The organism is Tateyamaria sp. Alg231-49, assembly GCF_900143535.1.
Taxonomy (GTDB): domain Bacteria; phylum Pseudomonadota; class Alphaproteobacteria; order Rhodobacterales; family Rhodobacteraceae; genus Tateyamaria.
In genome coordinates, this window is sequence record NZ_FRFA01000008.1 from 1 (window position 1) to 55,135 (window position 55,135).

At 56.6% G+C, this 55,135-nt stretch carries 58 protein-coding genes, 2 tRNA genes, 1 other RNA gene and 1 pseudogene (1 of these 62 cut by a window edge); 33 read left to right on the forward strand and 29 right to left on the reverse strand.

All coding sequences use genetic code 11. The features are described from left to right. A pseudogene (locus tag DHN60_RS13360) lies at nt 1-142 on the reverse strand (IS3 family transposase); the annotation flags it as partial. Between the two features lie 597 nt (nt 143-739). Here DHN60_RS13360 and DHN60_RS13365 point away from each other — a divergent pair. Continuing rightward, entirely contained in the window at nt 740-1,066 is a 327-nt protein-coding gene (locus DHN60_RS13365; RefSeq protein ID WP_159089211.1) for a hypothetical protein, read from the forward strand. A gap of 496 nt (nt 1,067-1,562) precedes the next feature. On the opposite strand, the gene DHN60_RS13375 is transcribed toward DHN60_RS13365, so the two are convergent. After that, nucleotides 1,563-1,637: transfer RNA gene (locus DHN60_RS13375), tRNA-Asn, on the reverse strand. A gap of 71 nt (nt 1,638-1,708) precedes the next feature. Further along, nucleotides 1,709-2,620 (reverse strand): MBL fold metallo-hydrolase, encoded by a 912-nt coding sequence (locus DHN60_RS13380; protein WP_108837834.1) that lies wholly within the window; start codon nt 2,618-2,620, stop codon nt 1,709-1,711. 61 nt (nt 2,621-2,681) lie between these two features. On the opposite strand from DHN60_RS13380, the gene DHN60_RS13385 reads away from it, so the two are divergent. The 3 genes from DHN60_RS13385 to DHN60_RS13395 all read left to right on the forward strand — a co-directional run bounded on the left by DHN60_RS13385 (nt 2,682) and on the right by DHN60_RS13395 (nt 5,610). After that, a complete protein-coding gene (locus DHN60_RS13385) occupies nt 2,682-4,001 on the forward strand; it encodes an ATP-binding protein (RefSeq protein WP_108837835.1) in 1,320 nt (439 codons plus the stop codon). 85 nt (nt 4,002-4,086) lie between these two features. Next, nucleotides 4,087-4,536 (forward strand): DUF4442 domain-containing protein, encoded by a 450-nt coding sequence (locus tag DHN60_RS13390; RefSeq protein WP_108837836.1) that lies wholly within the window; start codon nt 4,087-4,089, stop codon nt 4,534-4,536. Nucleotides 4,537-4,905: 369 nt separating this feature from the next. Beyond that, nucleotides 4,906-5,610: a tetratricopeptide repeat protein gene (locus DHN60_RS13395; RefSeq protein ID WP_108837837.1), complete on the forward strand. Its 705-nt coding sequence runs from the start codon at nt 4,906-4,908 to the stop codon at nt 5,608-5,610. Nucleotides 5,611-5,815: 205 nt separating this feature from the next. Here DHN60_RS13395 and DHN60_RS13400 read toward each other — a convergent pair. Beyond that, nucleotides 5,816-5,892: transfer RNA gene (locus DHN60_RS13400), tRNA-Ile, on the reverse strand. A gap of 133 nt (nt 5,893-6,025) precedes the next feature. Between DHN60_RS13400 and purM the strand changes: the two genes are divergently transcribed. The 3 genes from purM to rnd all read left to right on the forward strand — a co-directional run bounded on the left by purM (nt 6,026) and on the right by rnd (nt 8,897). Continuing rightward, the gene (gene purM, locus DHN60_RS13405; RefSeq protein ID WP_108837838.1) at nt 6,026-7,075 is read left to right on the forward strand and encodes a phosphoribosylformylglycinamidine cyclo-ligase; all 1,050 of its coding nucleotides are present in this window, start codon (nt 6,026-6,028) and stop codon (nt 7,073-7,075) included. Next, the gene (gene purN, locus DHN60_RS13410) at nt 7,072-7,662 is read left to right on the forward strand and encodes a phosphoribosylglycinamide formyltransferase (protein ID WP_108837839.1); all 591 of its coding nucleotides are present in this window, start codon (nt 7,072-7,074) and stop codon (nt 7,660-7,662) included. Before purM ends, purN begins: the two co-directional genes overlap by 4 nt. A gap of 74 nt (nt 7,663-7,736) precedes the next feature. Then, the gene (rnd, locus tag DHN60_RS13415; protein WP_108837840.1) at nt 7,737-8,897 is read left to right on the forward strand and encodes a ribonuclease D; all 1,161 of its coding nucleotides are present in this window, start codon (nt 7,737-7,739) and stop codon (nt 8,895-8,897) included. A 7-nt stretch (nt 8,898-8,904) separates the two neighbouring features. Here the strand turns inward: rnd and DHN60_RS13420 are convergent, their stop codons facing one another. Continuing rightward, the gene (locus tag DHN60_RS13420; RefSeq protein WP_108837841.1) at nt 8,905-9,429 is read right to left on the reverse strand and encodes a hypothetical protein; all 525 of its coding nucleotides are present in this window, start codon (nt 9,427-9,429) and stop codon (nt 8,905-8,907) included. A 131-nt stretch (nt 9,430-9,560) separates the two neighbouring features. Between DHN60_RS13420 and DHN60_RS13425 the strand changes: the two genes are divergently transcribed. Then, nucleotides 9,561-9,965, forward strand: a complete 405-nt coding sequence (locus tag DHN60_RS13425) for a SufE family protein (RefSeq protein ID WP_108837842.1) — start codon at nt 9,561-9,563, stop codon at nt 9,963-9,965. A gap of 93 nt (nt 9,966-10,058) precedes the next feature. Here the strand turns inward: DHN60_RS13425 and DHN60_RS13430 are convergent, their stop codons facing one another. The 3 genes from DHN60_RS13430 to DHN60_RS13440 are packed head-to-tail and all read right to left on the reverse strand — an operon-like array spanning nt 10,059 to nt 11,962. Next, nucleotides 10,059-10,691, reverse strand: coding sequence for a DUF1638 domain-containing protein (locus DHN60_RS13430; RefSeq protein WP_108837843.1), 633 nt, complete (start codon nt 10,689-10,691; stop codon nt 10,059-10,061). Further along, a complete protein-coding gene (locus tag DHN60_RS13435) occupies nt 10,682-11,227 on the reverse strand; it encodes a thioredoxin family protein (RefSeq protein WP_108837844.1) in 546 nt (181 codons plus the stop codon). Before DHN60_RS13435 ends, DHN60_RS13430 begins: the two co-directional genes overlap by 10 nt. Before the next feature lie 33 nt (nt 11,228-11,260). Further along, nucleotides 11,261-11,962, reverse strand: a complete 702-nt coding sequence (locus DHN60_RS13440; protein ID WP_108837845.1) for a B12-binding domain-containing protein — start codon at nt 11,960-11,962, stop codon at nt 11,261-11,263. Between the two features lie 206 nt (nt 11,963-12,168). Here DHN60_RS13440 and DHN60_RS13445 point away from each other — a divergent pair, with 206 nt between their 5' ends. Continuing rightward, a complete protein-coding gene (locus tag DHN60_RS13445) occupies nt 12,169-13,245 on the forward strand; it encodes a PA0069 family radical SAM protein (protein ID WP_108837846.1) in 1,077 nt (358 codons plus the stop codon). Nucleotide 13,246: 1 nt separating this feature from the next. Here DHN60_RS13445 and bmt read toward each other — a convergent pair whose 3' ends face one another. Together bmt and DHN60_RS13455 are read right to left on the reverse strand one after the other, a co-directional pair. Continuing rightward, nucleotides 13,247-14,263, reverse strand: a complete 1,017-nt coding sequence (gene bmt / locus DHN60_RS13450) for a betaine--homocysteine S-methyltransferase (RefSeq protein ID WP_108838046.1) — start codon at nt 14,261-14,263, stop codon at nt 13,247-13,249. Between the two features lie 207 nt (nt 14,264-14,470). Then, nucleotides 14,471-14,791 carry a DUF1476 domain-containing protein gene (locus tag DHN60_RS13455; RefSeq protein WP_108837847.1) on the reverse strand — a complete coding sequence of 107 codons (321 nt, stop codon included), beginning with the start codon at nt 14,789-14,791 and terminating at the stop codon, nt 14,471-14,473. A 150-nt stretch (nt 14,792-14,941) separates the two neighbouring features. Here DHN60_RS13455 and purC point away from each other — a divergent pair, with 150 nt between their 5' ends. The 8 genes from purC (at nt 14,942) to DHN60_RS13495 (ending at nt 24,181) form a co-directional block, all read left to right on the forward strand. Next, nucleotides 14,942-15,703: a phosphoribosylaminoimidazolesuccinocarboxamide synthase gene (purC, locus tag DHN60_RS13460; protein WP_108837848.1), complete on the forward strand. Its 762-nt coding sequence runs from the start codon at nt 14,942-14,944 to the stop codon at nt 15,701-15,703. A gap of 20 nt (nt 15,704-15,723) precedes the next feature. Next, nucleotides 15,724-15,954, forward strand: coding sequence for a phosphoribosylformylglycinamidine synthase subunit PurS (gene purS / locus DHN60_RS13465; RefSeq protein WP_108837849.1), 231 nt, complete (start codon nt 15,724-15,726; stop codon nt 15,952-15,954). Then, on the forward strand, nt 15,951-16,619 hold the full coding sequence (gene purQ, locus DHN60_RS13470; protein ID WP_108837850.1) for a phosphoribosylformylglycinamidine synthase subunit PurQ: 669 nt from the start codon (nt 15,951-15,953) through the stop codon (nt 16,617-16,619). Before purS ends, purQ begins: the two co-directional genes overlap by 4 nt. Nucleotides 16,620-16,656: 37 nt before the next feature. After that, entirely contained in the window at nt 16,657-18,441 is a 1,785-nt protein-coding gene (locus DHN60_RS13475) for an ATP-binding protein (protein ID WP_108837851.1), read from the forward strand. 7 nt (nt 18,442-18,448) lie between these two features. Continuing rightward, nucleotides 18,449-19,783, forward strand: coding sequence for a sigma-54 dependent transcriptional regulator (locus DHN60_RS13480; protein ID WP_108837852.1), 1,335 nt, complete (start codon nt 18,449-18,451; stop codon nt 19,781-19,783). Nucleotides 19,784-19,957: 174 nt separating this feature from the next. Continuing rightward, nucleotides 19,958-20,293, forward strand: a complete 336-nt coding sequence (locus tag DHN60_RS13485; protein WP_108837853.1) for a hypothetical protein — start codon at nt 19,958-19,960, stop codon at nt 20,291-20,293. A 98-nt stretch (nt 20,294-20,391) separates the two neighbouring features. Continuing rightward, nucleotides 20,392-21,081, forward strand: coding sequence for an HAD family phosphatase (locus DHN60_RS13490; RefSeq protein WP_108837854.1), 690 nt, complete (start codon nt 20,392-20,394; stop codon nt 21,079-21,081). Between the two features lie 397 nt (nt 21,082-21,478). After that, the gene (locus DHN60_RS13495; protein ID WP_108837855.1) at nt 21,479-24,181 is read left to right on the forward strand and encodes a ribonuclease E/G; all 2,703 of its coding nucleotides are present in this window, start codon (nt 21,479-21,481) and stop codon (nt 24,179-24,181) included. Nucleotides 24,182-24,230: 49 nt separating this feature from the next. Here the strand turns inward: DHN60_RS13495 and DHN60_RS13500 are convergent, their stop codons facing one another. Beyond that, nucleotides 24,231-24,461 (reverse strand): sulfurtransferase TusA family protein, encoded by a 231-nt coding sequence (locus tag DHN60_RS13500; RefSeq protein ID WP_108837856.1) that lies wholly within the window; start codon nt 24,459-24,461, stop codon nt 24,231-24,233. A gap of 93 nt (nt 24,462-24,554) precedes the next feature. Here DHN60_RS13500 and DHN60_RS13505 point away from each other — a divergent pair, with 93 nt between their 5' ends. Further along, nucleotides 24,555-25,307, forward strand: coding sequence for a cytochrome c biogenesis CcdA family protein (locus tag DHN60_RS13505; RefSeq protein ID WP_108837857.1), 753 nt, complete (start codon nt 24,555-24,557; stop codon nt 25,305-25,307). 152 nt (nt 25,308-25,459) lie between these two features. Here the strand turns inward: DHN60_RS13505 and DHN60_RS13510 are convergent, their stop codons facing one another. The 3 genes from DHN60_RS13510 to fumC all read right to left on the reverse strand — a co-directional run bounded on the left by DHN60_RS13510 (nt 25,460) and on the right by fumC (nt 27,372). Next, nucleotides 25,460-25,678 (reverse strand): ribbon-helix-helix domain-containing protein, encoded by a 219-nt coding sequence (locus DHN60_RS13510; RefSeq protein WP_108837858.1) that lies wholly within the window; start codon nt 25,676-25,678, stop codon nt 25,460-25,462. A gap of 90 nt (nt 25,679-25,768) precedes the next feature. Beyond that, a complete protein-coding gene (locus DHN60_RS13515; RefSeq protein ID WP_108837859.1) occupies nt 25,769-25,984 on the reverse strand; it encodes a DUF4169 family protein in 216 nt (71 codons plus the stop codon). Then, nucleotides 25,981-27,372 (reverse strand): class II fumarate hydratase, encoded by a 1,392-nt coding sequence (fumC, locus tag DHN60_RS13520; RefSeq protein ID WP_108837860.1) that lies wholly within the window; start codon nt 27,370-27,372, stop codon nt 25,981-25,983. Before fumC ends, DHN60_RS13515 begins: the two co-directional genes overlap by 4 nt. Nucleotides 27,373-27,544: 172 nt before the next feature. Here fumC and DHN60_RS13525 point away from each other — a divergent pair, with 172 nt between their 5' ends. Then, nucleotides 27,545-28,114: a hypothetical protein gene (locus tag DHN60_RS13525; RefSeq protein WP_234423638.1), complete on the forward strand. Its 570-nt coding sequence runs from the start codon at nt 27,545-27,547 to the stop codon at nt 28,112-28,114. A 7-nt stretch (nt 28,115-28,121) separates the two neighbouring features. Here the strand turns inward: DHN60_RS13525 and DHN60_RS13530 are convergent, their stop codons facing one another. From DHN60_RS13530 to DHN60_RS13560, 7 genes are all read right to left on the reverse strand, one after another. Further along, nucleotides 28,122-28,625, reverse strand: coding sequence for an SspB family protein (locus DHN60_RS13530; protein ID WP_108837861.1), 504 nt, complete (start codon nt 28,623-28,625; stop codon nt 28,122-28,124). Nucleotides 28,626-28,702: 77 nt separating this feature from the next. Then, on the reverse strand, nt 28,703-29,956 hold the full coding sequence (gene chrA / locus DHN60_RS13535) for a chromate efflux transporter (protein ID WP_108837862.1): 1,254 nt from the start codon (nt 29,954-29,956) through the stop codon (nt 28,703-28,705). Further along, nucleotides 29,953-30,768: a sulfurtransferase/chromate resistance protein gene (locus DHN60_RS13540; RefSeq protein WP_108838048.1), complete on the reverse strand. Its 816-nt coding sequence runs from the start codon at nt 30,766-30,768 to the stop codon at nt 29,953-29,955. The genes chrA and DHN60_RS13540 overlap by 4 nt, the downstream gene beginning before the upstream one ends. A gap of 272 nt (nt 30,769-31,040) precedes the next feature. Then, entirely contained in the window at nt 31,041-31,469 is a 429-nt protein-coding gene (locus DHN60_RS13545; RefSeq protein WP_108837863.1) for an ester cyclase, read from the reverse strand. 64 nt (nt 31,470-31,533) lie between these two features. After that, nucleotides 31,534-31,962 (reverse strand): nuclear transport factor 2 family protein, encoded by a 429-nt coding sequence (locus DHN60_RS13550; protein WP_108837864.1) that lies wholly within the window; start codon nt 31,960-31,962, stop codon nt 31,534-31,536. Nucleotides 31,963-32,078: 116 nt separating this feature from the next. Beyond that, nucleotides 32,079-32,427: a transfer-messenger RNA gene (gene ssrA / locus DHN60_RS13555) on the reverse strand. A 155-nt stretch (nt 32,428-32,582) separates the two neighbouring features. After that, nucleotides 32,583-32,933, reverse strand: coding sequence for a DUF4345 family protein (locus tag DHN60_RS13560; protein ID WP_108837865.1), 351 nt, complete (start codon nt 32,931-32,933; stop codon nt 32,583-32,585). A 102-nt stretch (nt 32,934-33,035) separates the two neighbouring features. Here DHN60_RS13560 and yghX point away from each other — a divergent pair, with 102 nt between their 5' ends. After that, nucleotides 33,036-33,923 carry a YghX family hydrolase gene (gene yghX / locus DHN60_RS13565; protein ID WP_108837866.1) on the forward strand — a complete coding sequence of 296 codons (888 nt, stop codon included), beginning with the start codon at nt 33,036-33,038 and terminating at the stop codon, nt 33,921-33,923. Between the two features lie 107 nt (nt 33,924-34,030). Here the strand turns inward: yghX and DHN60_RS13570 are convergent, their stop codons facing one another. Next, entirely contained in the window at nt 34,031-34,477 is a 447-nt protein-coding gene (locus DHN60_RS13570; RefSeq protein WP_108837867.1) for a universal stress protein, read from the reverse strand. A gap of 134 nt (nt 34,478-34,611) precedes the next feature. Here DHN60_RS13570 and DHN60_RS13575 point away from each other — a divergent pair, with 134 nt between their 5' ends. Continuing rightward, entirely contained in the window at nt 34,612-35,418 is an 807-nt protein-coding gene (locus tag DHN60_RS13575) for a nucleotidyltransferase domain-containing protein (protein WP_108838049.1), read from the forward strand. Here the strand turns inward: DHN60_RS13575 and DHN60_RS13580 are convergent. The 6 genes from DHN60_RS13580 to DHN60_RS13605 form a co-directional block, all read right to left on the reverse strand. Further along, on the reverse strand, nt 35,415-36,068 hold the full coding sequence (locus DHN60_RS13580; protein ID WP_108837868.1) for a hypothetical protein: 654 nt from the start codon (nt 36,066-36,068) through the stop codon (nt 35,415-35,417). The two genes, DHN60_RS13575 and DHN60_RS13580, sit on opposite strands and share 4 nt — an antisense overlap. Then, on the reverse strand, nt 36,069-37,469 hold the full coding sequence (locus DHN60_RS13585) for a selenium-binding protein SBP56-related protein (RefSeq protein WP_108837869.1): 1,401 nt from the start codon (nt 37,467-37,469) through the stop codon (nt 36,069-36,071). A gap of 75 nt (nt 37,470-37,544) precedes the next feature. Then, nucleotides 37,545-38,300 (reverse strand): FadR/GntR family transcriptional regulator, encoded by a 756-nt coding sequence (locus DHN60_RS13590; RefSeq protein WP_108837870.1) that lies wholly within the window; start codon nt 38,298-38,300, stop codon nt 37,545-37,547. 398 nt (nt 38,301-38,698) lie between these two features. Next, nucleotides 38,699-39,127 carry a hypothetical protein gene (locus DHN60_RS22515; protein ID WP_199913676.1) on the reverse strand — a complete coding sequence of 143 codons (429 nt, stop codon included), beginning with the start codon at nt 39,125-39,127 and terminating at the stop codon, nt 38,699-38,701. After that, on the reverse strand, nt 39,124-39,765 hold the full coding sequence (locus tag DHN60_RS13600; RefSeq protein WP_108837871.1) for a hypothetical protein: 642 nt from the start codon (nt 39,763-39,765) through the stop codon (nt 39,124-39,126). Before DHN60_RS13600 ends, DHN60_RS22515 begins: the two co-directional genes overlap by 4 nt. A gap of 572 nt (nt 39,766-40,337) precedes the next feature. Continuing rightward, nucleotides 40,338-40,967: a transglutaminase-like cysteine peptidase gene (locus DHN60_RS13605; RefSeq protein ID WP_108837872.1), complete on the reverse strand. Its 630-nt coding sequence runs from the start codon at nt 40,965-40,967 to the stop codon at nt 40,338-40,340. A 370-nt stretch (nt 40,968-41,337) separates the two neighbouring features. Here DHN60_RS13605 and DHN60_RS13610 point away from each other — a divergent pair, with 370 nt between their 5' ends. The 5 genes from DHN60_RS13610 (at nt 41,338) to acuI (ending at nt 45,521) form a co-directional block, all read left to right on the forward strand. After that, nucleotides 41,338-42,126, forward strand: coding sequence for a DUF2182 domain-containing protein (locus tag DHN60_RS13610; protein WP_108837873.1), 789 nt, complete (start codon nt 41,338-41,340; stop codon nt 42,124-42,126). Nucleotide 42,127: 1 nt separating this feature from the next. Beyond that, complete coding sequence (locus DHN60_RS13615) at nt 42,128-42,835, forward strand: DUF1326 domain-containing protein (RefSeq protein ID WP_108837874.1); 708 nt, start codon at nt 42,128-42,130, stop codon at nt 42,833-42,835. Then, complete coding sequence (locus tag DHN60_RS13620) at nt 42,814-43,341, forward strand: DinB family protein (protein ID WP_234423639.1); 528 nt, start codon at nt 42,814-42,816, stop codon at nt 43,339-43,341. The genes DHN60_RS13615 and DHN60_RS13620 overlap by 22 nt, the downstream gene beginning before the upstream one ends. After that, on the forward strand, nt 43,341-44,444 hold the full coding sequence (locus DHN60_RS13625) for a dimethylsulfoniopropionate demethylase (RefSeq protein WP_108837876.1): 1,104 nt from the start codon (nt 43,341-43,343) through the stop codon (nt 44,442-44,444). Before DHN60_RS13620 ends, DHN60_RS13625 begins: the two co-directional genes overlap by 1 nt. Nucleotides 44,445-44,534: 90 nt before the next feature. Then, on the forward strand, nt 44,535-45,521 hold the full coding sequence (acuI, locus tag DHN60_RS13630) for an acryloyl-CoA reductase (protein ID WP_108838050.1): 987 nt from the start codon (nt 44,535-44,537) through the stop codon (nt 45,519-45,521). Nucleotides 45,522-45,573: 52 nt separating this feature from the next. On the opposite strand, the gene DHN60_RS13635 is transcribed toward acuI, so the two are convergent. Next, nucleotides 45,574-47,187 carry a hypothetical protein gene (locus DHN60_RS13635; RefSeq protein WP_108837877.1) on the reverse strand — a complete coding sequence of 538 codons (1,614 nt, stop codon included), beginning with the start codon at nt 47,185-47,187 and terminating at the stop codon, nt 45,574-45,576. A 149-nt stretch (nt 47,188-47,336) separates the two neighbouring features. On the opposite strand from DHN60_RS13635, the gene DHN60_RS13640 reads away from it, so the two are divergent. The 7 genes from DHN60_RS13640 to DHN60_RS13675 form a co-directional block, all read left to right on the forward strand. Continuing rightward, nucleotides 47,337-47,753 (forward strand): HIT family protein, encoded by a 417-nt coding sequence (locus DHN60_RS13640; RefSeq protein ID WP_108838051.1) that lies wholly within the window; start codon nt 47,337-47,339, stop codon nt 47,751-47,753. Between the two features lie 555 nt (nt 47,754-48,308). Further along, nucleotides 48,309-50,003 (forward strand): BCCT family transporter, encoded by a 1,695-nt coding sequence (locus DHN60_RS13650; RefSeq protein WP_108837879.1) that lies wholly within the window; start codon nt 48,309-48,311, stop codon nt 50,001-50,003. Between the two features lie 348 nt (nt 50,004-50,351). Beyond that, nucleotides 50,352-50,657 carry a hypothetical protein gene (locus DHN60_RS13655; protein WP_159089212.1) on the forward strand — a complete coding sequence of 102 codons (306 nt, stop codon included), beginning with the start codon at nt 50,352-50,354 and terminating at the stop codon, nt 50,655-50,657. A gap of 226 nt (nt 50,658-50,883) precedes the next feature. Beyond that, nucleotides 50,884-52,110: an aminotransferase class V-fold PLP-dependent enzyme gene (locus DHN60_RS13660; RefSeq protein ID WP_108837881.1), complete on the forward strand. Its 1,227-nt coding sequence runs from the start codon at nt 50,884-50,886 to the stop codon at nt 52,108-52,110. A gap of 97 nt (nt 52,111-52,207) precedes the next feature. After that, complete coding sequence (locus DHN60_RS13665) at nt 52,208-53,605, forward strand: deoxyribodipyrimidine photo-lyase (RefSeq protein ID WP_199913678.1); 1,398 nt, start codon at nt 52,208-52,210, stop codon at nt 53,603-53,605. A 177-nt stretch (nt 53,606-53,782) separates the two neighbouring features. After that, on the forward strand, nt 53,783-54,991 hold the full coding sequence (locus tag DHN60_RS13670; protein ID WP_108837883.1) for a cyclopropane-fatty-acyl-phospholipid synthase family protein: 1,209 nt from the start codon (nt 53,783-53,785) through the stop codon (nt 54,989-54,991). A gap of 20 nt (nt 54,992-55,011) precedes the next feature. Further along, a protein-coding gene (locus DHN60_RS13675) for a TrgA family protein (protein ID WP_108837884.1) crosses the window boundary here: on the forward strand, nt 55,012-55,135 show its 5' portion. Its footprint extends 323 nt past the window's final position; only the first 124 of its 447 coding nucleotides appear in the window; the start codon lies at nt 55,012-55,014; its stop codon lies beyond the right edge, outside the window.

Sequence of the window (55,135 nt, forward strand, 5' to 3'; positions counted from 1 at the left end):
CAGCTATGCTGTCCTCGCCCCTCAGACCGTCCAGGACGATCCTGATCTTCTCTTCGGACGAGTAATGCTTGCGGGTCGCTCGTTTGATGTCTTTGACGATCTTCTCGCCTGAGCTTTTGCGTGTTCCATTGGTCTGTCTCATCTTCCACTCCTCGGTGGTTACGATGAGCCAAGAACACTCTCTTAGCAATTTGCCCTATTTGGACCCATAAGCGCTGACGTCAGACAATGTTCTGAAGATCAAACTGCGTATCAGGCTTGGTCCTATCGAACAGCGGACTAACACAAGGACACGGGAACGGCATATTCGAGTTACCGGGCCTTAAAACTCAGGTCTGTACAGGTTTCAGTGAGTGTCGTCGAAGTTCGTACCATCCGAAAGTTAGCAATCGCAGAAACACACCGCACTGAGCGATTAAGGCACGCAACAACCAATGCGTGTATACGCTATCTCTCCGGCAGGCAAATAGGTACACATTTTGGCGCTTGGCGCAGGCGTTTTGGCCTCGATTGAAGAGACAAGCGGTCTGACAGCGCGGGATATCAAAAGTTGAAATAAGGGACCGCATAACTTACGCTCCGAACTTAAATGTCGGAAAACCCCAAACCAAGAACAAGTACCCGGTCGCCAGTATTGGCTGAGAGCTTACTTCTCGCTGCTGCCAGCGCGCTGCTATTTTTGGCTCTGGTCTTTGAAGACTTTGACCAGCTCAGACAAACAGATTGGTCAGAACAGCCAATGGGATTGATTGTCCGCTATTTTGTGGCGATGGGCGTTGGGGGCGCTGTCGCCGGTTACGCCTTGTCGAACTTATTTGGCCGAAGTGGCCTACTTGGATGGGTTCTTGCGGCGATGGGTGGCATTCTGGTGGCAACGTTTGCAGGCCTACTCGGCAGCGCCATCGGGCTTTTGCCAGACCTTGTGTCTGACGGATTTCAGACGCCTGACATCCTCGCAGTTAGCGCCGGGGCGTTGGTACTTCCTCTCGCGCTGATCGGTTGGCCGACTCTTTTACCGATTTGGATCGGCCTGATTTTTTTGGTGCATATTTTGGCCAAACGTTAGCGACGAAGGTCCACTACATCCGCACAGTGGTCGTTCAGGCAAACCGCAGCCAATGTCCGCGTCGTCCGCAAACCAGTCATAGCTGCAATTTTGGCCAGCGTCTGCTTTGGGTCAAAGCTGCCGTTGAGACCGCGCTCCGTTAATAGGTCCAGAGCCTAGTTTTGATGTTCGGTTTCAGAGTTCAAATGGCCATTTTTTTTGATTCTTACTTTTGGTGTTTCGATTGACATGGCCAAAGCGGGCGCCAAGGGGCCGTCAGCGAGAAACTTGTTTTGCGAGGAATACGCTAGCAGAGAGAAAGTTTCTTGTTGAAGGGGAGGGTGCACCGCGTCTGACGCGGCTGCGGGCATAAGTCCTACGGATATATGCGCTTTTGGAGAAAAGCGGCGCAAGTGGCGCGAAGCTCATGAGTGCTGCACAAAGGTGCCTGAGACCAAAATGCCCGAAGGCACCCCCCTCAGTCACGAGGTAAGCCGGTGATTTTAAGGGGAATTTTTGGCTCCGGCGGTAGGGATCGAACCTACGACCAATTGATTAACAGTCAACTGCTCTACCGCTGAGCTACGCCGGAACGGTTCGCGCCGTATAGCAAGGCGGATTTAGCCCGTCCAGAGGCTTTTCCCGCCCGTGCAGCAAAAAATTTTAAGATCGCGGGATACGCTCGAACCGGGCATTGCTGGTCAATGGGTCCACCGCACGCACCTTAGATTTTCCTGTGAGGTCAATGAGATGTGCCAATACGTTGCGCGTGGCCGCCGGCAGCAATGCGGCGGGCGTATCTGTGTAAACGATCCGAGCGATCTCATCAGAGCGGGCAGGGCCTTCATCCAAAGCAGCCAAGATTGCCGCTTCGCGACCCGTTCGGTGCGCAATCAACCAGTCAAGCCGCGCGTTCGGTTCCGTGATCACCTCTCCGTGCCCGGGGTAAAATACCCGCCAGGACCGACGCGCAAGCCGCGCACAGGAGGCCATGAAGTCCGTCAGATCCCCGTCAGGTGGTGAGACGAGAGAACTGGCCCAACCCATAACATGATCCCCCGTCAGACAAGAATCGTTCCATGCCAGCGAGATATGGTTGCCCAAATGACCGGGTGTATGGATCACCTTCAGCGTCCAGCCGTCACCACGTATCACTGCCTCGTCCGCAAGGACTGCGTCAGGAGAAAAGGCATGATCAATACCTTCACCACCCCCAGCCATCCCCGATTTCACGAGGGTGTCCATAGCCGAGCTGCGCCCGGCTTCGGCGCCGCCAAAGGCAAACACCGGCGCGCCTGTGACCTGCGCCAGTGGACGGGCGAGGGGAGAGTGATCAAGGTGGCTGTGGGTAACGATGATGTGGGTGATCCGCTCGTCCGGCCCGACAGCGTCTAGGATTGCCTCCAAATGGGCCGGGTTGTCGGGGCCGGGGTCAATAACCGCCAAGCCTTCGGTGCCGAGAAGGTAGGTGTTCGTGCCACGAAAGGTCATAGGCGAAGGATTGGGGGCTACGATCCGTCGCAAACCCGGTTCAAGAGGCACCGCCACGCCAATCGGGGGATCGAAATCGTTCATCTTTACAGTACGCCTTGCCTTGTTCCTTTAAGTCACGAACCGCACCCGATAGGGTATCTCCATGTCGTTCCAATGGCTCACAAATTATTTGCCTCGGGGCATTTATGCCCGCGCAGCCTTGATCATGGTCCTGCCAGTTGTCGTTGTGCAAGCCGTCGTGTCCTTCGTTTTTGTAAAGGAACACTACGAGGATGTCACAAGGCAGATGACCATCACTGCGTCGCGCGAAGTGCGTTTGGTTCTTTCGGTGATCGCGAACGCAGACGAGGCCACCGATCTTGAAACCCTCGCTGCGCCTGTGATCGGCCCTTTGGCAATGACTGTCAGACGGGCTGGGCCGGGCGCATCCGAAGAAACAGACCAGAAGTTCTGGTACGACTTTACGGGCATCACCATAAAGGAACGGATGCACATTCAGGTGCCCGAAGTCACCGCAGTCGACCTGTCAAATGACCGCGTGGTCCGGTTGATCCTTAACACTGAGGCAGGCTGGGTCGAATTGCTGTTCGACCGGCGTCGCGTGTCAGCATCCGCTCCCCACCAATTGCTGGTCAACATGGTATTCTTTGGGGTGTTGATCACGATCGTCGCCTTTTTCTACATGCGCAACCAACTGCGCCCGATCAAGCGGTTGGCCAATGCCGCCGACGCCTTTGGGCGTGGCAATGTAATTCCCTACACGCCCTCGGGCGCGACGGAAGTAAGGGCTGCGGGCACCGCCTTTGTCGACATGCGCACACGGATCGAACGCCAGATCGAAACCCGCACTCTCATGTTGTCCGGGGTGAGCCACGATTTGCGCACGCCTCTCACACGAATGCGCCTTGCGCTATCGATGCTTGAGGATGAGGACCGCATCCCGTTGGAGCGCGATGTCGATGACATGCAGGGGATGATTGATGCCTTCCTCAGTTTTGCCAAAGGTGAAAGCGAAGCCGAACCCGAAGAGACCGATCCGATTGCACTGGCAACTGATCTGGTGGCCAATGCACAGCGCGGCGGTCAAGCCGTAACCATGGCCGAGGTTGATGGGACAGGAACCGTCACCCTGCGCGTTGCCGCCATGAAACGTGCGCTCGACAATCTTATCACCAACGCTGTGCGGTACGGGCAGCGCGCCGAGGTGTCGGTGCGGCTGAGCGACAAATCCTTGCGGTTTCGGGTTGAGGATGCCGGCCCAGGCATTCCCGAGGACATGTATGGAGACGCCCAACGCCCCTTTGTGCGTTTGGACCAGTCACGCAATCAGGATCGTGGTTCCGGTGTTGGCCTCGGGTTGGCCATCGCGACAGATATTGCTCGCGCCCATGGCGGCGTGTTGCGTCTGGGGCGCAGCGAGACGTTAGGGGGGCTGCGCGCTGACATCGTGATCGCACGCTGACGCGTTTCGCGCCGTCACGGCACACTTGATTTGTTGGCAATGAGCTCCTTATCCAAAGGCATCCTTGGTATTGAGAAAGCACAAAATGACCCCCTACGACATGATCAAGGCTCACATGACCCAAGCCATCCCTTTTGCCGCACATGTCGGTGTCGAATTGATAGAGATTGGGGACGGAACCGCGACGGCAGCACTTGATCAACGCCGAGAGACGTCTAACCACATCCAGACCCAGCACGCTGGTGCTATGTTCACACTGGGCGAGGCGGCCTCTGGGGCTGCTTTGGGCGGCGCGCTGGCACCCGTATTGCTCGAGGTGCGCCCGGTCGCATCCGGCGCGCAGATTTCTTACGTAAAGATCGCCAAAGGTCGACTGACGGCCACCGCACAAACCAGTGCGCCGGGGTCAGAATTGCTGGACACGTTAAAAGAAGTTGGAAAAGTCACCTTTTCTGTCGTTGTCGACATCCGTGATGAGGCGGGCGAAACCGTTGCCAGTATGCAGGTTGATTGGCATGTGAAAGGCGCAAAGTAGGGCGCCATTGATGACGCGTAATACGGCACGGTGTCTTTGTGCACTGGCCTGACTGTTATGACCGACGGAGCGCCGTTTTTGCGCTGCTGTTGTCTTTGATGCCAACGCTGTCGAGATTCAGGGGGACCTTCGCTGTCATGAAGGGCGTACATTCTGTCCGCCTGCGGCAGTTCCGTTTTTGCCCTAAGCGAGGATGAGGTCGAGCCGGATTTGGATGCGAAGGAGGTCTCCGACGCTTGTGCATCAACAGATGAGTCGTGGTGCGTCCTATGTGCACCGTGAGCTGCGTCCCCTTTGGTGGCACAAGGTGCAACTGGCGTTTCCAAACTGATGTACATAACCTGTGCTTGAGTAGCGGAGGCGGACGTTTTGAAACAGGTTTTTGGTGCTAGTGCGCTGGCGGTGCTTTTGATTTTCGGCGGGCAAACCGTGTCTGCACAGGATTTCGGCAAAGGGCTTGAAGCTGCACAAGTTGGCGATTTTGAAACAGCTCTACGCGAGTGGCAACCACTGGCGGATCAGGGAAGTGCAAGCGCGCAGGTCATGCTGGGCTGGATGTATCGCACTGGCCGAGGCGTCTCGCAGGACAATGTGGAGGCGGCCAAGTGGTATCGGTTAGCAGCAGATCAGGGAAATTCTAACGCACAGACCAGCTTGGGCATGATGTACGGCATTGGTCGAGGCGTCCCGCAGGACTATTCTGAGGCGGCCAAATGGTATCGTTTGGCGGCCGAACAAGGGAACGCTGACGCTCAGGCCAATCTGGGCTGGATGTACGACAACGGCAGGGGTGTCCCACAGGACTACGCCGATGCGGCCAAATGGTATCGATTGGCGGCAGAGCAAGGGGACGCAGACGCGCAGTTCTATCTGGGTACTCTGTACGACAATGGCCAAGGCGTCGGGAAAGACAACCTCTACGCTCTCATGTGGTTCAACATTGCCGACCAATCGGGAAATGAATTCGCGGCTAACGCTAGAAATGTCGTTGCCGGTAGAATGACCGCCGAAGACATTTCCAAAGCCCAAAGACTTGCGCGGGAATGCGTGGCTAAAGACTACAAAGACTGCTGAGACAGACATTCATGAAAAAGGCCGAGGAGGGGGCACTCTCGGCCTTTTATGATTCTCGGCTTCAGCGGCGGGTGAATTGAGGTCAGGGCGCGATCGGCCTCAAACTTGGACCAATCATAGCAGAACGCCCGCATGACGAAAACGTATAACAAAACGGATAACGGGCGGACGGATTGCGGGTTTTATCAATAAAATCCAAGGTATGTGGTAGGCCCGGCAGGACTTGAACCCGCAACCAAAGCGTTATGAGCGCTCTGCTCTAACCAATTGAGCTACAGGCCCGCCATGGATGCTTGGCTAGCCAGCCGATCAACAAAGGTCAAGCGCTTGAAAAGGCACATCGCGCACCCAAGCCCATTTACCACAGGCAAAGCCCTTGGTAGGGGAACCCAAACGGCCACTACCGGAGCGCGCGATGACCGACCCAAAGAAGAATGGAATGACCTATGCCCAAGCGGGTGTGGACATTGATGCGGGAAACGCGCTGGTGGAACGGATCAAGCCTGCGGCAGCAGCAACCAAGCGACCCGGTGTTGCTTCGGGGCTGGGCGGATTCGGCGGCCTCTTTGATCTGAAGGCGGCAGGGTTCACCGACCCTGTTCTGGTCGCAGCCACGGACGGTGTCGGGACCAAGCTGCGCATTGCCATTGATACAGGCAACGTGGACGGCGTGGGCGTTGATCTGGTCGCGATGTGCGTGAACGATCTGGTCTGCCAAGGTGCGGAACCCCTATTTTTCCTCGACTATTTCGCCACTGGAAAGTTGGAGCTGGATCAGGCCGCGCAGATCATTGAAGGCATTGCCAAAGGCTGTGCCGAATCCGGGTGCGCTCTGATCGGTGGAGAAACGGCTGAAATGCCGGGGATGTACCCGGAAGGTGACTTTGATCTGGCCGGCTTTTCCGTCGGCGCGATGGAGCGTGGAACGGCGCTGCCTGCGGGGGTCACTGAAGGTGACGTTCTGCTGGGCCTTGCCTCGGACGGAGTGCATTCGAACGGTTACTCACTGGTGCGCCGGATTGTCGAGGCCTCGGGGCTGGCATGGGAAGATCCGTGTCCGTGGGGAGAAGGGAGATTGGGTGCAGCCCTTTTGACGCCCACACGGCTTTATGTGCGCGCTGCTTTGGCCGCTATTGAGGCGGGCGGGGTGCACGGTTTTGCCCATATTACGGGCGGAGGCCTGACCGAGAACCTGCCGCGCGTCTTGCCTGACGGTCTGGGCGCCCAAGTGGATCTGGATGCATGGGACTTGCCGCCAGTGTTCAAATGGCTGGCCCAGGGCGGCGGGATGGATCCAGCAGAAATGCTCAAAACTTTTAACGCAGGCATTGGGATGGTTGTTGTGGTTGCACCAGATGCTGTTGCAGACGTGACAAACGCACTGAGCGATGCAGGCCAAACCGTCGTCCCACTTGGGTCTGTCACGGCGGGGCAGGGCGTCACCTACTCGGGTACTCTTTGGTGAACAAACGGGTCGGGATCTTTGTCTCGGGCGGCGGGTCGAACATGCGCGCGCTGGTCGAAGACATGGTGGATGACCACCCGGCGCGCGCTGTTGTGATCGTGTCCAACAACGAGAATGCGGGTGGGATTGCGTGGGCGCGCTCGCAAGGCATTGCAACCGAAGCCATCGACCACCGCCCATTCGGCGAAGACCGCACCGCATTCGAATCTGCGATCAACAACGCGCTTGAGCCGTACGAGCTGGACATAATTTGTCTGGCAGGGTTCATGCGGGTGCTGACGGCGGGGTTTGTGACCCCGTGGCAGGGCCGGATGCTTAACATCCATCCCTCGTTGTTGCCCAAGTATAAGGGCCTGCGCACCCATGCCCGTGCGTTAGAAGCCGGGGACACCGAACACGGGTGTAGCGTTCATCTGGTTACGCCTGCGCTGGATGATGGCCCCATTCTGGGGCAGGCGCGGATCCCGGTCGATCCAGACGACACCCCTGACAGCCTTGCCGCTCGGGTGCTGGCCAAGGAACACGTTCTTTATCCGGCCGTTTTGCGCCGCTTTGCCGCCGGGGACACGTCTCCCATCACGCTCTAGCAACCCCTCTGGCTTTGCTATAGCCTCATTTTAACCAGTCGGTGATGACCACCGCGCAGCATAGAAGCTCTTGTATGAAAACGATCACCACGACCGAAGACCTCGCCGCATTCTGCACAGAGGCAGCGCAACATGATTATGTGACGGTCGATACGGAGTTTCTGCGGGAACGCACCTACTATTCCAAACTCTGCCTTGTGCAACTGGCAATGCCCGGCACCGATGACAGCGGCGCGGTTCTTGTTGATCCATTGGCCAATGGTTTGTCGCTCGAACCACTTTACGACCTGTTCCGCGACACATCCGTGGTAAAGGTGTTTCACGCCGCGCGGCAGGACCTAGAGATATTCTATGTCGACGCGCAGGTCTTTCCCGAGCCACTGTTTGACACGCAAGTTGCAGCCATGGTCTGCGGCTTTGGTGAGCAGGTCGGTTACGAAACGCTCGTACGCAAGATCGCGCGCCAGCCACTCGACAAAACATCACGGTTTACGGACTGGTCGCGCCGCCCATTGACGGACGCGCAAAAGACCTATGCACTGGCCGACGTCACACACTTGCGCCAAATCTACGAGTTTCTTGCCGCCAAATTGGCGGAAAGCGGACGGGCGCGCTGGGTCAGCGAAGAATTGCAAATTCTGCTGAGCCCCGAGACTTACATCATCGACCCACAGAACGCCTGGAAGCGGGTCAAGACGCGGACCTCGTCATCAAAATTCCTCGCTGTCGTGCAGGAACTGGCCGCATTCCGAGAAAGCCATGCGCAAAACCGCAACATCCCGCGCAACCGTGTATTTAAGGACGATGCTCTGGTTGAACTGGCCAGCAACAAACCCAAAAGCCTTGAGGATCTGGGACGCTCGCGGCTGCTTTTGCGGGAGGCCCGCAAGGGCGATATTGCCGATGGCATTTTGTCGGCCGTGTCGCGCGGCGTGGCGATGCCGCCCGAGGTTCAACCCAAACCGGATCGCAGCCGCGAAAAGCTACAGGTGAACCCGGCGCTCGCCGATTTGTTGCGGGTGCTGTTGAAAGCCAAGACCGAAAGCGCGGGCGTGGCCGCAAAACTGATCGCAACCGCTTCAGATCTGGATGCGCTCGCGGCTGGAATACGAGATGTATCCGCGCTGCAAGGATGGCGATCAGAAGTGTTTGGCGAGGATGCGATACGTCTGTGCGAAGGGCGTGTGGCGTTGACAGCTGATGGGGCGGATGTGCGAATTATCGCGCTCGACTAACGCATACCTATCGTCGGGCAGATGTTTGCGCGTTGCGCACCCCTTCGACACGGATCGTTCTTACGCCTGCAAGTTCACGATCGGTCAGCTTTATCGCTACGTTGACGACACGCACTTGGGATGCAGTGGTACGCCCGGCATTGCGTGGCCGCTCGGCCTCGAGCCGGTAGGTCAGAACACCGTCGACAGGCTCTGCATCTTCGTTGATTGGGGTCAGTTGCACGCCAAATGGGCCATCATAGGCGGACAAGCCTGACGCGCGCACAATCGCGCCGCCGGGCACCTTTTCGACCACCAATTCTGTGACCTGATCCACCGGAGTGCCAGTGTAAACGACCTCCCGACGACCGAAGGTACTGAACAGATTTCCACGTTCCTCGGTTGGGATGAGCGGGTTGGTCTCTACAGGTGTAATCTTCGCTGGGGGCTGGGAGCGACCGTTCCCAAACCAATTCACGGGGTTCAGACGGCTTTCTCCGCAGGCGCTCAGACCAAGCGTCGCGATCAGAACTGATGTAGTCAAAAGGCGCATTGGCTGCTCGTGTTTTTGCTTGGCATGTTGGTAACGGATGTCGCACCGCTTGAAAAGCGTCCATTGGTGCACTGGACCTTTGGCGGGACAGCGCCTAGGTCACCGGGCAGACAGACGGACGTGAGGGTGACATGGCAACGGCAGCATTCGAAGAGATCGTGGAAGACTTTGAGTTCCTTGAGGATTGGGAGGACCGCTATCGCTATGTGATCGAGCAGGGCAAGGCGATGGCCCCGTTGGACGATGCGCTCAAAGTTCCCGCGACCAAAGTAGACGGCTGTGCATCGCAGGTGTGGTTGCACGCGGTCGTCGAGGACGGACAGTTGTATTTTGATGGCGACAGCGACGCGATGATTGTTAAGGGTCTGATTGCGGTTTTACGACGTCTTTACAACGGATTGGAGCCCAAAGCTGTATTAGCCGTGGATGCACGCGCAGAGATGGCGCGGCTTGGGCTAAACGACCATCTGTCTGCACAGCGTTCTAATGGATTACGCGCGATGATCGAACGCGTGCGCAGCGTGGCCGCGACGTAACCGATTTTTTGTTAGGGAAAGCTGTGCTTGGAGCAGAGATTTGGACGCGTGGCGTTGCTGCGCTCCTTGAAGACTCTTTGAGTTCAGCGAAAGTCAGAGTTCAGCGAGCGTGGTCTTGAGATCGCCATAGCCGGTGAAACGGCGTTCAAACGCCAGCCCCAAGGTATTGGCCGCGGCTTTTGCTTTTTCTGTCAGGGCCGGGTCGTCGGTTTGCGCTTGGTAGACGAGCTTTTCATAGTTTCCGAAATACATGTCGCGCAGTTCTGGGTGGCGGTCTAACCCCATGGGCTTGAGGATGAATGCCTCAAACTGCCGGACTAGAAAATCCGTGAGGTAAAAGGCAGTAATTTCACTTTCACTGTGGGATGCAAAGCGTTCATTTCCCTCAAAAAAGCTGTAGCAATGTGGACCTGAAATCATTTCGACGCCAAGCTCCTTGCAAGCTACCTCAAGCAACCCGCCTGTCCCGCAGTCGGCGTAGACGACGAAGATGGTAGAATAGGAGCTACGGTGCTTTGTAACCGCTTTTGACACCTCCTCTGTGATCTTTTCGGGGTAGAGGTGCAGTTTCGCGGGCAGGCAGGTCAGGTCCATGTGGTCCCATCCATTCAGCGCCTTGAGATCAAGGATTTCACGCGCCAGCGCGCCACAGGCGATCAGCAGAATCCGACCGCTGCCTTTGATCTCCAGCCCGTGTTCGGTGAGGTGTGAATCGTTCAGCGCCATTTGATTGAACAGCCCATGCTGGCCGTTTGATTCTGCGGACCTGCACCGGTCTGCGCGATCAAGCGCATGGCGTTGACCAGTTCCGGGGTACGTCCCGCCGCATCGCCCATCCGCGCGTCATCCAAGCGTCCGCGATATTGCAAAAGACCATCTGCGTTTAGCCCGAAAAAATCAGGGGTACATTTGGCATCATAGGCCCGTGCAACAACTTGATCCGTGTCCACGAGATAAGGGAAAGGAAAGCTGTATTTGTTGGCGAATTCTATCATCCGCTCCGGCGCATCTGCCGGATAGCTTTGATAGTCGTTGGACATAATGGCCAGAACGCCGATACCGTCGTCCATCAGCGCCCGCGCATCCTGTGCTAGGCGGTCAGCAATGGCGATCACGTAGGGGCAATGATTGCAGATGAATGCGATCAGCAACCCGTTGGGACCGAGCAGCTGATCAAAGTGATGCACTGTCCCGCTTGCATCCGGCAATTCGAACGCAGGTGCGGCCCAACCAAAGTCACATACAGGGGGTCCTGTCAGCATGGCCGTCCTTTCGCACCTTGCGAGGGGCCGAGTTTAGCCGGCCGCCAGTTGGTTGTGTTTGCGCGCAACAAATTCCTTGGCCGTTTCAACGGCGACAGCGGCGTCGCGGCAATAGGCATCGGCCCCAATCGCCTTGCCGAACTCTTCGTTCAGGGGCGCACCGCCGACCAAAACGATATAATCATCGCGGATGCCTTTTTCGACCATCGTGTCGATCACGACCTTCATGTAGGGCATCGTGGTGGTCAGCAGGGCGGACATACCAAGGATATCCGGGCCTTCGTTTTCAATGGCTTCCAGGTAGTTTTCGACAGGGTTGTTGATCCCCAGATCGACAACTTCGAAACCCGCACCTTCCATCATCATGGACACGAGGTTTTTGCCGATGTCGTGGATATCGCCTTTGACCGTCCCGATCACCATCTTGCCCACACGCGGCGCACCGGTTTCGGCAAGCAGGGGTTTGAGGATGGCCATGCCGCCTTTCATGGCGTTGGCTGCCAGCAGCACTTCAGGTACAAACAGGATACCATCGCGGAAATCAGCCCCGACGATGGTCATGCCACCGACAAGTGCCTTGGTCAGCACGTCATAGGGGACCCAGCCCCGCTCGATCAGGATGTTCACGCCTTCTTCGATCTCTTCGCGCAGACCGTCATAGAGGTCGTCAAACATCTGTTGGACAAGCTCTTCGTCGTCGAGTTCCGACAGGATGATTTCGTCTTCTTCAGACATGGCCGTTCCTTGAAGTTCGGGCGCGCAAGCGCCGTGCCAATTTAATCGCCAATTTGTCAGATTGCCGCAGATGGACTGTCCGAATTACGACATGGTTCGGATCAGCCGCGACCTGAGGCACATAGCGCCGTTGCATTTTGCCCTTGCTGTGTCTGATTTGGAACTGTTTTCTGGCGTATGTTCACATTATGTTCTAGTATTTTTGGATGAGTAAAGACCTGCAAACAAGAAGTCCCAGGGGACGCGCGGCGCTTAGCAATGTGGTTGGGCGATTTGAGCCCATCACGCGTCATTCTGTCGATGACGGATGGGCCAAGGATGAGGAGTTGCCGACGCTGCGCACCGAGGTCGGTATTGAGCACCCACGCTCGATCATCACCTATAACCGTTCTCCTGATTTGCCCTTTGATCGCTCAATCAATCCATATCGCGGTTGCGAACACGGGTGCGTCTATTGTTTTGCCCGGCCAAGCCACGCGTATCTGGGTCTCTCTCCCGGGTTGGATTTCGAAACAAGGCTGATCGCGCGCCCGGATGCGCCGGATGTTTTGCGAGCTGAACTGGCCAAACGGACGTATGCTGTCGCACCAATAGCAATTGGCACCAACACCGACCCTTACCAGCCAATTGAAAAAGAGCATGGAATCATGCGGGCCTGCCTTGAGGTGCTGGAGGATTGCGGCCATCCAGTCGCCATTGTCACAAAGGGCGCTTTGATCGAACGAGACCTTGATATTCTCGGACGAATGGCGCGGCGTGGGCTTGTCCGCGTTGGAATATCGGTAACGACCCTCGATCGTGTGTTGTCACGGTTGATGGAACCGCGCGCTCCGGCACCTGAGCGTCGATTGCTCATGATCCGACGCATGAGCGGGGCAGGGGTTCCAGTGCGGATCATGGCCTCACCGATGGTGCCTGCGTTGACCGACCCCGAGTTGGAAGAGATTTTGAAGCGCGGCAAGGAGGCTGGTGCGCGAACGGCGAGTTGGATCATGTTGCGTTTGCCGCGTGAAGTGTCGGCTCTGTGGCAAGACTGGCTGGCGGCCCATTACCCCGACCGAGCGGGGCGGATTATGGCGCGGTTGCGCGAAATGCACGGGGGCAAGGAATACGATGCGCGTTGGGCGCACAGAATGAAAGGCGAGGGTGCCTATGCCGAGATGGTGGCCGCCCGCTTTGCGGTGGCGATCAAGCGGTTGGGATTAAAGGAAACGGCGCCTTCCATGCGCACCGACCTGTTCCAGCGCCCGGCTCCTGAATCCGCACAGCTGAGCCTGTTTTAGCTCAAGCAACGCGACGATTGCCGCGCCGCTTGCGCGTCGGTGCCGTGTTTTCGCCGGTGCCGTCATTGGCCGATGAAAACGCGCCAAGCGCATCAACGATCTGGTCGAGGGTAGGCGCAGTCCCTTTGGGCCGCGTGTCGAGTGCGTTGCGCATCTGGCGCAAGTGCGCAGGTGTGGTGCCACAGCATCCGCCAATGATTGAGGCCCCGCAGTCGCGCGCCAGCACAGCATAGTCGGCCATCAATTCAGGCGTTCCATCATAGTGGATGTGCCCGTCATGGTATTTGGGGATACCGGCATTTCCCTTTGCGATCAGGGGGATGGGGCTGCCAGTTGCGGCAAAACCAAGAATCGTGCGCAGCAGGTCCGAGGCACCAGTACCGCAGTTTGCACCGAAGGCCAGTGGTGGATTGGGAAGCCCCGAAACCAGCAAGGCGAGGTCCGTGCTGGTCACACCCATCATTGTGCGCCCAGCTGTATCAAAGCTCATCGTTCCGACCCAGGGCATGTCAGCCAACGCGAAACCTTCGGCCGCGGCGGTGTATTCTTCGGGCGCCGAAATGGTTTCCAGCCAGCCGATGTCGGCCCCGCCAGCCTTTAGGCCTGCGGCGGTTTCGTTGAACATCTCAACCGCGTCAGCGTGGCTGAGCGTGCCCACGGGTTCCATAATGTCACCGGTTGGCCCGACCGAGCCCGCCACGATCACGGTGCGACCCGCTTGATCTGCGACGTTGCGCGCGATTTCGGCGGCCATTTTGCTCAATTCAAAGGCACGGTGCCCTGCATCATGCAATTTCAGCCGTGAGGCGTTAGCACCAAAAGAATTGGTCAGAAACACATCGCTGCCCGCATCCACAGCCCCTTTGTAAAGGGTCGTGATCTTTTCCGGCGCAGTTTCATTCCACAATTCGGGTGCGTCCCCGGCCATCAACCCCATTTCAAACAGGTTGGTGCCCGTGGCACCATCGGCCAGCAAAGTGCCTTTTTCGGCCAAAAGATCGCTGAATGGGTTGGTCATGGTCTGCTCCTCGCGCGCGCGTACTCCGTTCGTCCTTTCACGCATGCGTGATTGAAACCAGTTCATAATATTCATGTAGTTTATGAGTTGTGTATGATTTTAAGCCGATGCAAACCCCACAGCTTACCCGGCGCAGACACGAAAAAAGGCGCACAGCCTGTCAGCTGTGCGCCTAAAAATACGTGAAGTACGGCCTGTACCAGACTGTTATTTATCGACTTCGGTCATAACCTGTGACTTGGCCTCTGCCATCAGCTGTACCATTTGGGTGCGGATCGTCGCTTCGTCTGCCAGATCGCCCAGATCGCCGGACACTTTGCGGTAGACGTCCTCGTCGCCTGCCTCTTCAAAGTCGGACGCGACCACTTCGCGCGCATAGTCGTCTGCGGCGTCGCCTGCCTTGCCCATCAAACCAGCGGCCCACAGACCCAACAGCTTGTTGCGGCGGGCCTCTGCTTTGAACTGCATTTCTGCATCATGGGCATATTTGTTCTCAAATGCGTGTTCGCGGTCATCAAAAGTGCTCATGGGGCATCTCCGTAGTGTCTATTGTTTCATCAAGATATGCGCAGGCCGCACGCGGCTTGCAACCCCTTTGCTTGCGACACCACAACTGATTGCTTATGAGGGCGCGAGGCGGGGCAGACTCAGTGACCGCGCCCAAGCGAAAGGACGCCCATGGCGCGACGCAAAAAAATATACGAAGGCAAGGCCAAGATCCTGTACGAAGGCCCGGAACCGGGCACAATCGTTCAGTATTTCAAGGACGACGCCACAGCCTTTAACGCACAGAAAAAAGAAGTGATCGACGGCAAGGGCGTTCTAAACAACCGCCTGAGCGAGTTCTTCATGACCGGATTGGCCCAGATCGGCGTGCCGACCCACTTTATCAAGCGCCTGAACATGCGGGAGCAGTTGGTGCGCCAGGTCGAAATCGTCCCGCTGGAAGTCATCGTGCGCAATTATGCCGCAGGTACAATGTCCAAGCGGCTTGGGATCGAAGAGGGCACACAACTGCCACGACCGATTGTGGAATACTGCTACAAGGACGATGACCTCGGCGATCCGCTGGTCACCGAAGAGCACATTGCCGCCTTTGGATGGGCCAGCCAACAGGACATGGACGACATCCTGAGCCTCGCGCTGCGCGTAAATGACTTTCTCAGTGGTGTAATGATGGCCGTTGGCATTCGTTTGGTCGATTTCAAAATTGAAATCGGACGCGTCTATGACGGTGATTTCATGCGTTTGATCGTCGCAGATGAGATCAGCCCAGACAGCTGTCGCCTGTGGGACATTGAAACGGGTCAAAAGCTCGACAAAGACGTGTTTCGCCGCGATCTGGGCAATCTGACAGATGCCTACACAGAAGTGGCGCGACGTTTGGGTGTGATGCCCAAGACGTCTTCGCCGATCACCAAACCGACGTTGATCAACTAAGACGGAATGAGGACCGCAGTATGAAAGCCACAGTACATGTCATGCTCAAGACCGGAGTGCTGGACCCGCAAGGAGAAGCAGTGCGCCATGCTCTTGGGGCCCTCGGGTTTGACGGGGTGCAGGGCGTGCGTCAGGGCAAGGTGATCGAATTGGATCTGGCTGATGGCACCTCAGAGGCAGATGTGACTGCGATGTGTGAAAAACTGCTCGCCAACACAGTCATCGAATCCTACCGGGTGGACATGACATGAAGGCGGCCGTCGTCGTCTTTCCGGGATCAAACTGTGATCGTGATCTGGCTGTCGCGTTTCGCGCGGCAGGGGCCGATGTCGAGATGGTCTGGCATAAGGACACGGACCTGCCAAGCGGCGTCGACATCATCGGCGTTCCGGGTGGCTTTTCCTTTGGCGATTATCTGCGTTGCGGCGCGATTGCGGCGAATTCACCCATTTGCCGGACGGTCAAGGCACATGCAGACCGGGGCGGCTATGTTCTGGGCATCTGCAACGGCTTTCAGGTGCTGACCGAGACCGGCATGCTGCCCGGTGCGTTGTTGCGCAACGCTGACCTGAAATACATCTGCAAAACGATTGGTCTTAAGGTTGAAACTTCGCAGTCCATCTATACCGAAGGCTACAATGCGGGCGATGTTGTAGACATTCCCATCGCGCATCACGACGGCAACTATTTTGCTGATGATGCAACGATTGAACGCCTCAAGGGCGAGGATCGCATTGCCTTCACTTACACAAACAACCCCAATGGTTCGCTTGGCGATATTGCCGGCATCCTGTCCGACAACCGTCGTGTGCTTGGCATGATGCCGCATCCCGAACGGGCAGCGGATTCGGGCCATGGCGGCACAGATGGGCAGGCGTTGTTCCGCGCAGTGGCATCTCAATTGACCACTGCATGACTTGAGCGGCCCCGTGTGGACGCCTAGAGTGTTGGCTATGGAGCCGGCATCGCAAAGTTCAGAGACCGACCAAACCCAACGCAGCGTTGGATGGCGTGTGCGTCTCGCGCTTATTATTCTTGTATGGGCTGCCATCGCGACGGTGTTTTTCACCAATCGGCTGCTGACGAACCAGTTCACTGAAACCACACGAAATCGAGCGGAACTGCGTCTGGCGCTTTATTCGGGCAACCTGCAAAGCGAGCTCAGTCAGAGTGCGATTGTGGCGCAACTACTGGCCCGCGACCCTGCACTGATTGGCGCGTTGAATTCGGCAGACTATCAGCAATCCACGCAACGCCTGATTTCATTTGTCGAAGAGACGGGCGCCGCAAACCTGATGTTGATGGACAACGACGGGCGGGCTGTGGCCGCGACCGACCGCAATCGTCTGGGCACCAATCACCGCACTGATCCTTTCTTTCTCGATGCGTTGCGCACCAATGGCACGTCCTTCACGGTTACCCCGCGCGAGGCGGGCGGTTTTTCATTCACTTATTCGCGCAAAATCACGGCAGGCAGTGACGTTTTGGGCGTGATCGCGGTCGAGGTAGACCTGCAGAAATTCGAACAGGCATGGGCCGGGATTTCGGCGGCCGTGTTCGTCACCGACAGCGAAGGGCAGATCGTCCTTGCAACTGAACCCCGCTGGCGTGGGCGCACAGAAGAAGCCGCCCTGGCCCAGCAAACTCCGCAGAGCGCAATCGAGCGTGCCATTCGTGCCACCGCCGATTGGACGGCCTTGCCTGCGGACGCCTACATTCAGGGCGAGGCGGTCATGCGGTTGGAAAGCCGCATACCCTTTCGCGGCTGGCGCATGACCTCTTTCACGACGTACGAGTCGGTGCGCGAGCGTGTGAATGGGGTATTGGCCCTCGAAATCATGGGATTCGCGCTGCTGCTGGCGCTGGCATTTTATGCGCTCAACCGCCGCTCGGCGCTGCGTCTGGCATTGTCCACGCGCGAGTCGGCAGAGCTTCGCCATCTCAACATCCAGCTACAGCAAGAAGTCGCCGAGCGCCAACGCGTGCAGGAAGACCTCGCCGTGGCCGAGCAAACCCTTGAACAATCATCAAAACTTGCCGCTTTGGGTGAAATGTCTGCGGCTGTCAGTCATGAGTTGAACCAGCCACTCGCGGCGATGAAAACCTATCTGGCCGGTGCACGCCTTTTGCTGCGTCGCAATCGCCCGGATGAGGCGGTCGTCAGCTTTGGGCGCATCGATGACCTGATCGAACGAATGGGCGCCATCACCCGCCAGCTCAAGTCCTATGCCCGCAAGGGCCAAGACGCGCTCAGCCCAGTAAACATGGGCGATGCGCTCGCCTCATCCTTGTCGATGATGGAACCTCAGTTGCGCCAGAGGCGGGTTCAGATCAACCGAGTATTGCCGAGTGAGCCAGTGGAAGTGATGGGGGATCGTTTGCGTATCGAACAGGTGATGGTCAACCTGTTGCGCAACGCCATCGACGCCACAAAAACGGTGCGCGCGCCGCAGATCGACATCATGTTGTCAGCAGGGGAAACCGCCACGTTGACCGTGCGCGACAACGGTCCCGGAATCGAGGATCTCGATGCCCTGTTCGAACCGTTTTATACCACCAAGCAGCCCGGCGACGGCGTTGGCTTGGGGCTTGCCATCTCATCCGGCATTGTCAACGATCTGGGTGGACGGCTCACGGCGCGCAACAGTACGTCTGACGGCGCCGTGTTCGAGATGCAATTGCCCATAATGGGTTCTGAGGCCGATAACGGCGACAGAAAAATTAAAGCGGCGGAGTAAGTTTGACATGACCCAAGCCATGAAGATCGCCATTGTTGATGATGAACAGGATATGCGCCAGTCAATCAGCCAATGGCTGGCCCTTTCGGGCTACGACACTGAGACATTCGCCAGTGCCGAGGACGCGCTGAAAGTGCTTGGGCCTGATTACCCCGGCATTGTCATTTCTGACATCCGGATGCCTGGCATGGACGGGATGCAATTCCTGAAAAAGCTGATGGGCAATGACAGTGCGCTGCCGGTGATCATGATCACCGGCCACGGCGATGTGCCGATGGCGGTCGAGGCGATGCGCGTTGGCGCGTTTGATTTTCTCGAAAAGCCGTTCAATCCTGATCGAATGTCCCAGCTGGCCAAGAAGGCAACCGGGCAGCGCAGGCTGGTCATGGATAACCGGGCCCTTCGCCGCGAATTGAGCGACGGCGGGCAATTGATGAAAAAGCTCATTGGTCAGTCTCCGGTCATGGAGCGGCTGCGTGAGGATATTCTCGACCTCGGTCAGGCCGATGGCCACGTTTTAATCGACGGTGAAACCGGCACAGGAAAGACTTTGGTCGCCCATGCGCTGCACGCCGTTGGATCACGTGCAGGCAAACGTTTTGTTCTGATCAGCTGTTCGGCCTGGGAAGAAGACGCGCTGGCCAAGCGACTGTTTGGCCCCATGAACCCTGAGGACGCACAATTGCCCGCGATCGAAGAGGCGCGAGGCGGCACGCTAGTCCTTGAGGATATCGAAGCCCTCAGCGAGACCTTGCAGGCTCGTCTGCTGAGCGTCATCAACGAACAGGGCACGCCAGCTGAGACGCGCATTGTGGGCATCTCCAATTTGCAAGAGGCCGGGCGCACCTGCGAAGACGCGCTGCGCCCCGATCTTTATTACCGCCTTGCGGCACTCAAGATCACCGTCCCACCTTTGCGGCAAAGGGGCGAAGACATCCTGACCCTGTTCACGCGGCTTAGCGATCAATTTGCGGATGAGTATGGCTGTGATGCGCCCAAAGTATCGGCGCAAGAGGCGGCACAACTGTTGCAGGCCCCTTGGCCGGGCAACGTGCGCCAGTTGATCAACATCGCCGAAAGGGCCGTTTTGCAGGCACGTCGAGGCACCGGGTCCATCGCATCGCTGCTGATGAACGATCACGAAGAAATGCAGCCCGTGATGACGACGGAAGGCAAGCCGCTCAAAGAATACGTTGAGGCGTTCGAGCGGATGCTGATCGACAACACAATGCGCCGCCACAAGGGCTCGATCGCGTCTGTGATGGATGAGTTGTGCCTGCCACGCCGGACACTGAACGAGAAGATGGCCAAGTACGGCCTGCAACGGTCAGACTACCTCTGATTCAAAGCGCGCAAATGTACAAAATTTGCGCGCTGTCTTTTCATTCATGAGGCGATGCCGCGTGCGCCAGATGCCGCCGATCTTGGCATGGATGTACACGTCAGGGTTGACGAGCGGTCTTTGAACGCGTCCACTTATTTCACTTTATAAGACTACATTTTTTATTGGAGATTTATGATGCGACGTTTTTCCATGGCCTTGGCCATATTCTCTTTTGCTGTCAGCCCTGCATTCGTTAGCGCTCAGGACAGCACAGCTTTGGACCGTACATCCATCGGCATTCAACGTTCTCTAGGGCAGGCAAAATTCCGACTGACCGACAAAATGCGCGAAGAAATGCGCGGGGACAGTCAGATGAAGGAACTGACCTTAATCGCCATCGGTGGACTTGAACGTACGTGCTGGCCCAATCCCTTTATGGCTTGCGGTTGTACTTTGGACGGGTTCGCGACCTCATGTTACTTTGTCGCGACGTGCCTTTCGGCAGGACTGTGCGAAATCGACAACTGACCTGAAGTGCCCGGCGGCATACTGCCGTCGGGACATTTCCATTTTCCCAGCCGCATGGCATTAACTTCCAAAAAAATCTACAGTGGGCAGGTCAGGGCATGGAGCGGCCAGAGGCATTTCTTTTTGATATGGACGGTTTGCTGCTGGACAGCGAGCGGGTCTACCGCGACGTGGCTATCGAATTAATGCGACCCATGGGGTTCGACCATGCGCAAGCAGAGGCGCATTTTATGACCCTTGTGGGCAATTCCGGGCCAAAAGGATTGCGCCGGATCGCCGCGTTTGCCGGATCACGGGAACGTGCTGTCGCCTTTAACGATGCTATGCATGCCGGGGTGAAGGCCGCGCTTGAAGCCCATGTTCCATTGCGTCCGATGGTGCGTGAAGCTCTTGCTGCATTGGCCGGGCAGGGTGCGCGTATGGCCGTTGTGACCTCTACGCACGGTGCCAATGCTCGCCGTCATCTGGCCCATTCCGGTTTGCTTGATCACTTCGAATTTGTGGTTGCCGGCGACGAAGTGCGCGCCAACAAACCAGATCCTGCGCCTTATCTTCAGGCGGCGGAATTCTTCGGAATGGACCCGCGTCACTGCGCCGCCTTCGAAGACAGCGACCCGGGCACGACATCTGCAGTGACGGCGGGATGCCACACCACCCAAATCCCCGACCTGCGCCCAATCGGGCAAGCTTTGCCAGATCTTGGGCAACGCGTCGCACCCAACCTTTGGGCCGCTCTTGAGGGTCTTGGGGTGCTCAAAGGCTCAGAAAGTTCGCTGACCCAAAGCTAACCTGTAATTGACCATTGTCTTTCTCCACCTGTTCACCTTATCTAACAGTACGGGATTGCGACGCTGTTTCGCGTCGCCCCGGATACGAGTTTCGCTGTCTACTTTGTTTTGGCGGGCCAGCCCCCGGACATGGCGACAGACCGATTGGGCCTCTCACGAGGCCACGAGATGCTGACGCAGGCACATGTCTTGCGCAGCTAATGAACGGATGCAGCGCCCTGAGGGGTAATTTGCGTCGGAGAAGAACCGCGATGACACGCGCAAGGACATTGAGAGTTCCAGCAGAAGGCCCCCCGGGTCAAGCCTGCCGCGTGCCGCATATCGCCCAGACAAGACACGCATCACGACGGCCCGCCCCCCCAGGGGCGGTGCGGCCTGACGCGCGCAATGGACTTAAATGGCTAAGAAAATGCTTATCGATGCCACCCACGCGGAAGAGACCCGCGTTGTGGTGGTTGACGGAAACAAGGTCGAGGAATTTGACTTTGAATCCGAAAACAAACGCCAGCTTGCTGGCAACATCTATCTTGCAAGAGTAACACGGGTTGAACCGTCGCTTCAGGCGGCGTTTGTGGACTATGGCGGCAATCGCCATGGTTTCCTTGCGTTCTCGGAAATCCACCCGGATTACTACCAGATCCCAGTCGCCGACCGTCAGGCGCTGATGGAGGAAGAACGCGCTTACGTCGAAGCCCAAAAGGCCCGCGACGAAGCAGACGAGAAACCCAAGCCCAAAAGACGCTCTCGCTCACGTGCCGCCGCCGCCAAGGACAAAGATCCCAAGGCGACACAAGAGATTGATGGCATGGAAACCATTGACCTTGACGCAGATGCAGACGTCGAGGCTGAGGTGCCTGCGGATGAGGCGGCTTCGCCCATGGAAACCGTGGCAGAAACGCCTGTGGAAACGCCTGCATCAGATGAGACCGCTGAAGAAGCGACCGCAGACACGGACGCACCTGAGGATGATCAACCGGCCGCCGAAACAGTTGGCGACGACGATCAGGCCGTTGCCGAAGCAGACGGTGATGACGACGAAGATGACACGCCCAAAGGCTCTAACGCAGCCGCCAAGGACGACAGCATCGAATCCGTCGCCGACGAAGATGATCAGGAAGACATCCGCCCTGCGCGCAAACCGCGCCCCAAGCGGTACAAGATTCAAGAAGTCGTCAAGGTTCGTCAGATCCTGTTGGTGCAAGTCGTCAAAGAAGAACGCGGCAATAAGGGCGCAGCTTTGACCACGTATCTGTCCCTTGCCGGGCGTTACTGTGTGCTGATGCCAAACACGGCCCGTGGTGGCGGGATTTCCCGCAAGATCACCAACGCCGCCGACCGCAAGAAGCTGAAAGAAATCGCCAACGAGATCGACGTGCCCCAAGGCGCAGGACTGATCGTGCGCACGGCAGGTAGCCAGCGCACCAAGGCCGAGATCAAGCGGGACTATGAGTACCTCCAACGCCTGTGGGAACAGATCCGCGAGCTGACGCTGAAATCCATCGCGCCCGCCAAGATCTACGAAGAAGGCGACCTGATCAAACGTTCGATCCGCGACCTGTACAACCGCGATATCGACGAAGTGTTTGTCGAAGGCGAGCGCGGCTACCGCACCGCCAAGGACTTCATGAAGATGATCATGCCGTCCCACGCCAAGAACGTGAAACTCTATACTGAAAGTCTGCCGCTCTTCGCGCGCTATCAGGTCGAGACGTACCTTGGTGGTATGTTCAACCCGACTGTGCAGCTGAAATCCGGTGGTTACATCGTGATCGGTATCACCGAAGCGCTTGTGGCCATCGACGTAAACTCAGGTCGCTCCACCAAGGAAGGGTCGATCGAAGACACGGCCCTCAAAACCAACCTTGAGGCGGCCGAGGAAGTCGCACGCCAGTTGCGTCTGCGTGACCTTGCAGGTCTGATCGTCATCGACTTTATCGACATGGACGAGCGCAAGAACAACACAGCTGTCGAAAAGCGGATGAAGGACAAGCTGAAGACAGATCGCGCACGCATTCAGGTGGGTCGCATCTCGGGCTTCGGTCTGATGGAGATGTCCCGCCAGCGCCTGCGCCCCGGTATGATCGAGGCCACGACGCAGCCATGTAGTGCATGCCACGGAACTGGTTTGATCCGCTCGGATGACAATCTGGCCCTGTCGATCCTGCGCCAGATCGAAGAAGAAGGCACACGCCGCCGTTCACGCGAAGTTCTGGTGAAATGCCCCGTTGGCATCGCCAATTTCCTGATGAACCAGAAGCGCGAGCACATCGCCCAAATCGAAGGGCGCTATGGTCTGTCCGTGCGCATCGAAGGCGAACCGCATCTGATCAGCCCGGACTTCTCAATCGAAAAGTTCAAGACCGCAACGCGTGTTGTGAAGGCGGTAGAGACGGCTGTGGTGTCTGTGGACACGTCCCTGATGGATCAGGTGGACGAAGATGACAGCGAGGTGATCGAAGACGAAGCACCTGCCGCCACAGGGCCCGCACCCGCGTCAGAGACAACGCAAGATGACGGCGAACAAAAGTCAAAACGCCGCCGCCGTCGTCGGCGCCGCGGTCGTGGCAAAGGGACTGGGCAAGACAACGCTGCGTCCGACGAAAATGCGTCGTCCGAAGACACCCCTTCGGTCGAAACCACAGAGGATGCAGTAAGCTCGGAAACTGTGCCTGAAGAGGCCACAGAAGAGGATGCACCTGCACCCAAGAAGAAGCCGACGCGTACGCGCCGGTCGAAATCTGGCGAAAAGGCAAAGGACAAGGCCACGTCCGCAGAACCCGTTGCCGAAAGCACGACGCCCGAAGCCGTTGATGCCGCGTCTGAAACCGTTGATGCCGCGTCCGAAGGCGAGACAACCGCGGCGGAGCCCGAAGCCAAACCCGCTCCCAAGCCAAGACGGTCACGGGCCAAAGCACCCAAACCTGCTCCTGAGACCGAAGTGGTGGTGCAAGAAGCGCCGGCACAAGAAGCGGTACCGGAGCCTGCTCCTGCGCCCGTCGCTGTCCCGCCAGCAGAGCCTGAGCCAGTCGCGGCTGAAACCGTGGTCGATGACGCACCACCAAAGCCGAAAAAGCGCGGCTGGTGGTCGCTGGGCAAATAAGATCAGGGGCGCACTTCAGGTGCGCCCTTTTTCTTTGTGCAGTGCCGGGTCAGCTTTTGCGGATCACATAGGTCTGGATGGGGCCGTGCAGTTCGCTTGAGATCAGCGTATGACCCGCTTCGGCACAAAAGTGTGGGACATCAACGATGGCCGCCGGATCATCAGCCTGCACGGTCAATGTCTCGCCAGCCTTAAGCGCCTGCAAGCGTTTGCGAGCCTTCAGGACTGGGAGGGGGCAAAGAAGGCCAGTGGCATCTAAACTGTGATCGGTGTCGCTCATGCCTTTCACTTAGGCGCGATGTTTCAGACTGTCCACAGACATGTGACTGCCCAAGGGCGTGACGTAGGCAACGTGCCGGGATAGGGGTGGAGCATGTTTGGAATTGACATCATCGACGCGAGCCTGCTTCCGGCTATGAGCGTGGCCTTGCTGGCCGGCATTATCAGCTTTCTCAGCCCATGTGTTCTGCCAATCGTGCCGCCTTATCTGGCCTACATGTCGGGCATGAGCGTGTCAGAGATGTCAGACGGGCGATCAGAGCGCAACCGCGCCACCATCACGGCCCTGTTCTTTGTCCTCGGCCTTAGTACTGTGTTTTTGTTCCTTGGCTTTGCAGCATCGGCATTTGGTGCGTTTTTCCTGTCCAACCAGGTGCTTTTCTCGCAGGTATCTGGGGTAGTCATCATGATATTTGGGCTGCATTTCCTGGGCGTGTTCCGCATCCCATTCCTCGATCAAGAAGCACGCATGGATGCAGGCGATCAGGGTGGCTCTTCCTTTGGGGCCTATGTGCTGGGGCTTGCCTTCGCCTTTGGCTGGACACCATGCATCGGGCCGCAACTGGGCGCGATCCTGACACTTGCCGCCTCTGAGGCGTCTGTGACGCGGGGCACGTTTCTTTTGGGTGTCTATGCGGCAGGCCTCGGCATTCCGTTCCTGTTGGCCGCAATGTTCATGAGCCGTGCGATGGGGTTCATGAACCGGATCAAGCCGCATATGGGGCTGATTGAAAAGGTGATGGGTGGGCTGCTCTTGCTTGTGGGTGCGGCGATGCTGTTTGGGCTTTTCACACGCTTTTCGTTCTGGTTGCTTGAGCAGTTCCCGGTTTTGGCTACTTTTGGCTAAGCAATTTGTGGCGCTAGTTTCGGTCAGACAACGGCCGAAAACCGCATCGAAGTCCGATTTCATATCAATACGCGGATGGGTTCAGAAGATCAGGGCAGGGTGCGTCATCGTGCAGGCTGCAAGTCAGACCCGAAAGGTCGCCGCAGGCTTGCTTAACGATCCGTCAAACGCTTCAGCACAAACACGCGGATGGCCGATGCCAGCCCCACTCCGGGCGCACGTTCAGCATCAATTTCACTGGCCAACGCATTGATCGGCTTGCCATCTGTCTCGGCGATGTCGCGAAAGGCGCGCCAGAACTCTGCCTCGAGGGACACGCTGGTGCGATGCCCTTTGAGGGTCAGAGAGTGTTTCTGCGGTCCGGCACTCATGGCCTACACCCGCTTGGCGCTCTGCTAGGGACGAACTGGATAATCATTTACACACACTTCACTTTTTACGGGTGCGTCTATCACATGGCATTATGGCTTTTTGCCGCCCTGACCAGTGACATCATCGGGCGATTTCAGGGCCTTTCCATCAAGGTCTCGCCTCAGACGCGCACGTTCAAGCCCGTCTGCTTCTTTTTGCACCTTACTGCGCCCATGAACCACCACATTGGTATCCGCGCGCGCCTTAGCAGCCGCGCGCGCTCGTGCTTTACGCACTTTGTTCAGGTTGATGGGCGTTTCGCTCACTTGGGGCCGATCATGTTTTCCGGGCGCACCACACGGTCGAAGGTCTCTTTATCTACAAAGCCGAGGGCAATCGCTTCTTCCAGCAAAGTGGTGCCATTCTTGTGGGCCGTCTTGGCCACTTTGGTGGCGTTGTCATAGCCGATTTCGGGTGCAAGCGCTGTCACCAGCATAAGGGATTCGCGCATCAGCTTGTCGATCCGCACCCGGTCTGCATCCAGACCGACAACAAGATTGTCGGTAAATGTGCTGGCCGCATCGCCAAGCAGTTGCATGGATTGAAGCACATTATAGGCCATCATAGGCTTGTAGACGTTCAACTCGAAATGCCCCTGAGACCCGGCAAAGCCGACGGCCGCGTCATTGCCCATCACATGCGCACAGACCTGTGTCAGTGCCTCACACTGGGTGGGGTTCACTTTGCCGGGCATAATGGATGATCCAGGTTCATTCTCGGGCAGTACCAACTCGCCCAGACCGCAGCGCGGGCCAGATCCCAGCAAGCGAATGTCGTTGGCGATTTTGAAGAGCGACGCAGACACTGTCTTGAGCGCGCCTGACATCTCGACCATCGCATCATGGGCCGCAAGTGCTTCGAACTTGTTGGGTGCGGTGATAAAGGGCAGACCTGTGATCTTGGCCATGTGCGCAGCCACAGCTTCGGCCCAGCCTGTTTTGGTATTGAGGCCCGTACCCACGGCTGTTCCGCCCTGCGCAAGTTCATAGATGCGCCCGAGCGCGTCCTTCACCCGCTCAATCCCCATGGCGACCTGGTGGGCATACCCACCAAATTCCTGAGAGAGCGTCAGAGGGGTCGCATCTTGCGTATGAGTGCGGCCTATCTTGATGATGCCATCAAAGGCTTCAACCTTTGCGACCAGAGCGGCGTGCAGTTTTTCCAAACCCGGCAACAGCACCTGATGTGCTGTCATGGCGGCAGAAATATGCATTGCCGTCGGGAAGGTGTCGTTACTGGACTGACCCATGTTGCAATGATCGTTGGGGTGCACCGGGTCTTTTGACCCAATAACGCCGCCAAGCATTTCGATGGCGCGGTTTGCAATCACTTCATTGGCGTTCATGTTGGATTGTGTGCCGGACCCGGTCTGCCAGACCACCAGCGGAAAATTGTCGTCGAACTTACCCGCCACAACCTCGGACGCCGCCGCAATGATCGCATCCGCCAGTGCGGGATCCAGATCACCCTGCACCTTGTTCTGCATGGCGCAAGCCTGCTTGATCACACCCAGTGCTCGCACGATTGCGATGGGTTGTTTTTCCCAGCCAATCGGAAAATTAATAATCGAACGTTGGGTTTGTGCGCCCCAGTATTTGTCAGACGGAACTTCAAGAGGGCCGAAGCTGTCGGATTCTGTGCGGGTGTCGGCCATAAAGAGGCTCCTATCAATTTATCTCGTTTCTTGGCATGTCGTTTATCGGGCAGGGGCCGGGCAGACAAGCACGCGGCGCTGGGTCACGGTGAATTCGGAGAATGGGTGATGAATCTTGCGTGGTGGCGCGCTATATAAAGAAGGCGCGTGTATTTTAACGGAGTTTTGATCAATGCCAGCTAGCCGCACGGCCGTTCGTCCCGTTCTGCATCATACCGTCCTTGCCTTTTGTACTCTGGTTGCAGGGTTAGCCCTGTTTTGCCTTCAGGCGCGCGCGGATGCCTCTGCATTCGTGGGGAGTTACAGTGGGTCGGCCGAAGTGGTCGCTCTGGATGGTAGCCTGATTCCGCGGGACATGAGCGTCGAGATTTCCGAGACCAAGGATGGGTTTCGCGTCCAATGGACGTCGGTGACCTATCGCGTTGACGGGTCAGTGCGTGAAAAGTCCTACGAAATCGACTTTGTCGACAGTGATCGGGACGCGGTTTTTGCAGCCGCACAACGCAAGAACGTATTTGGGCATGTGGTTCAACTCGATCCGATGAAAGGTGAACCCTATGTCTGGGCGCGTATCGTTGAGCAAACCCTTACCGTCTATTCACTGTTTGTCGGAGCGGATGGTGGGTACAGCTTACAGCAATACGACCGGACACTTGCTGATGGCGGCCTGAATTTGCGGTTCCAAACCATCCGGGACGGCCAAATCCAGCGCGCAGTCGAAACGTTTCTGGCGCGCGACTAATTGGCGGCTACTTTCTGAAACTATCCAGTGACACGATCTCGGCGTCCTTGCCGTCATTGTCTTCTGTACCTTCGTCAGCGACAGGCTTGGGCTTGGTGGCTGGTGAGCTGGGAAAAATGTCCGCCGTTGCACCCGGCACCGCAGCGCCATTTTCGTCATCTTGTGTTTCAAAACGCAGGCCGAATTCCACTGATGGATCTACAAACGTCTTGATGGCGTCGTAGGGAACGTAAAGCGGCTCTGGCATATCACCAAAGTTCAAAGTCACCGCAAACCCGTCGTCACCAACCTCCAGCTTGTCATACCAGTGCTGCATAACAACCGTCATTTCACCGGGATACCGGTCGCTTAACCAATCAGCGAGTTCGGCGTCGGGGTGACTTGTATCAAAGGTGATGAAAAAGTGGTGTGACCCGGGCAAGCCGCGTTCTGCCACATCGTCCAAAACTTTGCGGATGAGGCCACGCATGGCCTCGTGCATCAGGTTGCCATAATCAATGCTGCGGCCCATGGATGTCCTCGCAGGTTACGTGATCAGCATACCCCTTTCCGGCGCGGTGAAAAGAGGTGGCAACCACAAAGCATGATTTAAGTGAAACCAATGAGCGAAAGACCGCATCCCGCCAATGCCATAAGCCCCAGTGTCGGCAATAATTTCACACGCGCCACCAGCATCAACACCATGGCCAAACCCGAGAGGATAAGTGCCCATATATTAAGCGTGGCGAGATCCGGAACGGGCAGGGCAAGGTTTGGAACGGTGCCGACTTGCGCAAAAAACACGTGCAAAGCAAACCAAACAGACAAATTTAGGATAACCCCTACAACGGCGGCCGTAATTCGCCCAAGCGCGGCAGCAAGGCGGGGTCGGGCGGAGATGTGATCGAGATAGGGCCCAGCCGCAAAAATCCATAGAAAACACGGCGTAAAGGTCACCCAGAGCGTCAGCGCACCTGCCGCCAGTGCCAGCCCCAACCCGCCTTGGGCGTAACCGGCGAGCAGGGCCACAAACTCGGTCACCAGAATCAGTGGCCCCGGCGTGGTCTCGGCCAATCCAAGCGCATCAATCATCTGGGGCGTGGTAATCCAGCCGTAGTCCTGCACCACCGCTTGGGTCATGTACGCCAGAACCGCATAGGCCCCGCCAAAAGTGACGATGGCCAGCTTGGAAAAGAAGAGACCGATTTGAAGCAGGAATTCTTGCGCCGTCAGCCACACTAAGACCAATGGCGCGGCCCACAAACTGCCCCAAATCAGAACTGTTTGCACCGTGCGCACGCGGACAGGCGGAGGAGGGGCCTGCGCCGAGGTCAAATCAGCAGTAACATAGCCAAAAAGACCAGCGGCGATCACAATGGCCGGAAATGGCAGGCCAAAGACAAACAGGGCCGCAAACGCAAGCCCCGCCAGTATCCAAGCCGTCTGATCACCCAGCGCTTTTTGTCCAAGGCGTAGCAGCGCCTGCAAGACAACCACGATGACAGTGGCCTTGATGCCCAGAAACGCCGCCTGAACCAGAGGTACATCGCCGAACTGCACATAAAGCAGCGCAAGAGCCAGAATGATCATGGCCCCTGGCACAACGAACAACAGACCTGCCAACAGGCCGCCTGCGACGCCTCGTAGGCGCCAGCCCGCATAAGTCGCCAGTTGCATGGCCTCTGGGCCGGGCAACAACATGCACAAGGATAAGGCGCGCAGATACTGATCTTCGCTTAGCCATTTTTGGCGAGTGACCAAGGCGTCGTGCATCAAAGCGATTTGCGCTGCAGGACCGCCAAAGGACAACAACCCAATACGCCCAAATACCGAGAACAGCGACGCGAACGAAGGCGCGTTCATTGCCCGCGCACGCCCGGCCAGTCGTGGCCCTCATCAGCACCGTCGCGTGCCCAACGATAAAGGGCATCGTAAAGACCAAGGCCCGCCTTGAGTTGATCCTGATCATCCCGGTACTGGCGCGACAAGCCAACGGACATGGCCAAAAGACCGGCCGCCTCTGGCGCCAGATCGTGGCGATTGGTATCCGCGGCGCGGATCACCCGTGCCAGCCGGTCAAGGGCCGGGGAATGAAGCGCGAATTCGTCCAACATGGTGTCAAAGGTGCACGCATCGCCCCTATGGCTCCAGAACACGTCTTCAACGTCAAACGGAGTTGCGCCATAGCGATCAGCGACGCCCATCACTTCACCCGGCGAGACAAACAGAAAACGCGCATTACGATCCACAAAGCGGCGGATCAGCCATGGGCAAGCGATCCGGTCAATCTTGGGGCGATGACGTGTGACCCAAAGGGTCGCACCGTCAACAGGCGCGGGCAGGGCGCTTGCTGGCAAGCGGATCGTGTACTTCATGTCGCGCCACGCGAACATACCGCCTTTGAGGTATTCAGCCCTGTGCCCGTCGGCGCGCAGGCGTGCTGTTAGTCCCTGAGAAAGCTTGATGCCGCGCTGACAGCTGATCACACAAGGCGCATTCCCTAAGAGCTCTTTGAGCCCCTGTAGGTCGGTATGGGGATGTCGGATTGATCCGGGGATCAGAAACGGATCATCGTCAAAATCAGGGTCAATCGAAATATCGACGATCACCGGTGCATCTGGTGTTCCGATGAGGCGCAGGAGTTGAGGTGGAGTGATTTCGTTTGGGGCAGCCATGAGCATGCATCCTTGGATGTGGAGACATGCGAACGTTGGGCTTGGCGCCTCACGGGGTGTTCGCGTTTACCCCATGACCGCATATTGCCTGCGTGCATATCGCCTCGTCAACCCATGCCATGCAAGGTGAACTAGATCGATGCAGAGCACCGTGCGGCCATGGCAACGGCTCCGTGAAAGGTGATGCAATTCAGGTTGCCGATTGTGTTTCTGGTTTATGTGACTTGGCCCTCCGGTGGGGCAGTGTGCCGCCAAAAGAATGACGCCGAGATTTACCGCAGGATCGTGCCGCTCATCAACAGGGCGTCAATATCTTCCGGCAACTGATCCAGTTGTTCGAAAAACCGCAACAGATCAAACTGGGGGTAGCTTTCACTGATAAACCCGTCTTTCTGACGGCACAGGATCTGCTGGTACGCCGTCACAGGTTTGTCGGTCGCCCGAGAGACGCAGGAGATTCTCAGGAACGCCGAACACCACATTCCATCGTCGATGCTGTGTAAGAAGGTCACTTTCTTGTCGCGGACAAGCGCATCAAGTATCTGCATCCACTCGCGGACTTCCTTCGGATCGACGGCGCGCTCCTGGATCAGGATATTGCCGGTCAGATCAGGCTGAAAGTAATCTGCAATGCTGTTGTAACGCAGATTCTCCCAGACCTCGGTGTAAAACCGGCGCAGGATGACGGACGTCGGTTCCATTAGATTGAAGCCCAACTATGTGTTTTCGGCGGCCACTTCGACCTGTTTGTGGGGTGCACACCTGTCATCGCAAACGGGTTCCACCCAACATCACCGCCATGGCATTGTCCGGCAAAAGACCCAACTGCTCGAAAAAGGTGATCGAATCAAGATTGCTGTGAATTTCGATCATGCGCTCACCGTCAAACCGCGCCATGACTTGATTGAACACGTGGATCGGGTTGTTGTTGTCGATCGCATGGCTGTTGATCTCGACGAGGGCAGAAAGCCAGTCGTCCTGTTCCATAATCTTGGGCATCGTAACAGTGATCGGCCCCATGAGAGCGCGCACCATGGCGACCAGCTCTTTCAACTCGTCCGCATCAAACTCGGTGTCCCCCATGATCCCTCGGGTCCGGGCGCCGGGCGCGAACACGTCATCCAAAGCGTCAAGATTTCCCTTAACCCACAGTTCCTGAAAATAGGTTTCGAGCGTCTTGAACTTGTGCGGCATCAGCCCTGACCATGTTTATAGTTCCAAGAGGCAGAGTAGCGGCAGGTGCTTAAGAAATGTTCAAGGCCGTCAAAGCTTTGCGGGGGTAAACCGCCAAGTATCCATGTTGTTTTGAAAGTGCAGGCTTCTGTTGCCAGGTGCCTGCGAACCCCGCCTTAAGCTGCAAAGCGTAAGGACTTAATTTTCGATATTAGGAACAGCTTACGCTGCTACTGCCATCGGAGCACGATTGTCATTTGCAATTGTACAGTTTTCGCCGGTAACGGTGGCAGACAGCCGAGACAAAGCAAACCCCTTTAGACGTCCGTCGATCCTATTTCGACCCCATGATCCCAAATGAAAGGATGTTTGGTGGAGTCGCCGGGTACCGCCCCCGGGTCCGATCCGCTTATTACGAGCGCGTTTATGTCCATAGTCCCGAAGGACACAGAATATATAGGAGGTTGTTGGGCGTGATGCAATCTGCAGCAGCCTTCGGTGAAGATTTTCGAAACAGAGAAGACCTGGAACAACATCAGGTATGCGGCATAGTATATTGAATTGGTTATAAAACCAAAATCATTACCGCCAGAAAAATAACCCCACCTGTTGACGCGACATCATTTCCCGAAGCCGTGATTTTACAGATTGGCCCACAGAAACCAAACTGCCAGCGCCACTTCGATACCGCCAAAGACCAGAACCTTCGCTATCGGTGGCTTGTCAAAAATCAACGACAGAATGCGACCCAACGCAGCGCCTGAAAAAGCAAAGCCAATCATCGCGTACCCCAACGGTTGGCCCAACCAAATCGCAGCACCGCCCGCAACCACGAACAGACCGCCCACACTGGCCCGCATTTCGCTCAAACCCATGGTGCTGTCAGTGGGGGCGAGATCCAGAGCCGACGCGGTGTAGCGTGGCGCGAGGAACCCAAACAGCCCAAAGCCTATGGTCAAGAAAGCGGCAATCACATTCACAACATCAATCATGCAAGATCAGCTAGCGCGCCCAACCCATTCAGGCAAGCGAACTTGGCCAACGATGATCTCTGATCTAGGTGTTAGGGTACACAACCTTTTGGAGAGAACGCGATGACACGCAAGACTGCCAAAGACTTCGACCCCAATATCCTCAAATTGTTTGACGGCTACGTACACGGCGATATGAGCAAGCGCGATTTTTTGCGCGGTGCGGGCAAATATCTTGCCGCGGGCGTCACCGCAACGGCCGTTCTGGAAAGCTTGCAGCCTAACTATGCACTGGCCGAACAGGTATCCCCGGATGACCCCAGCATCGAAACGATGCGGGTGACATACGACAGCCCCGACGGGCACGGCGCAATTGAAGGTTTGATGGCCAAACCCGCTGGCGCCACAGGAAAGTTGCCTGCCGTCCTTGTGATCCACGAAAATCGTGGCTTGAACCCTTACATCGAAGACGTCGTGCGCCGCACAGCCAAGGCCGGATATCTCGCCTTTGGTCCGGACGGACTGTCGCCCTTGGGTGGATATCCTGGCACGGACGATGAAGGGCGCGAGATGCAGCGCTCATTGGATCGCACCAAGCTGCTTCAGGATTTTTTTGCCGCATATGAGTTCCTGACCACCCATGAAGGATCGACAGGGAAGGTGGGCGCCGTGGGCTTCTGTTACGGCGGTGGCGTGTGCAATGCGCTGGCGGTCGCCTATCCTGACATGGCGGCATCTGTACCCTTTTACGGCCGTCAAGCAGCAGCTGAGGATGTGCCAAGCATTCAGGCACCGTTGCTCTTGCACTACGGAGAGTTGGACGAACGCATCAATGCTGGCTGGCCCGCGTTTGAGGCGGCATTAAAGGCCGGGGGCAAAACCTATGATGCGCATATCTACGCGGACGCCCCGCACGGGTTCCACAATGACACGACGCCGCGGTACGACCCGGACGCCGCAGCGCTCGCGTGGGAGCGGACACTGGCTCATTTCGAGACATACCTCACCTGAACCCACAAGCTGCTCCAAGCGTATCCACCGCTAGAGCCCTCAAGCCTCGGCTTTGACATCATCTGGAGTAATTTGGTCGCGCCTTGGGTGCGCGACCAGAGAGGCCGTCAGACCACTGAAAGACACGCGCACTTTGCAAGGTGGTTCACGCGTTGTGTTGTACTGCCCTGCACCAAAGAACCGATTGAGCCAATTCCGCGGCGGCCGGTTACGATCAGGTCGGCACCACACTCATTTGCATATTCGATCATCACATCCGCAGCGTCGCCTAACTTCTGGAGGGATCCGGCCACGCTTTGACCTGCATCCGCGGCGATCTGAATGCCTTCGGCAAGGACCTTTTCTCCCGCTGCCCGCACCTCATCTGGGGACGGCATGGTGGTCGCAGTGTGGTACCCCGCCACTGCGCCCATCGCAAAGGCGACGGTCTGGGGTTGGGGCGTGTGCACAATGTGCAGAGCAGCGTCATATTTTCCCGCGATGTCACACGCCAGACGCAACGCATGTTGCGCAGGTTCCGATCCATCAAGGCCCACAACGATTGTCTTAAACATCTCCGTTCCTCCTCTGCTTCGATTGGTGTACAACCCTAAAGAAGGGCCGCGATGGGTGCCTTGATGTGGATCAACGCCTTTGGGATGCCGCCAATTCGTGACCTCACCAACGCGGACGCCAAGGAGTGGTTGATATGGATCACCAGAGTATTATCGACACGATATCAACCGCAGTTGGCGACACACCCGGCATCGAGGCGCTGTTTCTAAGCGGTAGCCACGCAACCGGGCTGGCGGACGTTTATAGCGATATCGATTTTGTGATGGTGGCAGCGGACGGTGCGACAGACGTCGTGTCAGCCCTTTGGCGTGACGCCGTCGCCCAGACGGGTGAAATTGTGTTGTGGTGGGATCGCACCACGGTGCCTGTTCTTATCAACGCGATAACCGCTGATTGGACACGCACCGATGTTGTCATTCTGAAACCGGAGCAGATGGGTCACCACACACAGGCAGGGTTGAAGCCGTTGTTTGATCATAAAGGGCTGCACGCCACTCTGGCCAAGTCCCCAGCCGCCGGGCAACCCAACCTCAAGAAATTCCGATATCAGATTGAAGAATTCGTTCGCATCCTTGGCCTTTTGCATCTGGCCGTGGGGCGCGAGGAATACATTAATGGCGTGCTTGGGGTGTTCCATCTGCGCGCAGCTCTGGTCGAATTGATGATCGAAGAGACGGCTGCTCCAAATCGCGGTGGTATTCTGCACCTCAACCGGCTGATCACGGACGACCAAAAGCGGGTTTTGATGGCGATGCCTGCCCCAAAACCGGAACGCGAGGGCATGATTGCGGCGCATCTTGCCTATGCGGCTGCGTTCCTGCCAAGGGCAAGGAACAGGGCAGGGGCGTTGGGTGTGGAGTGGCCTGAAAGCTTTGAAGAGGTGACGTGGGCGCGCCTAAAGGAAAGCCTCGACATCGACTGCCCTTATTCGCGCACCTAGAGTGCCGTCCAAACGCCGACAACGCCCACGACGATCAAACTTAGCGCCCAGATCAGATCGAGATCGAACCAGCTGCGCGACACGAATTGCAGCCCCAACCAGCGGTGCACAGCATAGGCCATCGCTCCTCCCGAACCGATCATCGCAATGGTGTGCAAAATCGCGACCCCAAGTGCCAGGGCCGTTGTGGCCATAAGCGCGGAGGCAGCGCGGTGGCCTGCATCCAATTCGTCCAGCGCGCAAAGGCCCAGATAAATCGGCACCAGCATCAAGGCGGCCCCATGCGCAAGGGCCACCAGAAAGGACCACAAAGCCAGCCGATGCGGCGGGATGCGGGCCAAAAAGCGGGGGTGGCTGCGCGTGATCGCAAGGTAAAGGCCCATTACAATCACAACGATCCCGGCACCGATGCGAATTTCGCGCTGATAATCAATCAGAAGGGTCATCATGGAAAAGGGGAGCAGAATGCCCAGCATCGCTGCGAAATGACCCACTGACAGCGCGCCAAGGGCCGGCCACAGCGCGCTGCGCCGACGCTCAAACAGTGCAGACGACACAGCCAGCGGCCAGCCCATGCCTGGGTTAAGGCCGTGATAAAGGCCAGAAAGGATCACGGCGAGCCAGAGGCCCGCCGCGGTTGTCAGGTCCATTTAGACCGAAGGATAGCAGAAACTGTCCGTCGAACAGTCGCCACCCTCAAGCCGGATCTGGTGGCTGCGATAACCTTCTGGGAAATCGACATAGAAATCCTCGGCCAATGTCAGACCACCATTTTCGCCCACATGCGCCATAACCATCTGCCCACCTTCGTCATCCGGGTAGAATTGATCATCCCATGTCGAATACAGTGAGTTTGTCCAGTAGACCCGTTTGCCATCACGGCTGATCTCGACCATTTGCGGCCCGTAGACAAAAGGCTTGCCGTTGGGGTGCTTGGTCTTTTTGACGATGCCGCCGACATCAACCTTGCCCGCAAGGACAGGGTTCATCGGATCAGACACGTCATACTGGTGCATTTCACCCAAGCCCCAGCAGGCGACATACAGGTACTTGTCGTCCATGCTCAGGTCGATGTCGGTGACCAGCGGCGGGCACGCGCCAAAGCCTTTCAACAACTCAGGCAGATCGTCTGCATCCGCAGGGACAGGATCAATGGTTATGGTCTTTTTCGCCTGCCATTCGCCGTTGTCATCCTTCCACCATGTGAAGATTGCGCCTTGCAGGTTGGTGGTGTCGACCACCACGCCGCAGAACCCGTATTCCTTGACCGGGTCATGGGCAGGGCGGATTTCCAAGGCCATCTGGTGGTTTTCGCCCAGATCAATGGACTTGGCCACTTTGCGCGCGCGCAGATCCCAGAAGTGGATCGTATGGCCATACTTGTTGGACAGCAGATCCTCGGCAACGATGCCGTTTTCGAACTGCGGCGGCAGGCCCCATTCAGAGCTGACCATGTAGTCGCGCGGCAGGTTCCACCAGAAATCATAGTGCTTGTCCTGAATGCCACGATCCATCTCGTACCGGCCTTGGATCTCGAAGGTCTGGCAATCCATGATAAAGATGCCTGGAGGGCCATCCGTGCCGTCCTTGCCACCGCCACCTAGGGTCGAGACATAGATGCCTTCGGGTCCGCAGTGGATGGTGTGGGGGCGGGAATAGCCCGTCTTGGCCATTAACTCTTCAGGTTCGATGGTCTTGTGGATTTTCATGTCCATCGGGTCTTTGACATCAATAATATAGATGCGCGACGACCGAATGCCCGGGATGATCAGATAGCGGCGTTCCAAAAACGCATGACCGGTCAGAGGTGACAAAGAAGATGAACAGGCGTTCCAGCCAAAGTGGTGGAATTCATCGCCCAGGTTCGGAACATAGAGAGAATTCACAATCTCGCCGTACGTGTCGGAGGTCGGGTCCAAGTCCACGACAGCGACACCATCAGGCTTGGAAAAATCCGGGCTCAGCATCAGTGTAAAGCCGAGCTTTTCGACCGGGGCCTCCATGGCCATTTTGGGTGAGGGGTAAAATGTTGGATCTGGTCTCAAATTCATATCGTCCTCCCTGACGTTATGGTGGGTTTTCTTTGCCTCGGCCCCTTTGGCGTTCTTAACGACGCATCGGGGATATCAGGCGGTGGTACTCTCCTTTTCTGCCGCCTTTCTGGCGCGGGCATCGGCGACGTTTTGCGCCAGTTCCCGTGTATAGGCTTCTAGTTTGACAAGTGTTTGATCTGTGCGCGCGGCGTCTTTGTCCGTCAGCGCGTCAGCCAGTTCAGTGTGCAGAGCCACGATGGCTTCGCGCGAACGGGCCGAAAACGTGATCATGTTCATCAGGGGCTGCATCGCCTCGACCGCGCCAGCAAGTTGATAGCTGAGCACCTTGTTGCCAGCCCCATCGACCAAAGCGCGGTGAAAGGTGACATCTGAGGCGCAAAACGCCTCGTCCGACAGATCGGGCTGCGACTGGCGGTGGATTTCAGCGCGCATCGTGGCCAATTGATCCGGCGTGCGGCGCTGCGCGGACATTGGGGCGCAGGCGCGCTCCAACGCATAACGGGCCTCACAGGCCACATCAAAGCTGACCGCGTTCATCGACAACAGAAGGGTCGAGGTTGTGACCTGTTGTGTATACGCCTCGGCGTAGCGCAGGCGATTGACGAAAGCACCGCCGGTTGCTCCACGCTGGGTGCGGATCAAGGATTGAGCCGCCAGACGCTTCAATGCTTCCCGCACAGTGGGACGAGACACTTCAAACTGATCGGCCAGTTCAGCTTCAGACGGAAGGCGCTGATCTACGATCAAATCCCCCGCAACTATGGCGTCGCGGATGGCTGTGGCGATCTGGGCGGATAGGTCTTTGGATGAATTAGGATCAATTTTCATTTGTCATACGTTTAAAGGTTTTTTGGGCAAATGAAAATACAAGGTTTAACTTGCAAAGGGCTTTCGATGCGAGGATTCAATATCCACCCGATCACATTATGCGCCTAGGGTCAGCATTCTCTGATATCTGCCGATCCGCACCACCGGAACGGGAATATTTTTGTGCTACCCTGGGCAAAAGCAATTTGACCTCGCGCATAAACATCAGAAAACAAATGAAAAAGCCTCCGCCAAGAAGGGCGAAGGCTTTGATTGGTTTGCCTAATTATCCGGGTTGGCCCGCACTACCAAGCTGACGGCACGTCAAAAAGCAAGGTCCCCTTGACAGCGCCTAAAGGCAGGAGGCTCATTCGTCCCGAACCCACAAAGAGCGGGTCTCGTCTAACGAGTTTGTCAAACTAAAAACCGTTGTACGGCGGTTCGCTTTCGGGCTCAGGCTCTTCTTCAGGGGGTTCTTCCTGTGGGGGCTCTTCCTGAGGAGGTTCTTCCTGAGGAGGTTCTTCTGGATCGCCGCCTCTTTCGTGTTCGTCCTCTTCTAAAGACGCCGTAGCCGTATCCGTCAACAAACCGGCCAGAAGCGGGCAAGCATCGTAGGCGTAGTTCAAAACTTCGCCGAAGTCCTTATCCCTCTGGATCCGCGAGATGAATGAGACGGTGATCTCTTGGCACGCGCAAATCGCAGCAAAATCATCGGCAGCCAAAGACAAACGAGCAGATTTTGCATTGCAAACTGCGGACGTTTCCGCTGCCATAACTGGTTGCGGTGTGAACAATGCCAATGAAGCCAGAACAGTTCCGGTCGAAAAAGATGTGCGAACCAGCATCATGCGACCTCGCTTACTTTTTTATTGCGGTACCGCGAAAATGCGAAGCAACCGCCAAATGCACTCAACATGAACATAAAGGACGCAGGCAACGGCACAGCAGAGAGGCTTACGGCCCCGCGACCCAAGGTTACGGGCTGTTCAATCACCTTACCAGTTAGCTCGTAGTGACCCGCCTCTAGATACCATTTTCCTGAACTCCAAAGATCATTATGGAAAGCAGCTTCCCATTCATTTTCAATGTTATCACCTCCAGCGCCTTTACCCACCGCTTCATAGTCAAACTTGGAAGTCTGACCTAACAAAGTGAAAACGCTGTTATCTACCGAAGTGTCTCTCAAATAAAGTTCAAACCGGTCACCATCAAGCCATCCATCAGTGACCCTCAACGCTGAACGCCCGGTAAGTGAAAAACTGAAAGTTAACACTCCCAAGTCTTCAGCGCTTTCCTGAACACCATTTGGTCTCTCCCCCAGCTCGCGGGTGTCCAGAAAACCGCCTTCTTGGTGATCTTTTGAAAATCTGAATTCGTTCCAGTCCGAATTTGCTTCGATAACCTTTGTCACAGGCACTGTCGTACCGCTGGCGAAGCTGGGCAAAGCAGCAATGCATGCTGTTGCGAGGAGTTTTTTGAGGTACATTTTTGTCAACCTAATTCATAATCATTACTAACGCTGCGCGGCGTTTGGGCCGAAATCGGTCGCTGCGAACTTACGTAGGTTGGGTGCCACAGTTTTGCAACATTCGCAACACAATGTCGTCTTAAGTGTGTCCGAAATGCCGCTTTGCTCACAAAGGAATACCCCAGTAGCGAATGGTGGCCACAGGAACAGCAAGACTGTCATTCATCATAAGCGGCGGCGATCAAAATGCCGGAGTATATTGATAGTAAATGTAAAATAGTTACGCAGCTAAGGTGTTTACCCACTTCGCTTTGACAGAAAACTACTGATCGCTGGAATTGTAGCGGCCAAGTTTGTGCCGGCAAATCAACATCGCTGGTGCAGTGTCAGAGCAATAGAGGGAGTGTAGAACATTGGCACCGTACGTCGGATGATTGTTTGCTTCTAAGCAACAAGCGCGCGATTCTGGGGCCTTCGCCTAGACAGTTGCAATACGTCTTCTTGGCGGATCAGGTGGCCAGCGCTGCGCACTAAACGCCACAAATGTCTGCAATTGAGAAACGGAGGTGGAGCCCGGCTAAATGTTCTGCTCAGCCGTTTATCACCAAACCCACCCATTTTTCAGGCTGGTCAGGATTTTGCATGCGCAGGAACGTGTAATTTGTCTTCCGCCAAAGCTTGATTTGATCTGAGAGGTTATCAAGAATGAAGTCCCCTTTGTCGGTCCGAAGTACCAACACTGCATGCGACCGCCGCTTATGATCAAGAACGGTCGCGAGAAGCAGTCTTTGCGGAGCTATACCGGCACGCACAAGTTCCAGTTTTTTAAGAAGAGCAAAATCCTCGCAGTCCCCACCTCCTGATGTCGGAAGGGTCCAATAATCTTCGCGTCGGTATTGTACTTTATCCGCGACATCTCGGATTTGACGGTTCACCTTGCGATTGATGTTGCCGATGAGCCGCAAGTCACTTTGGGTTACGCTTTTGTTTGCCCGTGAAGAGGAGCAGACCCAATCGTATTTGTTGCAAATTCCCTTGGCACCGGTAGGGGCATTCATGGCCAGCTTTACTTTAAGAAAGTCGTTTGTAGACGCTTTTGTCTCAGTCGGCTGGAAGGCCGCCATAATGCCTAAAAGACATAGAAAAGTACCTGCCTTTAACTTTTGGCTCGTACTAATATCGAAGCTTATACGCTCCAGAATCTTGTTCAGGTGTGTCATGGCAGCGGCCTCGATTGTTAAACCTTCTGTCAACAGGCAGACCGCAACCCAAAAGTCTGCGAACCAGCACGTGTTGCAAAAGTGATCGCAACTATAAGTGGCGAAACTTAGGCCCAAATTTGTCCAGAAAAATAAATGCAAAGAAGGACCAGTATCTTTACGCCGCTGTGGCCCAAGCAGATATGCAGATCAATGGCCGGCTGGGCAAAATGGCTAGCTCTAGACTGCGACGCCGTTTGAGGGTCGAATTAACCCGCAGCGATCTCGCGGGCAAAAAAGCGTCAGGCTGAAACCCCATCACTTGCCACACAAATTAATGTCTGACATTTAAACTGTCATGGACTGAGTCGACCAATGTCAGGGAGGGCAAATGTCGCATCTTGTTCGCTCAACACTGTGGCTGGGCTTTTTCGGCGCAATTCTTGCGTCATGGTGGGTGATGTATTCCATGTCGATGGACATGGACCTCGATCTGCTGGGCCGCCCCGGTGAGATGGGCGCGCGGATGGCCGCGATGGACCCGCGCATGCCGATGTATATGCCTATGGCGAATTTTGGCCCATTGTTCTGGATGTGGGCAATCATGATGGCGGCGATGATGTTGCCAACACTTGTCCCAACCCTGCGCTGCTATGAAGACTTGATGGTGTCCGCAGATGGCACGCGGGCAGGGTGGTTGGGTGTGATTTTAGGCTACTTCATAGTTTGGGTCGGCTTTGCCGCAGTGATTACCAGTGTCCAATTGGGTCTGCTCTTTGGCGGCGTAATCGACATGCTTGGCATCGCGAAAACCAACGTGTTTGCAGGGCTGCTGCTTTTGGCCGTTGGCACATTTCAATTCAGCCGCGCCAAGGAAATCTGCCATGGCGTGTGCCACAGTCCGATTTCGTATTTCCTTGGCCACTGGAAAACAGGGCTGTTCGGGGGGCTCAGGATGGGCCTTGGCCTAGGCGCGTTTTGCGTGGGCTGCTGTTGGGGATTTATGGCGCTCGGCTTTGTTGGTGGCGTTATGAGCCTTGCGTGGATGGGGCTCGCCACCCTTTTCATGGTACTCGAAAAACTTCCCCAAATCGGGCACGCTGTAACAAAACCTATGGGGGCGATCTTGGTCGTCGCCGGTCTGGCCGTGTTGGCCTGGCCTTATATCGGAGGACTATAAGATGGCCGTAAAGAAACGACCTGACGCCGACAAACTGCCAATAAGTCAGCGGATCGACAGTCGCATGCCCAACCCTGGACGTCGGCAGATGACTCCGACCGATTGGGCAATCAAGGGCGAGTTGTTCATGAACTGCTCTTGCGAGGTGGTGTGTCCCTGCGGCATTTCTCTGGGCAAGCACCCGCCGACCTATGGCTATTGTCAGACGTGGTTTGCCATGCAAATCGACGATGGGCATTTCGAAGGCGAAAGCCTTGCTGGGCTGAACGTTGCTTTGCTGATCGATATTCCGGGTCGCATGTGTGAAGGGAACTGGAAAGTAGCCGCTTATGTCGACGATCAGGCGACCAACAAGGCTTACAACGGTCTTTTGAAAATTCTCTCCGGACAAGCAGGTGGCAGCACCGGAGTATTCAATTTTCTTGTGTCAGAAATTCTGGGCGCTGAGCGGGAAAAGGTAGTCATCGAAAAGGATGGCCGCCGTCGCCGCATCATTGTCGGGCGTAAGATCCAAGGCGAGATCGAAATGATTCCCGGTAAAGACACTGAAGTTCCAGTTTCGATGCAGAACACCCAGTACTGGATGGGCCCTGTCATCTATCCTGCCGTCGGTTTGAAATCCAAAGTGCGTGACTACGGCCGAGTCTGGGATTTCGAAGGCAAGTCTGGGGATATCATCCCGGTTGATTGGAAAGGCCCCAGACCTTGATCGAGGCGGAGTATGTCCGGACCATGGCCCGCTACAATGCGTGGCAGAACCGTCAGTTGACAACAGTCCTGGCGGACATGGATGACGACACACTTCGCGCTGATCGGGGTGCGTTTTTCGGATCGATCATGGCGACGCTCAACCATATCCTGTGGGCCGATACCATCTGGATGAGCCGGTTTCACGACCGTATTCCCGCACCCGATCCGAATGGCCCGTCCCATTTGGAATATACGCCAACGTTTGCTGTCTGGACCGCAGATCGATTTCGCATCGATGGCGCCATCCGCTTGTGGGCCGACACGCTGCGTACGTTGGATTTAAAACGCCGTTTATCGTGGTATTCCGGCACGTTAGAGAAAGATATGAAGCAGCCACTTGAAGTTTGTGTAACGCATATGTTCAACCACCAAACCCACCATCGCGGCCAAGTGCACGCGATGATGACCGCCGCCGGGTTCAAGGCCCCGGTTAGTGACATAGTCTTTATGCCAGAGGATGAATAATGGCCGTCCTATCCCCATCGCGCCGCCTGCGCCGCACTCCGTTTTCTGACGGCGTCGAAGCCGCCGGTGTCAAAGCCTACACCGTTTACAATCGCATGCTCTTGCCCTCGGTTTTTGAGAGCGTCGAGGCCGACTATCGTCACCTGAAAGATCACGTGCAGGTCTGGGATGTGGCTGTCGAGCGCCAAGTCGAGTTGCGCGGCCCGGATGCGGGTCGCCTGATGCAGATGCTAACTCCGCGCGATCTGCGCCGCATGTTGCCGGGCCAGTGCTACTATGTGCCCATCGTGGATGAGACGGGGGGCATGCTGAACGATCCGGTTGCCGTCAAACTCAGTGAAGACCGCTGGTGGATATCAATTGCGGATTCTGACCTGTTGCTCTGGGTCAAGGGGATCGCCAATGGCTATCGCCTCGACGTGCTTGTGGACGAACCCGATATCTCTCCGCTCGCTATTCAGGGGCCCAAGGCCGACGATTTGATGGCGCGCGTCTTTGGGGACCGCATCCGCGACATCCGGTTCTTCAAGTTCGACATGTTCCAGTTCATGGACAAAGACCTCGCCATCGCGCGCTCTGGTTACTCCAAACAGGGCGGGTTCGAGATTTACGTAGATGGTGCCGAGATAGGCATGCCGCTGTGGAATGCCCTGTTTGACGCGGGCGAAGACCTGAACGTGCGCGCTGGGTGCCCCAACGGGATCGAGCGCATCGAGGCGGGCCTTTTGTCTTATGGCAACGACATGACTGACGACAACACGCCACATGAATGTGGGTTGGGCCGGTTTTGCGACACCCAGACGGCCATTGGCTGTATTGGGCGCGATGCGCTGCTGCGCGTGACCAAGGAAGGTCCGGTACAGGAAATCCGGCCAATCTCGATCGACGGAGACGCTGTTGGTCCATGCGATCGTCCCTGGCCCATCTTTGCCGGTGGCCGCCGGGTGGGGCAGGTGACAAGTGCCGCCTGGTCGCCGGATTTCAGCACAAATGTGTCTATCGGCATGGTCCGCATGACCCACTGGGATCCCGGCGCCCCGTTGGAAGTTGAAACCCCGGATGGTATGCGCCCCGCGATGGTTCAGGAGTCATTCTGGTTGTGATCTGCGGGATTGGGGCGTTGCCCCAAACCCCATGGTATTTTTAGTCAAAAGAAGCTCGGACCGCAGGTCCGCACGCACATGGAGAACGATATGTTTAATGCACTGGTGGTGAACAAGGACGAAGAAAGCGGAAAGACATCCGCTTCGGTCGCGCAGTTGGGTCTGGATGATCTGCCCGCCGGTGAGGTGACAGTTTCGGTCGAGTACTCCACCGTCAACTACAAGGACGGGCTGTGCATCGGCCCCGGTGGCGGTCTGGTGCGCAAGTATCCGCATGTGCCGGGCATCGACTTTGCCGGCACCGTGGAGGCTTCCGACGACGACCGCTATGCCCCCGGTGACAAGGTTGTGCTGACCGGTTGGCGTGTGGGTGAGGCCCATTGGGGTGGATATTCACAAAAGGCGCGGGTCAAGGCCGATTGGTTGGTTCCACTGCCAAGTGGTTTGGACACACGGCAAGCCATGGCAGTGGGCACGGCCGGGTTCACGGCCATGCTGGCGGTCATGGCGTTGGAAGATCACGGGATCAAGGCGGGCCCTGTTTTGGTCACAGGTGCGGCTGGTGGTGTCGGATCGGTCGCAACAGCGATCCTTGCCAACCTCGGCTACAAAGTGGCTGGTGTGACGGGACGTCCGGAGACGGCGGATTATCTGACCTCGCTCGGCGCCACGCAGATCGTGGCCCGCGAAGAGATCAACGAGACCGTCAAGCGTCCGCTGGAAGGCGAGACGTGGGGTGGATGCGTCGACGCCGTCGGCGGCGCAATGCTGGCCCGTGTCTTGGGACAGATGGAATATAGCGCAAGCGTCGCAGCGGTTGGCCTTGCAGGTGGCGCGGGGCTGCCTGCGACAGTCATTCCGTTCCTGCTGCGCGGTGTGAACTTGCTTGGGATCGACTCGGTGATGCAACCCTACGACAACCGGGTGCGGGCATGGGAGCGTGTCGCCACGGATCTGCCGATGGACAAACTTGAGGCGATGATCCAGCCCGCTACACTATCGGACTTGCCGCAACTGGGTTCCGACATCCTAAAGGGACAGGTCAAGGGCCGCGTGGTCGTCGACGTTAACGCCTGATCCCGCGTGGCCCTGCTGCGCTACGTGCGTCGGGCAGGGCCGTTCCGGAGTGTCAAAGCAGATTGGCTTCGAGTGCGTCAATCTCGGACCCGATATAGTCGTGGGTGTCGGCGAGGCCGCCGATCGTCGTCAGCACCACATCAAGTGCTGCACTGGCTGTTGAGATGCCGACAGTCAGGTTGGCTGCGGTTGACACGAAATTCGCAACAAAGGCCATGACTTTTTCGATCTGCTCCATGGTCATCGCGGTGCCTTTGTTCAAAAGCGCAATGGTCTGTTCCAGCTTTCCGACCCGTGTGCCCATATCCTGATAACGCTTGTTGCCATCGGCGATCTTGTCGAGCAGTTGGGTCACCACCTGTCCGGCGCTGTCACTGTTTGCGATCAACTTGTCGACCTCGGCCAGAATAGTGCGCTTGTCGCCTGCATTGATCACTGAATTCTGCTGCACCGCTTTTTTGTAGGTGATAACACTGGCGATTTCCTTGGTGTTGACTGCGATCAGGGTGTTGGCCTGTTTCATCAACTCATCCAGCTTGCGTTCGGCAAGCGCAAGGCGTGGCTTGAACACATCAATGACGTCCTTCACGGACGAGAATGTCTTGGCCAGCCCGCCACCTGAAATCGCATTCAACGTGACAAGGGTGCCTTCGCGGGCATGTTCTCGGATTGTGGGTTCGTGGTCGTTATAGGTGTCCGCCAGCCGTTTGATCGCGCCTTCCATGCTTTTGAGGACTTTTTCGAGGTCCCGGTAATACTGCTTCCAGACGGTGACCAGTGCTGCGGTGGCGCGCAGGGCCGCAATCGTTCCGGCCACTGCGCCCGCCACGTTGCCCGACGCGATGGAGGTGCCGGTTCCGACCACAGCGGCTGCGCCGCCGATCACGGGAACGGCAATCGCGCGAAACTTTTTCTTCTTGAACCCTTTGGTGACTTCGTAGCGGTTGATGAACTTGTCCCACGCGACCTCTACGACCTTTTCCGCCTTGGCTCCAAAGGCGACGACGAACTGGTTGAGGTCGACCGTCAATTCTGGATTTTCCTGCGCGGTGGTGATGCGCTTTCGCATGTTGGTCAGTTCTGCATCAAACAGCGTGTTGGCCGCGTCGGTCATCCGGGCGGCAAAGGCCTCGGCGTTATGTGTCTTGAGTGCGCTGATGAAGAATTTCGGCAATTTGAGTTCAACCGGAGTCGCAAGGCCGTTATATTGCCCCACAATCTGTTCATTGACACCGGCTGATATCAGCGACGTTGCAAATGACTTGCTCCAGAGGGTGACCAACGTGTCGTCAAGGTTTTCCGCCTCCTCTGCGTCATCCTCGACAGCCTCGTTGTCATCAAGGCCGTCTTGCGGGGCTGCGGATGACTTGATCACAGAAGGCGCAACCGTCAACTTCGAGAAATAGGGTTTGAGGGCCGCGTCCTTGAAGCTGGACGTGATCTTGTCACAGCTAAACGTACAGGTTTTTCCATCTTCCGAGATAGACACAGAGCCGAAGGCCGTCAGCTTGCCCTTTTTTTCGGCCTTGCCTTTCAGGGCGGCGCCCTTTTTCTTTTTGTCGGCGATAATCCCGACCGGTGAGCCGGACCCATCATAAGCCGCAAAGCCATAAGACGCGCCGGCGTTTTTCTTGAGGGTCTGCACAATGCTTTCAAACGAGTCCATAAATACTCCTACCTAAATGAATGGCGCCAACTTGGCGTGTTCCGGCATATTTGCAAGGGGTTTGTGATCGACCCATCGATGCGATGTGTTGCGCGTGCGTGATGTGGCGCGTTAAGAGCATGGCAATGCGACTGGAACAGGAGCCCGCCATGACCGCCTATGACGACCAGAACATTTTTGCCAAAATCCTGCGTGGCGAAATCCCGTCTTTCAAAGTTTACGAGGATGATGACACGATGTGCTTCATGGACATCATGCCGCGCACCGACGGACACTGCCTTGTGATCCCCAAGACGCCGTGTCGCAATGTGCTGGATGCGAGTGACGCACAACTGGCCGCCGTCATGGCGACAGTTAAAAAGGTGTCCAATGCCGCCAAGGCTGCATTTGACGCGGAAGGGATCTCCTTGCAGCAGTTCAATGAAGCCGCAGGTGGGCAAGAGGTGTTCCACCTGCATTTCCACATCCATCCGCGCCATTCAGGCGTGCCGATGCGCCCCGCCGGACAAATGGGCGATATGGATGCGATCAAGGGCCACGCTGAACGGATCAGCGCTCAGTTGTGAAGACATGAACAGGGCGCCTCTGGGGCGTCCAATCAGTGTCTTGGGCGTGTTGTCATGACGCGGTAGGTTCATCTTTATTGACGCCCAATGGGCATGACAGCAATCGTTGAACACCGCCTTGGTCAGCCAGACCATGGTCGACACCACTCCGATCGGGCAGGGCGCCGATGATCTTTGCGCCCTGCAAAAATGTCGGCGGGGCGATGAATGGCCGTCGAACATTTAACACCACCATCATTCCACAGTATCGTTAGCGTACATCAGGCTGTGCATCACCGACGCGCGACACATTTGTTTTGTTGACGCATTCACTCAGATTTGTCACGAAACGACACTTGCAGATCGAAGGATGAAGATTTCCCAGTCCATGGTCTTCGGAGCAAGAAATTCGGATGAAGACCCAAAAACTGAAGATTTTGGACCAATTTTCAGTATCGGTCGAAAAACGCCGATTTGGAGCCTGTAGCGACCCGTTTGGAACGCATTAACGTTTCGCGAATTCCGAGTGCCGTGATGTACTGCCGTCATAGAATTGACATACAGGGAGAGAGAAACATGGCAATTAAGCCTCCGCTAACGGAGCTACCGATCAAAACCGCGGATGTCGGATTTTATCGTGGCTTTAGCGTAAACGTTACAGTCATCAGTAAAATCATCATCAGCATCCTCGTGGTGTGGTGCATCTTTTGGCCCACTCAATCGGGCAAGGTGCTGGGTGGGTTGAACAGTGTGATCCTGTCGAACTTTGCCGCATGGTACATCTGGGTCGTCGCCTGCTTTATCATCGTGTGCTTTGGCCTTGCGCTATGGCCAGCGGCGGGCAAGCTCAATCTGGGCCAACCGGGAGAGGGGCCTGAATTTTCGAATTTCTCATGGTTTTCGATGATGTTTGGCGCTGGGATCGGTGTCGGCATGCTGACATGGGCCGTGGCTGAACCGGTTGCGCACTTTGGGTCAAACCCTGAAACCATCCAAGGCATCACGACAGGGGGTGCTGCGGACAACGTGCGCATGGCCTACAAGTGGTCCTTCCTGCATTGGGGTCTGGGGGCTTGGGCGTGCTACGCCGTTGCGGGGCTGTCCTTGGCCTTCTTCAGCTACCGTCGCGGCCTGCCGCTGACCATCCGGTCGGCGATGACGCCTCTGTTCGGCAAATCATTATCGGGCGTTCTGGGTCACATCATCGATATCGTTGCCGTTGTTGCGACCATCCTAGGGGTGGCGCAAACGCTGGGTTTTGGCGTGGATCAGTTCGTCGCGGGTCTGACACGGATCGGCATTGGCGGTCTTGTGGACGCTGAAAACAACGCCAACATGACCGGCATTATTGTGGCTTTGGTGGTCATCATGGGGGCCTCGACCATTTCGGCTCTGTCTGGTGTGGGCAAAGGCATCAAGTGGCTGTCCAACATCAACATGGTGTTGTCCATTGTTCTGCTTGGCTTCTTTATCATCTTCGGCGCAACTTTCTTTGGTGCGACGGCGTTTGTTGTGGGCATTTGGGATTACCTGATCGCTCTGCCACAGATGAGCTTTAACGTCTGGTCTTCGGACGGGGTTGAAGGGTCTGAGTCCTTCCTGCTGACACAATGGCAAGGTTGGTGGCCTGTGTTCTACTGGGCATGGTGGATCGCATTCGCACCGTTCGTGGGCCTGTTCCTTGCGCGCATCTCGCGCGGTCGGACCATCCGGGAATTTGTGCTGGGCGCGATGATCGTGCCATCGATCATGTGCTTTGTCTGGTTCGCATGGGCCGGTGGCACAGCGATCGACCTGGAACTCAACGGTGGCGCCAACGGCGTGATCTTTGATGCGGGCAATGGCGACAAGATCTTTGCCATGACCGAGTTCATGCTGGCACCAATCGCGCAGGCTCTGGCGTGGGGGATGGCGATGCTGATTGTGATCCTGCTGATGACCTTCCTTGTGACTTCGGCGGACTCGGCTGTTCTGATCGTGAACACGATCAATGCAGCTGGCGACGAAGGACCAAAGGCGCGCCCACATATCCTGTTCTGGGGCGCCGCACTGGGTCTGGTTGTGGCCGGCTTGCTGATCTCGGGGGGCACGAGTGCCATTCAGACAGCAATGGTTATCGGGGCGCTGCCGTTCTCGGTGGTGATGGTCTTGATGTGCATCTCGCTGATCAAGGCGGTGTTCAACGACAGTCGCCGCGAAGCGGCTGGCGTACCTTCGGTCCACTCTGAGATTGAAGGGGCAACCGGCAACGGGCTGTCCCCGGCAGAGTAACACCAAACCGCGCCCTCACGGCGTAAGTAAAAGAAAAGGGTCCCGACCGTCGCGGTTGGGGCCCTTTTTCGTTCGAAAGACAGGGCTTCAAGGTGAATGCAGGTCGGAGGGTGCTGCATGCAAAGGTTGTGTCCCATCGATAGTGTTCAGAATACGGCAGCGTCTGATTTAACACGTAAAACGGGAAGTCCAAACATACCCGCAAACGTAGAAAAATCATCTAATTCATTCAAATTGCTATAAATTTGAACTGCCCCAGAGTTATCGCAATTGGGCCAACATGTAACCCAAGTCCGTGGCTAGCTTGACCGCAATACAACAGTTCAACCACTGAATGGGAGACGCAAAATGCGCTCACTTATGATCACAGCAAGCCTCTGCATCGCTGCATCGGCGGCCAACGCCGGTCCAAACTATCTGGACGGCAATTCCAACATGACCCTCAGCAACGGTTGCGTCTACACACCCAGCCCGGCGGGCACAGCAAACACTTGGGCGCTGATCTATGCCAGCACCGGCCCTGCAGCATCCTGCGCCTTTCAAGTCTATACTCAGCCGACTTTCGTGTCGCGTGCCGAGGCTTCAAGCCTGACTTTCACTCGGACCGCCAGCATTGCAGTCGAACCTGAATATCTTGTCGGTGTCTTCCGCTAAGTCGACGCACTTATGAACCAAGCGCTCCCGTCAGGGGGCGCCCTGGTTTTGGCCCAAGGGGCCATACCACTTTTCCTGCCATTGGTGGCAGGTGCCTCGATCTCGCCCCAACGGCGTTTGATTTATCGACGACGTAACGTTTCCGCGCACAAGTATGCCCACAACATCTTGCGGATCGCGCGCGTTTCCCTAGTCTCGGCCTATCTCAGGTAAAGGCTGGTGTTTCATGTCACTCGATCTCGACTTTGTGCGCGCGCAGTTTCCGGCGTTCGCGGAACCTTCTTTGCAGGGTCAGGCTTTCTTTGAAAATGCCGGGGGCAGCTATGCGTGCTCACAGGTCATCGACCGACTGTCGCGCTTTTATACCCAACGCAAAGTGCAGCCCTATTCAGATTACCCCGCCTCGCGCCTTGGTGGCCAAGAGATGGACGAAGCCCGCACACGGATGTCAGCCATCCTCGGGGTCGAAGGGGATGAGTTAAGCTTTGGTCCATCAACAACCCAAAACACTTACGTCCTTGCGCAGGCGTTCGGACAAATGTTGCGTCCCGGCGAGGCGATTGTTGTCACCAACCAGGATCACGAGGCCAACACAGGTCCATGGCGTCGTTTGGCCGAGCGTGGCATCGAAGTACGCGAATGGAAAGTCGACCCTGCCACAGGCCATCTGGATCCGGGCGCGCTCGAGCAATTACTGGACGAGTCGGTACGTCTTGTCTGTTTTCCTCACTGTTCCAACGTGGCGGGCGAGATCAACCCAGTTACCGAGATCACAGCACTGGCCCATGCCGCCGGTGCGTTTGTTTGTGTTGACGGTGTATCCTATGCCCCGCACGGATTTCCTGATGTGGGGGCGCTGGGACCGGACATCTATCTGTTTTCCGCTTACAAGACATACGGACCGCATCAGGGCTTGATGGTTATCCGAAAAACGCTTGGCGAACTGCTCCCCAATCAGGGCCACCATTTCAACGCTGACAGCCTTTACAAAAGGTTTACCCCCGCAGGCCCTGACCATGCGCAAGTCGCGGCTTGCGCCGGGATGGCCGACTATGTCGATGCGCTTTATGCCCATCATGTGCCGGACGGGGCAGGCGACGCGGGCACCCGCGGACAGGTCGTGCACGATTTGATGCGCGCGCGCGAAGTCACAGCATTGGCCCGCGTTTTGGATGCATTGAAAGAGCGCAACGATCTGCGCGTCCTTGGCCCGACAGATGCAGCGCTGCGTGCACCCACCGTTGCATTGGATCTAGGCCGCGATCCGGTCGCTGTGGCCGCCCAACTGGCGGATCATGGGATCATGGCAGGGGGCGGGGATTTCTATGCGGGTCGCGCGCTAGAGGCGATGGGAGTGGACCCGACCAGAGGCGTGTTGCGCCTCAGCTTTACCCATTACACCAATGATCAAGAGGTAGATCAGTTGCTGGGCGCTCTCGAAACGGTTTTGTGAGGCGACTTTCTGCACCGCTGGTTGATCCAGGCCACGACGCGCTACGTAAGTCCTGTAAACAAAAGGATAACAGGCAGTGAGCACGCCCCCCATTATCATGTGGTTTCGCCGCGATTTGCGCATCAGCGATCATGCGGCATTGACGGCGGCGTGTGCCGCCGGCGCGCCAGTCATCCCGGTTGTGATCCGCGATGGGTCCGTGACCGAACTGGGTGCTGCGCCAAAATGGCGCTGGGGTCTTGGGGTTGCGCATCTGGCCGAAACGCTGGCCGGGCAGGGCAGTCGTTTGATCCTGCGGACCGGCCACGCAAAAGATGTCTTGCAAGAGCTGATCAAAGAGACGGGCGCAAAATCCGTGTTTTGGTCGCGCCTCTATGATCCGTACGCGGTAACGCGCGACACAGAGGTAAAGACGACCGTCAAACAACAGGGGATCGACGCGCGCAGCTTTGGCGGGCATCTGATGTTCGAACCCTGGACGGTCGAGACCAAAACCGGCGGATATTACAAAGTCTACACCCCGATGTGGAGATCGGTAAAAGATCGCGACGTGGACGTGCCACTGCCTACGCCAGCACATATTCCGGCTCCTGACACTTGGCCGCACAGCGATATCATCGACGAATGGGCGTTGGGGGCACAGATGCAGCGCGGGGCAGATATCGTGCGCCCTCATGTCCGTCTTGGCGAAGGTGCTGCGCAATCCCGTCTGGGCACGTTTATCGACGAAAAGGTTGCGCGTTATGATCAGGGTCGCGATTTACCCGCTACAGACGGCACGTCTGGATTGTCCGAAAACCTCGCCTTGGGAGAGATCAGCCCGCACCAATGCTGGCATTCAGGCTTGCGTGCGCTGCATGAGGGCAAAGCCGGAGCAGAGACGTTTCTGAAGGAATTGGTCTGGCGCGAATTTGCCTATCATCTGATGCATCACACACCCCGCATTCTGGATCAGAATTGGAAACAGGACTGGGACGCTTTTCCTTGGAACACGGATGCGCACAGCGCCGAAGTGACGGCATGGACGCGCGGGCGCACAGGTATCCAGTTTGTTGATGCGTCCTTGCGTGAAATGTACGTGACGGGCCGGATGCACAACCGAGGCCGCATGATCGTGGCGAGCTACCTGACCAAACACCTGCTTACCCATTGGAAAATAGGTCAAAAGTGGTTCGAGGACTGCCTGATCGACTGGGACCCGGCAAGCAATGCGATGGGTTGGCAATGGTCGGCAGGTTCGGGGCCGGACGCGACTCCCTATTTCCGCGTGTTCAACCCGGTCACACAACTCGACAAGTTCGACAAGAACCGCGCTTACGTCTCGCGATGGATCGCCGAAGGGCGCAGCAAGCCGCACAAAGATGCACTCAGCTATTTCGACGCAATACCGCTCAGTTGGGGCATGTCGGCCAGCGACATTTATCCCAATCCGATTGTGCCAGCAGACGAAGGGCGTAAGCGCGCGCTTGGCGCTTATGAGAACAGAGGGTTCTGAGGTGACTGCGTACCCACCGCACGTCTCGCGGCTGATCCAGCAAAACGCGCCTGACACGCAGGCAACCGGACCAGTTAATCACCTACAAACACGTACCTTTATGCAATATGAACCATCAATCAGTTGCGCGAAACATTCTGGCTGGCTAGCGTGCAATAATTGCGAACGGGAGAGCGCATGATCAAGACCACCACTGACGGCGAGCAAAACCTGCCACGCTACTTTGCCCGCGCTTTTGCGATGCTAAAGGATCTGAATACGGGCCGCATCGATTTCGTGCTGCCAGACGGACGCCGCTTTCGTGCCGAAGGGCACAAGCCGGGACATGTGGCCGAGGTGCATATCCATAACAATGATCTCTTTGCGCGCCTGATCCGCGAAGGGGATCTGGGGTTCTGCGACGCCTACCTTGATGAATGGTGGTCAACACCCGACCTCCAAGCCTTTATGGATTGGGTCCACGCGGACAATGAAGCGATCTATGATGGGTTTCCGGGCCTTGGCCTTGTGCGCCAGTTCGAAAAGTTTCGGTTTTGGCTGCAACGCAATCACCGCGATCAGGCGCGCAAAAACATCAGCTATCATTATGATCTGGGCAATGACTTTTACGGATTATGGCTGGACGATACGATGACCTATTCCAGCGCTCTGTTCAAAACAGGTCAGGAAAACCACGAAGCCGCCCAAATCGCCAAATACGCCAGCATGGTGGATCAGATGGGCGCACAACCCGGTGATCATATCCTTGAGATTGGATGTGGCTGGGGCGGGTTTGCAGAATACGCCGCTCGAGAGCGTGGATTGAAGGTGACAGGCCTCACAATCAGCGAAGAACAGTTTAAGTACGCGCAGGATCGCATTGAAAAGGCTGGGCTTTCGGACTTGGTTGAATTCAAGCTGCAAGACTACCGAGATGAAGTGGGGCTCTATGACGGGATCGCGAGCATCGAAATGTTCGAAGCTGTAGGCCAGAAGTATTGGCCCGTCTATTTCGACACAGTGCGCGAGCGTTTGAAACCCGGCAAAAACGCCACTTTGCAGATCATCACAGTTCAGGACAGTCGGTGGCACGTCTACCAGCGGGGTGTAGACTTTATCCAGAAGTACATATTCCCCGGAGGGATGTTGCCCAGCCCGAAGGCCTTGCGCGCACAGATTTCAAAGGCGGGTTTGGGCATCGAACGCTCTGTGGAATTTGGTGAAAGCTACAACATCACGTTGCGCCGATGGCATGAGACGTTCAACGAAAAATGGGACCAGATTGCCGAAATGGGCTTTGACGACCGGTTCCGCCGAATGTGGAATTTTTATCTGACGTCTTGTGCTGCGACCTTCGAAAGTGCCAACTGTGACGTAACACAGATCACGATCAAACGACCCGGGTAGAAATATGAAGGAAATGTACGATGCCTAACGCAGCCAAATTGATGGCAGCCTTTGGCATGGCGGTATTGGCCTTTATCGTGTCTTTCATCGTTATGGCGCTGCCGCTGTTCGAAGAAGATACGAACTTTGGCTGGTTCGTGCACG

Excerpts from the sequence above, each read along its gene's own strand:
- DHN60_RS13365 (WP_159089211.1), top strand. The coding sequence starts at position 740 with ATGGGATTGATTGTCCGCTATTTTGTGGCGATGGGCGTTGGGGGCGCT.
- DHN60_RS13380 (WP_108837834.1), bottom strand. The coding sequence starts at position 2,620 with ATGAACGATTTCGATCCCCCGATTGGCGTGGCGGTGCCTCTTGAACCG.
- DHN60_RS13385 (WP_108837835.1), top strand. The coding sequence starts at position 2,682 with ATGTCGTTCCAATGGCTCACAAATTATTTGCCTCGGGGCATTTATGCC.
- DHN60_RS13390 (WP_108837836.1), top strand. The coding sequence starts at position 4,087 with ATGACCCCCTACGACATGATCAAGGCTCACATGACCCAAGCCATCCCT.
- purM (WP_108837838.1), top strand. The coding sequence starts at position 6,026 with ATGACCGACCCAAAGAAGAATGGAATGACCTATGCCCAAGCGGGTGTG.
- rnd (WP_108837840.1), top strand. The coding sequence starts at position 7,737 with ATGAAAACGATCACCACGACCGAAGACCTCGCCGCATTCTGCACAGAG.
- DHN60_RS13420 (WP_108837841.1), bottom strand. The coding sequence starts at position 9,429 with ATGCGCCTTTTGACTACATCAGTTCTGATCGCGACGCTTGGTCTGAGC.
- DHN60_RS13425 (WP_108837842.1), top strand. The coding sequence starts at position 9,561 with ATGGCAACGGCAGCATTCGAAGAGATCGTGGAAGACTTTGAGTTCCTT.
- DHN60_RS13430 (WP_108837843.1), bottom strand. The coding sequence starts at position 10,691 with ATGGCGCTGAACGATTCACACCTCACCGAACACGGGCTGGAGATCAAA.
- DHN60_RS13435 (WP_108837844.1), bottom strand. The coding sequence starts at position 11,227 with ATGCTGACAGGACCCCCTGTATGTGACTTTGGTTGGGCCGCACCTGCG.
- DHN60_RS13440 (WP_108837845.1), bottom strand. The coding sequence starts at position 11,962 with ATGTCTGAAGAAGACGAAATCATCCTGTCGGAACTCGACGACGAAGAG.
- DHN60_RS13445 (WP_108837846.1), top strand. The coding sequence starts at position 12,169 with ATGAGTAAAGACCTGCAAACAAGAAGTCCCAGGGGACGCGCGGCGCTT.
- bmt (WP_108838046.1), bottom strand. The coding sequence starts at position 14,263 with ATGACCAACCCATTCAGCGATCTTTTGGCCGAAAAAGGCACTTTGCTG.
- DHN60_RS13455 (WP_108837847.1), bottom strand. The coding sequence starts at position 14,791 with ATGAGCACTTTTGATGACCGCGAACACGCATTTGAGAACAAATATGCC.
- purC (WP_108837848.1), top strand. The coding sequence starts at position 14,942 with ATGGCGCGACGCAAAAAAATATACGAAGGCAAGGCCAAGATCCTGTAC.
- purS (WP_108837849.1), top strand. The coding sequence starts at position 15,724 with ATGAAAGCCACAGTACATGTCATGCTCAAGACCGGAGTGCTGGACCCG.
- purQ (WP_108837850.1), top strand. The coding sequence starts at position 15,951 with ATGAAGGCGGCCGTCGTCGTCTTTCCGGGATCAAACTGTGATCGTGAT.
- DHN60_RS13475 (WP_108837851.1), top strand. The coding sequence starts at position 16,657 with ATGGAGCCGGCATCGCAAAGTTCAGAGACCGACCAAACCCAACGCAGC.
- DHN60_RS13480 (WP_108837852.1), top strand. The coding sequence starts at position 18,449 with ATGACCCAAGCCATGAAGATCGCCATTGTTGATGATGAACAGGATATG.
- DHN60_RS13485 (WP_108837853.1), top strand. The coding sequence starts at position 19,958 with ATGATGCGACGTTTTTCCATGGCCTTGGCCATATTCTCTTTTGCTGTC.
- DHN60_RS13490 (WP_108837854.1), top strand. The coding sequence starts at position 20,392 with ATGGAGCGGCCAGAGGCATTTCTTTTTGATATGGACGGTTTGCTGCTG.
- DHN60_RS13495 (WP_108837855.1), top strand. The coding sequence starts at position 21,479 with ATGGCTAAGAAAATGCTTATCGATGCCACCCACGCGGAAGAGACCCGC.
- DHN60_RS13500 (WP_108837856.1), bottom strand. The coding sequence starts at position 24,461 with ATGAGCGACACCGATCACAGTTTAGATGCCACTGGCCTTCTTTGCCCC.
- DHN60_RS13505 (WP_108837857.1), top strand. The coding sequence starts at position 24,555 with ATGTTTGGAATTGACATCATCGACGCGAGCCTGCTTCCGGCTATGAGC.
- DHN60_RS13510 (WP_108837858.1), bottom strand. The coding sequence starts at position 25,678 with ATGAGTGCCGGACCGCAGAAACACTCTCTGACCCTCAAAGGGCATCGC.
- fumC (WP_108837860.1), bottom strand. The coding sequence starts at position 27,372 with ATGGCCGACACCCGCACAGAATCCGACAGCTTCGGCCCTCTTGAAGTT.
- DHN60_RS13525 (WP_234423638.1), top strand. The coding sequence starts at position 27,545 with ATGCCAGCTAGCCGCACGGCCGTTCGTCCCGTTCTGCATCATACCGTC.
- DHN60_RS13530 (WP_108837861.1), bottom strand. The coding sequence starts at position 28,625 with ATGGGCCGCAGCATTGATTATGGCAACCTGATGCACGAGGCCATGCGT.
- chrA (WP_108837862.1), bottom strand. The coding sequence starts at position 29,956 with ATGAACGCGCCTTCGTTCGCGTCGCTGTTCTCGGTATTTGGGCGTATT.
- DHN60_RS13540 (WP_108838048.1), bottom strand. The coding sequence starts at position 30,768 with ATGGCTGCCCCAAACGAAATCACTCCACCTCAACTCCTGCGCCTCATC.
- DHN60_RS13545 (WP_108837863.1), bottom strand. The coding sequence starts at position 31,469 with ATGGAACCGACGTCCGTCATCCTGCGCCGGTTTTACACCGAGGTCTGG.
- DHN60_RS13550 (WP_108837864.1), bottom strand. The coding sequence starts at position 31,962 with ATGCCGCACAAGTTCAAGACGCTCGAAACCTATTTTCAGGAACTGTGG.
- DHN60_RS13560 (WP_108837865.1), bottom strand. The coding sequence starts at position 32,933 with ATGATTGATGTTGTGAATGTGATTGCCGCTTTCTTGACCATAGGCTTT.
- yghX (WP_108837866.1), top strand. The coding sequence starts at position 33,036 with ATGACACGCAAGACTGCCAAAGACTTCGACCCCAATATCCTCAAATTG.
- DHN60_RS13570 (WP_108837867.1), bottom strand. The coding sequence starts at position 34,477 with ATGTTTAAGACAATCGTTGTGGGCCTTGATGGATCGGAACCTGCGCAA.
- DHN60_RS13575 (WP_108838049.1), top strand. The coding sequence starts at position 34,612 with ATGGATCACCAGAGTATTATCGACACGATATCAACCGCAGTTGGCGAC.
- DHN60_RS13580 (WP_108837868.1), bottom strand. The coding sequence starts at position 36,068 with ATGGACCTGACAACCGCGGCGGGCCTCTGGCTCGCCGTGATCCTTTCT.
- DHN60_RS13585 (WP_108837869.1), bottom strand. The coding sequence starts at position 37,469 with ATGAATTTGAGACCAGATCCAACATTTTACCCCTCACCCAAAATGGCC.
- DHN60_RS13590 (WP_108837870.1), bottom strand. The coding sequence starts at position 38,300 with ATGAAAATTGATCCTAATTCATCCAAAGACCTATCCGCCCAGATCGCC.
- DHN60_RS22515 (WP_199913676.1), bottom strand. The coding sequence starts at position 39,127 with ATGATGCTGGTTCGCACATCTTTTTCGACCGGAACTGTTCTGGCTTCA.
- DHN60_RS13600 (WP_108837871.1), bottom strand. The coding sequence starts at position 39,765 with ATGTACCTCAAAAAACTCCTCGCAACAGCATGCATTGCTGCTTTGCCC.
- DHN60_RS13605 (WP_108837872.1), bottom strand. The coding sequence starts at position 40,967 with ATGACACACCTGAACAAGATTCTGGAGCGTATAAGCTTCGATATTAGT.
- DHN60_RS13610 (WP_108837873.1), top strand. The coding sequence starts at position 41,338 with ATGTCGCATCTTGTTCGCTCAACACTGTGGCTGGGCTTTTTCGGCGCA.
- DHN60_RS13615 (WP_108837874.1), top strand. The coding sequence starts at position 42,128 with ATGGCCGTAAAGAAACGACCTGACGCCGACAAACTGCCAATAAGTCAG.
- DHN60_RS13625 (WP_108837876.1), top strand. The coding sequence starts at position 43,341 with ATGGCCGTCCTATCCCCATCGCGCCGCCTGCGCCGCACTCCGTTTTCT.
- acuI (WP_108838050.1), top strand. The coding sequence starts at position 44,535 with ATGTTTAATGCACTGGTGGTGAACAAGGACGAAGAAAGCGGAAAGACA.
- DHN60_RS13635 (WP_108837877.1), bottom strand. The coding sequence starts at position 47,187 with ATGGACTCGTTTGAAAGCATTGTGCAGACCCTCAAGAAAAACGCCGGC.
- DHN60_RS13640 (WP_108838051.1), top strand. The coding sequence starts at position 47,337 with ATGACCGCCTATGACGACCAGAACATTTTTGCCAAAATCCTGCGTGGC.
- DHN60_RS13650 (WP_108837879.1), top strand. The coding sequence starts at position 48,309 with ATGGCAATTAAGCCTCCGCTAACGGAGCTACCGATCAAAACCGCGGAT.
- DHN60_RS13655 (WP_159089212.1), top strand. The coding sequence starts at position 50,352 with ATGCGCTCACTTATGATCACAGCAAGCCTCTGCATCGCTGCATCGGCG.
- DHN60_RS13660 (WP_108837881.1), top strand. The coding sequence starts at position 50,884 with ATGTCACTCGATCTCGACTTTGTGCGCGCGCAGTTTCCGGCGTTCGCG.
- DHN60_RS13665 (WP_199913678.1), top strand. The coding sequence starts at position 52,208 with ATGTGGTTTCGCCGCGATTTGCGCATCAGCGATCATGCGGCATTGACG.
- DHN60_RS13670 (WP_108837883.1), top strand. The coding sequence starts at position 53,783 with ATGATCAAGACCACCACTGACGGCGAGCAAAACCTGCCACGCTACTTT.